Genomic DNA, 57,671 nt, shown 5'->3' on the forward strand with positions numbered 1-57,671 from the left:
AAAATACAGGTACGTGAAAATGTCGGCCGCCGACAGGCTCCCGCCCGGGTGTCCTGACTTTGCGTGGTACACACCTTCAACCACGCCACGCCTTACTTTACAGGCCAGTATTCGCAGTTCCTTCTTTTCCATGTTGTTCATTTCATCCATCCTTTCCCAATCCACAGCTTAAACCATTTGTTTCGCACACATTTTTTGTCACAAAGCTCTTTTGAAACACAAAAAATATATAAAATGTTTAATATTCAGCTTGTTCGACCATTATTATGATGTCAATAGCACAAAATGTCAACACAAATATTGATTTTCGTTGCTTTGTATGAACTATTTCTGTGTTATCTAGTTCATTTAACAACAAAATCGAACAAATTTAAAGTAACCAATCATTTTTATAACATATATTGTATAAAACAGAACACATATGTGTTCATTATTAAATTTATATTTCAAAATCAGTTGATTTTTGCATAGAATTTGGTATAATATTAGAAAATATGATTGATACAGAATAGTTTGGACGTGTAAACCATGAGCAATCGAAGCGAGCGATTAAATAAACTTGTCGCCCTTTTAAAGGAAAATAAAACATTGACTGTTCGGCGGCTTTCTGAAATGTTGGGTGTTTCGGAAATGACAATCCGCCGGGATCTCGACACTTTAAAAAGCGACGCCATTGTGGACCGCAGCTACGGAAAAGCTACCTACCGTTCCAATACTGTTGTGGAAAACAGTTTTTCCAATTACGAGCTGTACTCCGCAAAAATACAAATGAACGAAGAAAAAGACCGCATCGGGAGGTTCGCGGCAACGTTAATTGAGCCGGGCGACGTTGTCATTATTGACTCCGGTTCCACCGCGGACAAGCTGGCAAGGTACATGCCGGAAGATATGGATATAACTGTGCTTTGCTACAATTACAATGTCCTTTCCTATCTCATCAACAAGCCGCTCATTAAGCTGATTTTCCCCGGCGGGTATTTCCATCCCAACGGACAGTTCTTTGAGTCGCCGCAGGGAATAGACCTGATCAGCGAAATCCGGGCGACAAAAGTGTTTATTTCAGCTACCGGTGTTCACGAAAAGCTGGGAATAACCTGCGCGAACAACTATGAGGTGCTGACAAAGCGCACCGCACTTCAATCCGCGCAGACGAAAATTTTAATTACAGACGCCAGCAAATTTGGGAAAGTAAGTCCGGCGTACTATGCCCAGTTAAACGAAATGGATATCATTATTACTGATTCCGCTCTACCGCCGGAATGGAAAAATATAATCGAGCAAGTCGGCATTAAACTTTTTATTGTTTAAAAAACAGGAGCACGAACAAATTCGTTCAAGCTCCTGTTTTTTTGTAAAATTTTTTCTTTTTTGGATAAGATTTTAGAGGCTAAAAATTTAAAAAACGGAGAAGTTAAATAAGAAAACCAAAGCCGATACGCGGCAGAAAGAGTGATCCCTATTGCCTCTATATATGTATCATAAAACAGAGCCGGGCGTATGGTCCGTCGGCTATTATTCGGAATCCGGGGATTGGATTTCGGAAAGTCAATGCATCAATGCGGAAGAGGCTGCCCTGCATGCGCACTGGTTAAACATTGAACGAAAGGATTCCGAATCCAAAGATATCCGGAACAATCTTTAAGCTCTATCCTATATTTGCCCTTAATAGTGGAACGATATGAACGAAAGGAGGGTGAACATGAAAAAGAAACTTATTATTATGATATCGATCTGCACTTTGATTCTTTTTTCTTTTACAGGCTGTCAAAATATGGGTAACACGGTTTCCGGCGCAGTATCCAAAGTAACATCCGAGGGTAAGGATCTCGGCGGCCAGGTTTCCGGCGTTATTTCCGGTTTAAAACCAAACAGCCAGCCAGGCAGCCAAGCCGGCACAGTACCCGGAAGCCAGCCCGGCACCGTTTCTTCAAAATAAAATGAACGGAATCCCTGCCGAACACAGTAGACAGGGATTCTCCATTATTTAGGACTTTTACCATCATTTACATTTGCAAAATTTTTCTAAATTTTGTAGTATAGAATCGTGCTATGAGAATTTGTAACTATGGGGGGTGATGCCAAGTTACCAGTCCTTCAAGTGAAAAATTCTCCCTATAGCCGCTCTGTAAAAAGAGCGGCTCTTTGATTTTTATCGGACTTTTATACGCTTATCTATCCTGTTTTGGGACAAACTAATTTTATCAAAAAACAGGAGGAAACAATATGAGCGATGAAGATAAGCGTAAACTGAAACTGCAGGACGAAGACTCTTTCTTTGATTCGGAGTGCGTGGTATCCTCAATGGACTGCACTGGGCTGATCCAAACGCCGCCGGCAAATAACGATGAAGCGGAGGCGTATACCGACATCTACGATATTCCGAAACCGGTGAACAATATCCCCAACGGCCTGCAGCATGAATAAGCAAACGGGCTGCCTCCCATAAAAAACAGCAGTACGGAAAACGTACTGCTGTTTTTCAATAAATATAAAAATTTACATTTTGCTTTCGCAGGGCTGCGAGATATTTCTAAGAGTCTGCTCCGCGTTGTCCTGCAGCTCCGGCTCGACGGAAATGTCCCCCAAAGCAAGGATTCCAACCAGGTTGTTATTTTCAACGATGGGAAGCCGGCGGATTTGATTTGTGCTCATAATTTTGGCGGCGTCATGAACATCCATATCCGGATTTCCAACAACAGGATTGGAGCTCATAATCGCGCTGACTTTTTCCTGCTTGGAATCCTTCCCCTCAGCAATCGTGCGGACCGCGATATCCCTGTCCGTTACAATGCCGACAACCTGATTCCGGCTGCATACCGGGATGGAACCCACATCATACTGCTTCATCAACTGCGCGGCTCTTTCAACGGAATCCTCTGAATTTAAGCTTGCAACTTTTTTGGACATAATCTCTTTTACTTTCAAATCACTCACCTCCGTTATAGCTTGCCCGCCGCGCAAGCCGAATATTACAATTTTTTGAATTAATTCGCAACAAAGGCGTTCCCCCCTTTATGCGGCGAACCGGCTGAATCAAAAATTCAGCCGGTCCGTTTTAAAAAGATTAATACTTCCCGTTCGCTTGGGATGGAACGGTAGGAATTTGATTGCTGGTTGTATTTATCAAATCAGATTCAGCGGTATTTCCTGTTTTAAACTGGCTTACCAACGCCTTCAAAGTCTGTGCTTGTCCGCTGAGTTCCTCGCTGGACGCTGCGCTTTCCTCGCTTGTGGCGGAATTCGTCTGTACAACGCCGGAAATCTGGTCAACGCCCTGCGTAATCTGTTCAATGGCCGTCGCCTGGTCATTGGAGGCCCTTGAGATTTCTTTAATTAGGCTGGAAGTACTATTGGTTCCTTCAACAATCTGCTGCAGGGACTGTGCCGTATCGTCCGCTATTTTCTGCCCTTTTTCAACCGACTGGATTGCGTTTTCAATTAATCCGGTCGTATCCTTTGCAGCCTGTGCGCTCTTGCTGGCAAGATTCCGAACCTCATCCGCTACGACGGCAAAGCCCTTGCCCGCCGCGCCGGCGCGCGCAGCCTCTACAGCCGCATTCAGCGCAAGAATATTGGTCTGGAACGCAATATCGTCAATCGTTTTGATAATATCACGGATTTTATTGGACGAAGTGCTGATTTCCACCATGGCCTCCGTCATTTCCTGCATTAGCTTGCTTCCATGCGCAATTTCGGTTGAAGATGCTTCGGACAGATCATTTACCTTTTGCGCGTTTTCCGCGTTTTGTTTTACCTGTACAGCGATATCCGAAATGGAAGCGGAAAGCTCCTCAATGGAGCTCGCCTGCTCGGTTGCGCCCTGCGCCAGCGACTGCGACGCGCTCGCCACCTGCTCGGCGCTGCTGGCAACCTGGTCGGCGGAATTATTAATTTCGGTAAACGTCTTAATAAGCGTGGTTTTAATATTTTCCAACGCGACTTTAATCTTTGAAAATTCGCCGATGTAGTCGCAATGCAGTTCAAAGACCAGATTGCCGGTGGCTATTTCATCCAAAACATGGGAGATTTCATTTATGTACTCAATATACTTTTTCAGCCTATCTACTGTTCTGGAGAAAGCTGTGCCAACCTTGCCAACTTCGTCCTGCGTTTTCACGTCGATTATTACGTCGAGGTCGCCTTCCGCAATCTGATTTGCGGCGGTTTCGAGCTTTCTGAGCGGATTGACAATCCCTTTCGCGATCAAAATCGTAACCACACAAATAATCAGAAGGGCAATCAACAAATCGACCATCAGGGAAGTTTGTACGGAATTATAGGATCTGTTGAATTCCGTTTCCGGCAAACCGGTGGCCACTCTCCAACCGGTGGAGCCAACCGGAGAAACAAATCCGTAATTCGTACCTCCCATTGCGGTATAGGTAAGGAAGCCGGAGTTTTTCCCCTGCATGCCATCGATAATATTCTGGGACATTTTCGAATCCGCTATGTTTTTGCTTTTAAGCGTTTGATCGGGATGATAAATAATCTGCCCGTTCGCGCTGGTGAGGATATAAAACCCGGTGTTTCCCAGCTTATAGCCGCTGATCATCTGGTAAAGGCGATCCAGCTTAATGTCAATTCCCGTCACGCCGATCAGCGTTGTTCCATCACTTTTATAAACCGGAGTGATGATGCTGACGGTCAGATCTTTTGACGTTGAATCCTCATAAGGATCCGTTATAATGGTCTTTTTATTCTCCGATAGCTTTTTGTACCATGGTCTGGAGGGTATATCTAACCCCGTAACGCCATCCGTCTGATCGATCAGCTGCTTAGTCGCCATATCCGCAATCCAAGTGTTGGCGATATTCTCCTTATCGGACTCCGTTATATTTCGGAGAGTCTGGTCAACCGCGTTAAAATTGGGAACCTCCTTCAAATTTGGTTTGGAAGCCGTATTCAGAAAGAAATTCTGAAAAGTAACATCCATTTCGAGCTGTTCCGTAATGCCCGTATATTTGGCAAAAAAGCTCTCAATCTGATTGGAAGCATACTGCGACTTCGTCGTCAATTCATCTGTCGTCAGTTGAGAAACCGACTGTTTTACCGGCTGGAGAATCATGAAAGACAGCAGAAGAAAAATAATGATTACAGGCAGGCCGATAAATAATAAAATTTTGGCTGCTAGGTTACGTTTGAAAATCATGCATATACACCTTCTATTTCTAATATTTCCATTTCTTTTATAATATCGACAAAAATTTAAAAAATTTTACAATAATCTGAATAAATCAGCGGGCAATAAGGAAAAAAAACGTTATTTTTTTTATTTCGATTTGTGCATCATATATAACCCAATATTTACCAAATCCAGTTCCCATGCTGCTTTTCATCCCCAAAATTTATGAAACATCCACGCAAGCACATACAAAATCCGCCCACCCGCTTTCCGCTTATGCTGTGGACAATCTTTCTCTCCCGTTCGCTTTCATGAAAATGCGGAACAAAACCTCCATTCTGCAATATTATGGATTAAGAACATTCACTGAAAGAGGCGGGGTAAAATGTACGCAGGAAATTCATTAAACCAGTTGGATAGAATCCGTCAGATACGGGGAATCGACGCCTGCAAAAACCAATTTCGGATAATGGAAAAAAAGAAGTCCAAAAGCACCATCCGGATTTTGAATGACGCCGGGCTGCATTTTGCAACCTTGTTCATCCTGCGCCCGGAGATTCTTGAGCAGAATCTGTTTCACGATCTTAATGAGCGCAACCGGATCGCGCTACGCTTTTGCGATAAAATTCTTCCTGAAAAAACACTTTCCGACGTTCCGGGAATTCCGCTGGCCATTAACAACGAAGCCTTCCATGCCTCTCTGCTCTGGATTTTACGCACCGGCGCCCCCGACGACGGGCTGAGCGAAGCGTTTGACCGCATTCTGGATGCCTCCGCGGCAATCCTTATTAAAAAATGCTGTGAAAAGCTGGTGCTCCCCATTGCCGCGGAGCTGATATTCAAACGCAATCAAAAAGGGAGCTATTACCATGATTTGGTATGGGCATTTTTCAGTTCTCGCGATGTTTACGCTTTGCGCCTGGTTGCCGAACGGCTTCGTTCCAACAACCCGAAAGATGCAGCGCTTGCGTGCCAGCTGCTCAACCTTCCGCACGACACGCCGCTTGAAACTAGGGAGGATAGGCAGAAGCAATATGCCCGTTACCTCTCGTGGCTGAACGAAAATCAACACTATCTCTGTTTTACAGGGGAAAGCCTGATGCAAACCAACTGTCCATCGCCCTGTAACGTTAATTTGGAAGCAAAATATTTATGTAAACAAATTCCTACCCGCAAAAAGGAGCCGCTGTCTGCCTTGTCGGAACCGGAACAGGCCGTGCTCAAACCATTCAAAGACATAGGTGAAGCAGAAAAAGCGGTGCTTGCAAACTATTCACACCATCTTCATGCGAGAAATCCTGCCAATTGGAACAAATGGGTGCGGTACCCCCTTGAAAAACAGCTTGAAATTGCCAAACTGGGCAGGAGGGAATTCACATGATATACGTAAACGGAACCGCCGTATCCCCGGAAGCTTTCCAAACGGAATATCCGGAAGGAAGCGTGGAGCAAATCGTGCTCGGCAAGCTTGCCGAAAGCGGTGCGCGTTTCTCCTTCCCCACGATGAACCACCTGAAATTCGAGCTGCGCCTGCGTAAGGAAATTGTTTCCGCCTCCTACGCGTTAAACCGGAGCGGCATGGGGTTTGCGGTTTTCCGCGAAACCCGCTGTAACCCGGCCTATTGGAACAGGGCCCGGGACGGCGGCTTCGTGCTGAAGGACGGCGTAAAGGCTTCCGATGCCGTCGCGGACATCTTTCGCAACGGCTCCAAATACGAGACCGAATGTGCAACCGCAATAATGATTGTATACTACGGCGCACTGTTAAATACCTACGGCGAAACACTTTTTAACAAAACTTTCCTAAAAATCGAGCTGATGAACTGGCACCGTATTGATAAGCTCCTGTGGGAAGTCGGCAATATTCGCAAGCGCGAAGTATACCTGCCGGGCGACCGCCGGTATTTCGACAACCCCGACGTGGATCCACTCGCCCCGGAATGGCAGGGAGAAAACGCCATCCAACTGGGCAACGGCATGTTCTATGGGCACGGGGTTGGGATCCAAAAACCGGAAACAATTATCCAGGCGCTGAACCGGTACCGGATGGAGAACGCGGACGAATCCGCTGTATTGCTGAACGCCGCCGGGCGACCGGATTTCAACAAACTAGCAAACATTTCTCTGCGGGGATACGCCTGATCGAAAAGCATGGCTTTCCTGTTTGACAAAACACGAAAGCCATGCTATGATAAAAATAAGCCATGAAGGCTTTTTAAAGGAATTTATTTCACATGTGGAATTTGGATGGACTCAAAAGGGCACTACAGAAGTAGTTTCTTTTGGGTTATTTTTTTGCAGTGAAAGGAAGATGAAAATGCATATTCCGGACAATTATTTAAGCCCGGCTACCTGCGCTGTTATGGGCGCGGCCATGCTGCCCGCATGGACAGTTTCCATAAACAAGCTGAAAAAAGAAGTATCGCGTGCAAAAATGCCCCTTCTTGGCATCGGTGCTTCGTTCTCATTTCTGATGATGATGTTTAACGTTCCCCTTCCGGGCGGGACAACCGGCCACGCCGTTGGCGGAACGCTGCTGGCAATCCTTTTGGGGCCGTATGCGGCGTGTATTTCCGTTTCGGTGGCACTACTGATTCAAGCGCTGTTTTTCGGGGACGGAGGGCTTTTGTCCTTCGGCGCAAACTGCTTCAACATGGCGTTTGTCCTCCCCTTTGTCGGTTATTTCCTCTACAAATTCATCAAAGATCACACAGAAGGTAAAAAGGGAGAATACATCGGTATCATTATCGGTTCCTACGCCGGACTCAATGCGGCCGCCCTGTGCACGGCAATTGAATTCGGTATTCAACCCCTTCTTTTTAAAAACGCGGCGGGGCAGGCGCTTTACTGCCCGTATCCCCTGTCCGTATCCATCCCCGCTATGATGATCCCCCACCTTGTGGTTGCCGGGATCGTGGAAGCGCTGTTTACGGTTGCCATCTTCACTTTTATAAAGAAAGTATCCCCGGGAACCATATATGAAGGAAAGAAAGAAAAGAACAAGGCCGTTTACGGCCTGCTCGCAGCACTTATCTGCCTTACCCCCCTTGGGCTTCTCGCCACCGGAACCGCATGGGGCGAATGGAGCGCGGAAGAAATTCAGGCCGTCCCCGCAAGCAGCGGCCAGCCCCTTGGTTTTATTCCGGAAGGTATGCTCAACGGAATAAATTTTGAAGCCGCCATGCCCGATTATTCCATCGCCGGGCTTCCACCGTACGCGGGGTATATCCTGTCTGCCGTAGCGGGGGTTGCTATCCTTATGATAGTATTTAAAATTATCCAAAACGTAAAATCCAAAAATAATAAGGAAATACAATAATCCAGCTGGAGGAAACCGCAATGCCCGAATGGCTACTGAAAGAAGAACAGTACGAACCCATACCGGACAGGGATTCCTTTATCGATAAAAGCATCCTGTCCCTGCTGGGGATTCTGTCGCGCATCCGGGCGCAGAGCGGTATTCCGTCGGGAAAACATTTTGTGCATGCGCCCTTCAAGGTCGCATGCACTTTTCTGCTCGTTATCCTGCTTTCCCTTTCGAAAAGCCTCTTTTTTATCCTGACAATCAACGTTGCCCTTTTGGCGGCGACAAGCCTTTTGCCTGCCGATAAAATTTTCCATATCTTGAAAGCGGGATTTGCGGCCGCGCTTTTCACGCTGGTCATCCTTCTTCCGTCTGCCTTCTGGGGGAACCGGTATGGCATCGTCATGCTCCCGCTTAAGGTATTCGCCGCCGTAACCGCCGTGAATATCCTTTCGCGGACAACGCAATGGCGGCATATAACTGGGGCTTTGAAAACCTTTTTTCTTCCGGATATTTTTATCTTCGTGCTCGATATTACCATCCGGTATATTTTTATGCTTGGGGAATTTTCGCTCCCCATGCTCTACGCGCTGAAACTCCGATCCGTTGGAAAAAACAACCGGAAATACGCTTCTCTTTCGGGCATTACAGGCACTATGTTTATAAAATCGAAGGAAATGGCGGAGGAAATGAACGCCGCCATGGAATGCCGGGGCTTTACAGGCGAATACCGTAAAAGCGGCCGCATCCGCATGAATTGGGCGGATGCCGGGTACCTGCTGGTCCATATTCTTGCTCTGCTGATATTCTTATATTTGGGATGAATAACATGATCGAATTATCGGATGTGTCGTATTCCTATGAAGGCACGCCGGCGCTGAAAAACATCACACTACGCATTGAAAAGGGAGAATCCGTCGCGCTGATGGGCATGAACGGGAGCGGTAAGTCTACCCTGCTAAAGCTGATCAACGGTATCCTCTTCCCCGACAGCGGCACATACCGTTTCGCGGGGGAGAAAATTACGCACAAAAAAATGCAGGATCCCCTGTTTTCAAAACGCTTTCATCAGAAAATCGGGTTTGTCTTTCAGAACGCAGATACCCAGCTGTTCTGTGCCGACGTATACGATGAAATCGCCTTCGGTCCGCGCCAGATGGGACTGGATGAGGACGAAACGGAAAAACGGGTGGAGGACTGCCTGTCGCTTCTGAGCATTGAAGCCCTGCGGCACCGCCAGCCCTACCATTTAAGCGGCGGTGAAAAACGGAAAGTCGCCATTGCCAGCGTTCTGTCGCTTAACCCGGAGGTGCTCGTCTTTGATGAACCGCTGTTGGGGCTTGACCCCCGCACGCAGAGATGGTTTGTCTCTTTTCTTATGAAGCTGCATGAAGCCGGAAAGACGCTGCTTGTTTCTACACATAATCTGGAAATGGTGCAGGAAATGGCGGAACGCGCCGTCCTCTTTGACGAAAGCCATACGATCGCCGCGGACCGCCCCGCCGGAGAGCTTTTGAAGGACGTCGACCTGCTGATCAGGACAAATCTGGTCGACGAATATTATCACCACCACCCAGGCGCGGGGCACCAACATTTTCATATTCATCCTTTTTAAAAAGTCTGAGAAAGCATAAAGCCAAGCCTATTGGAATACAAATTGTATCCCAATAGGCTTTAATACTGTCTGTATATAATTTTACCTTCTTCTAGATGCTCTCAATGTATATGAAATCAAAAAGCTTTGCAAAATTAAATTTGTACTAATCTCAGTTTTTGTTTATATAGAGCACGACAGATACTTCCGTTTTGCAGGTAAGTTCTTTTGCTTCTATTTTCTTGCTATATTTTCTCCCTTCGTGGACAAACTAATCCATGGAAAGGAGTGTATGAAAATGGAAAAATCAAATGCGAACCCAAGCATTGAATGCACAGTAACTGAGTGCGAATATCACTGCCAAGATCAACAATACTGCTCGCTGGACAGCATTAGAGTCGGCACGCATGAGCAAAACCCGACACAGAAAAGCTGTACAGACTGCGAGTCTTTTGAATTAAAAAAATCTTATTAAATCAAAAAATTTTTGTCATAAGCAAACAGGCAAAAAATATGAGGTTAGCAAAACTGGCGCCGTTTTTTCACGGCGTCAGTTTTGTTTTTACAAAAGCAATTCACAAAAAAAATTTGCGGTTTTTCATTTTTTCCTGTTGCAAAATATATGAATGGTTGTCCTTACATAACAGAGAGGAAATAAATGTAAACAATGGTATTTTTAGTAATTTAGGCAATGGGTATTGATCTCCATGGAGTAAGCCGGAAGCATCATTTTTGGAAAGAGTATGGGACAGGCTTATGAACAGAAAAGTTGCGTGAGTTTTTGGGTTGCAGCAGGTCAGAACCAAAAAAAATCCCGCTTAATAAAACGCGGAATCCAATGCTTCGGACATGCCGCAGGAAACAGAAGGGGTCAATATGAATCCGTTTTTCGAAAGCTTAAATCGAATTCTAATTTTCTCAGGCAGCCTCATAAACTGGCTGCTCGGTGGTTTTGACTCACTCATTTTTGCACTAATTGCGTTTACGGCTATGGATACCCTCTCGGTCGTCTTGCTCGGTGTAACCGACAAACGAGTGACAAAAAAGATCGGAATAAAAAGTATTTCCAAAAAAATGATGATGTTTGTTCTAGCCTCTCTGGGGAATATCATTGACCAGCATGTAATAGGCTATGGCAGCTCTCTTCGCACAATGATCATTCTTTTCTACCTATCTAACGAGGGAATCAATATCATTGGAAACGCAGGCAAAATGGGACTTCCTCTACCGGATAAGCTAAAAGAAGCCATTCATCAATTAAACGTGAGCGACAACAAAAAATAAAGTTCTCATTCCTGTTAAACTACCTGCTCATACCCAGAATTCTGGGCTTTGCGCCGGGCAAAACGAGCAGGATGCTGAACGGTAAAAATTCTTCTACGCGAAGGTCGATCGAGCTTTGAGCGGCTGCACTTAATGGAGCAATACCCTGAACAAGTCAATTAAGGAGGTGAAATCCAAAAAAGGAGCGGCGGGAATGCCCCGCCGCTCCTTTTTTGCCTTTGAAGTATTCTTATTAACGCTTCCGCGTTGTAAAAAAAGAATGCAAGTTCATGGTTTGAATCAAGAGGATACGTCGACTTTTCTTACCCACGACCAGCTTTCTCCGCTCTCAGATGTTTTAATTGCGCGCAATTTTAGGGAATAGCATTCCCGAAGCGATTGGTTGCCCTTACCGCCAATTGGTGTAGATTTCACCGTTTAATACTGCTGTTAAAAATTATTTCTCGCTCCCAGCATTGCTGTTCGTCGTTTCCATTTACCGGATCTGTCTACACTTCTGTTGACAGTATTCATACGTTGCGTTTTCCAAAAATATTATTTTTTCCGTCCATTACTTCTCTTCCGAAATCATACCTTAGTGTGGGGCACGGAAGCTATTTTACTAGCGCCCCCGCAAGAACCGGTTGCGCCTTTATATCAGCGCGAAAATCCGAATCCTTCTCGGGGGCGCTATGCGGGAAGGCGTCCGAATTCGGGGAGACTGCCTCGGGAAGTGGATTAAATTCATAAAATTAGATTAAAATAATCAAAATTCCATACGCGAAATATTAAGGTTTTTTCATTCCATAATGGACGAAGTCGCCCTCATTTTAAGGGCCGTATGTAGATTAGACGGATTAATAAGTCCTTTCAGCAGAATACGCCGATTCCGTTTCCACCAGCTTCCCGGCCGTGTTGTAAACCCTTGCCGTAGTGCAAACTCTGTATTTACCGCTGGTAACGTAGTAGCTTTCGGACAACTGGGCACCGGCGTTTCCCTTTCCGTTCTTGCTCCAGGATTTCACACCGGACCAGCCGTTTCCATTGTACTTCTGAAGCGTAACAGTCATCTTGACTGTATAGGAATTGTCATAGAGATCAACCGAACCCGTGCAGGTGGCTTTACCGGCCGCGTTAATGGAAAGACCCGCGCTTAAGGACATAATGTTCACAAAGCTGGGACGAACCACACCCGACTGACCATCGGCTTTCTTCTCCGCCGCGTAAGCGGGCAGGGATGAAAAAGCAACTACAAGAACCAAAAGAATTACGCTGACCAACTTTTTCATACTGGACACTCCTTTTCTTTTATTTTTTATATTGATAAGACAACCTAGTTGGATTTTTGCAACAAATTATTTTACAAAATTTACATTTTGGGCAATTTTAATAACTTCATCCTCGTTTTGCTTTGCTTTTACAGTAAAAATGTGCCCATCCATTTCCCATGTAACGGATACTATGGAATTTTTTATAACGAGAGTCCCCTTATGCCCGTGAACCAGAATAATTTTAATCAGCGACGCATTTTCGGTATCAAGCTCCACATCGTTTGAAGCGTCGTATTCCGAATAAACGATAAATTCTTTATTGTTCCCCTTTTTATGGTAAGTGATGGTTTTCAAAGGGTCTGAATAGTAAAGACTGTCGGCCTTAAAGTCATCGGGGATGTACGCAGGCACATATGCATTTTTCCAGTTTACCGCCAGGTTTTGCTCCTTATTATTTTCACTCCCGTCAAGCTGAATGGAAGTATATTCCGGCTCGATACGGATTAAAAAATTCAATACGTCTGCGCGGAAAGCTTGAACCGTAAAAACGGCTCCCGTAAACGCAAAAACAACGACCAGCATGGCAACGGCAACCTTATTGGCAAAGCTGCACAGCAGCTTTCCGCCGGAGGGATATGTCCTTTTCCGAATATTGCGATTCAACTGTTTCCGGAACCGATTTTCTTCATCTGCAGACGGAAGATACGCCGGATCTTTTTTTAACTGCTCATTTTCTTCCAGGAATACCCTTCCTTCTTTTTCCGCCGCCTCAAACATGATGAGTTTAAACAGGCTGTTTTCGTAATCTTCGTAAAGCTTATTCCGAAGCTGGTCTTTGCCCCTGTCTAGCATTCCGATGAACTCCCGCTCTCTATTAATTTTTTCGCGGCCCTTCTGGCCCTAGTTAAATATTCGCGTACGCTGTCCGGACTGATGGAAAGATCTTGGGCAATTTCCATATCCGTTTTCCCCAACACATACTTAAAGTACAATAAATCCCTTTGCCGTTCAGGCAGCTTTAAAACAGCATTTGACAGGGAATTCATTGTCTCGTGACGAATAATAAAATCTTCAACACTATCCGCTCCGGCTATTTCATCTTGCATATCGGATTCGCCCCCGTAAAAACCATGTTTCCTCTGCACATCCCGATGCTTTATGTAATTGATTGTTACGCTTTTAGATGTATAGACAACATAGGCGGCCGTTTTGCAACAGTCTAAAGAGCGAATTAACGGAATTTTTTCAATTAATTTAATAAAAACATCATTTACAAGATCGTCAATATCCCTGCCGTCCAGCAGAATACGATAAATGGTTTTGCGCACAAGCGGGTAATATTCCTTATATAACTCCATCATAAACAATTTGTCATCGCTGTCATCCATAGCGGCAAGCATCAACAGGAACATATTATCACTCCCTATAACAACTAACGATTTTCTTCGATTATCTCGTGTTTTCATAGGATTACATCAAATCAAAAAGAGCAATTGCGAAGCAGCACCGCATCCGGTAGGCCATGGAAAAATGGGTATAAGAACCAAAGCGTCGCCAGTTTCACGATTTGGGGGCCATGGTAACCCATTCTTCCTGCGGCAGCAAACCTCCCATGTCTAACAGGGTCATTGCCCTAAATTCCTTCGTTCTGCCTACCCGCAGATGGGTATCAGTAATGCTCCTAAACCGTCATTGCTCTGATGGTTAATATCCGACTGACTACCTGCTCTTTTTTATTGACTTGCATTGCTTCAGCCCGGTTGTGACGCTTCCGAAAGGGCCAATCAATGGTGCTACCACTGCTACTGGATGGCGAAGCAATGAGGGATTGCTTTTTCTTCAGCGGATTACCCTTGCGACTGGTGTAATAGTTATGGATTTCGGCGAATTCTCTGTTTGTTGCTACCAGCGGAAGAACGGCTCGGAACAGCAACGCCCGAAGACACCGCCTTGCTCGTTTGCTGATTCCGCTTTGTCCGTGGTATTTACCGGAACTGTTTTCACAGATAGCTAAGCCCGCCAACTTCTGAATCTGTTTGGGTGATCGGAAGCGTCCCAAATCTCCGACCTCGGCCAAGAAGCCCGCGAATCCTTCTCCGTTATTGGAGAAGCGGTATACCTTTCCTAAATCAATGCCCCGCCAGTCAAACGTTCTGGCGTAATGCGTTTCACTACCAATGTCTACTCCGATGACGATTGTTTCGATTGTGACTTGATTTAACTTCTCATTCTGGGTAAAATTCATATTGATGCCCCTCGTTATTTTGAGTTGGATTCCACCCGGCTAGGTTTCATCCGCTCAAATTTTACGTGAGGCTGTCTTTTTTTCAAATCTCATTTTTACCCCTTACAGGAATGCGCCTATCTTAAAAAAAATACAGGGAAGCTTCCATTTTTTCATGGTGACATTATATCACTTTTTTATATAGAAAAATATGGATTTTTGTTTAAAATAAAAAAGGCACTTAAAGAAGTGCCTTTTTTGAAAAGACTTGTTGTCCGGTGCAATTTTGCCCACATCCTACGGAATCTGTACTATTTCTCCCCCTCCATGCATAACTATTACCAATTGGAAGTTGGGAGGAAGAAACGTGAAAGGCATTGTTGAAGAGCGCGCCGTGGAGCTCGGCGAGTACATAATCAAAAATAAAACCACCGTGCGCGGCGCAGCCAAAAAGTTTGGTGTGAGCAAAAGTACTGTACATATGGTTGTAGCTTAAATGAACGATTTTACATTTTGGTAGGACAGAGAAAAAAGCCAGGGATTCCGGGGGTCTCTTCGATGAAGAAGAGAACGGAATCTCTGGCTTTATTTGTTGTTGGGAAAAGTAAATCTTCCTGCCTCTGAATTATTTTATTGAATAGTGTACGAACGGCTTTTTGTTATGTTATAATAAATTATATTAAGCTTTTACTTAATAAATAAGTTATAATAAAGTGGAAAGCTGATGGAAAGGCATTTACAATGGGCAAGGAATTGTGTTCAGTAATCATACCAATGTATAATTGTTCAGAAACGATAGAACAAACTATCCGGTCTGCGCTAAACCAATCTTATGCAAATTTAGAAGTATTAGTTATTAATGACCAATCTACCGATGGATCATTAAATATTGTAAAAAATCTTGCAGAAAAAGACATGCGAATCCATCTCATTGAAAACCCAAAGAATCTCGGAGTTGCTCAAAGCCGTAACATCGGCTTTAAAAACGCCCAAGGAGAATATATTGCTTTATTGGACGGGGATGACATTTGGGAACCCCAAAAAATAGAACGGCAAATCGCCCTCCTGCAAAACACCAAATTCGATTTTTGCTATTCCTCATATTCCTACATCAACGATATTGGAAAAGAAATCGGAGTTCCTCGCATCATACCGGATTCCTGCTCTTATAATGATCTTTTGAAAGAAAATTTTATATGTTGTTCATCCGTTATTCTTCGCTCCGAATTGACTCAAAAACACAAAATGACATCCGAGTTCTTCCACGAAGATTTTGTTTTCTGGCTTGAATTACTAAAATCCGGTTATAAAGCAATCGGATGTAAGGATGTACTATTAAAATATCGTATTTCTCAAAAAGGTAGGTCTTATAACAAACTCAATGCAGCAAAAAACCGATGGAATATTTACCGTAAATTTTGCAAAATGAATCCGATTACAAGTTTTTATTACTTTTGTTTTTATGCTATTCATGGATTAAAGAAATATCACAACTTATAGGTAATCGGATTCTCATTACTTAAACTGGTGGAGATGCACTATGATATCGATTTTAATGGCAACTTACAATGGTGAAAAATATATCGAGGAGCAATTAGATTCTTTATTAAACCAATCTGTTCAGGATTTTGAGATATTTATCCGCGATGATTGCTCAAACGATAGAACCTTTGAAATTTTGCAAAACTATCACCAAAGGTTTCCAAATAAAATATTTATTGAGAAAAGCGAAAAGAATTCGGGGAGCGCAAAACATACTTTCTTTAGTCTGCTTCTGTCTCATAAAGATGCAGACTATGTAATGTTATGTGACCAGGACGATGTCTGGAATCCTGATAAGATTGAAATTACATTGAATGAAATGAAAAAGATGCAACAACAATACGGTAAGGAAACTCCCCTTTTAGTACATACCGATTTGACGGTGGTAGACAGCGGATTAAAAGTAATCAACCCATCTTTTAAAAAAATGCTGGATGCGGATTATTCTAGGATACAGTTGAATCACCTGGTGAACCAAAACACCCTAACAGGTTGTACTGCAATGTTTAACAAATCATTGTGTAATCTAATAAAAGAAGAACCCAAATACTGTGTGATGCACGACTGGTGGATTATGCTGGTTGCAAGCTGCTTTGGCCATGTTTCCAGTTTGAATACGCAGACGATACAATATCGGCAACATAGTGATAATTCGGTCGGCGTCGCAGATGTAAAAAGTTTGAAATACCAAATTCACAAAATGTTTCGTGCTGATGAGATCCGAACCGCTATAAATAGGACTTATCTGCAAGCTCAGTGTTTCCTCGATACCTATTCTGATAAGTTGACGGAAGATCAGATCGAAATATTAAAAAAATATGTTGCCCTTCCTCAGCAACCAAAACTTCAAAGGATAAGGACTTTATTTCAAGAGGACTTCTTTAAACATTCATTTGCGCGAAAAATCGCACATATTATTTATGTTTAAGACTTGCAAATTGGAAATAGTTTCTCCTAAAATTCTCCTAATATGTACTATTTTCATTGTTTCGTAAATTTTCATATGATATAATTTAAAATCGAGAGAACGTGAATAGTCAAACCCCGAAAATAGAGCAATTAAAAAACGTTTTGAAAGAACTGCTGTAATTGAAAACGATCGCGGAGTGATAGATATAAATGAAAACTTTTATTCAAAAAAGATTTGACTTTTTTCGCCGGAGGCGGAGCGAACTGTTTTTTTTGAAGTATGCAATTCCCTCAAAGCTTCATTTTTGGAAATACAAAAGCCGTAAAGTAATCATGCTTCGCCTTGACTTAATTGGTGATTGTACGATGTTCACAAGCGCTGCGCTTGCACTTCGCGAGTTTTATAAAGATCGTGAAATGACAATGGTATGCTTGTCAATTTCTCGCCCCGTATATGAACACTTAGGCGTGTTTGATCGAATTATTACCGTCGATTTCAGACCTGAAGCGATTAATTGGGATATGATGGATGCCTTGATTGCTGAGTTACAGGACGACACTTATGATATCCTTTTGCAGCCACAGCTTTCCAAATATCCAATAGCGGATATCATTGCCGCTGCTGTAAAATGCAATAAACGTATTTCAATCGAGCCCCTTACTCCGCACGGAAACAGCAGCCCCAAATGGATAAAAATGACGAACTTTCTATACGATAAGTTTATTCCGTATCCACGCGGTGTAGTGAGCGAATTTGCATATTACGGCGCATTTGTGCGCGGCATTTGCGGCCCGGAATATAAGATAACCATGCCAAAACTTCCTTATGGCAAGCAGAATTTCGTATCCGGTGATTATTATGTCCTCTATCCGGGCGGCTCTCTTGTTCGAAAATTCTGGCCGGCTGACAGATATGCTAAGATTGCCGAGCATATTTACGATAAGACCGGACTTACCGGTGTTATTCTCGGTGCCGCAAACGAGCAATGGGTTTCGGATAACTTAAAGTCCCATCTGAATACGGTTGTTAAAATGTCGATCATTGACCTTACCGGTAAGACCTCGATGTCTGACGTAATTGACCTTATTGGAAACGCTAAGTTTATTGTGTCGAACGACACAAGCGGTGTACATATCGCGGCGGCAACAAACACGCCGTCCGTCGTAAATGTAGGCGGTTGGCATTTTAAGCGTTTTTTACCGTATGGCGTAGAAGATGTCAAGCCGGACGAGCACTTACCGCTGGTCGCCTACAAGGAAATGCCATGCTATTATTGCACTTGGGATTGGGATATTGTTGGTGAGAAAAATCCCGAATGCTTGGAATGCCTGAAAGATGGGCATCCATGCGTGTGCATTCAGGCCGTTTCCGTTGAGCAAATGACTGAACTGGTTGATCAGGTTATTCAGGAGGTAGGGCTTTGATTCCAAAAGGAAATACATTACATTTTATAAATCGATTAGATGACACCAACTGCGGTGATCGAGTTGTCTGTCCCCTTTTACATTATTATGATTACTTCAAGCAGTATCAAATAAAACGTCACGATATGCGGTATGTTGACTTTGACAGCATCTCCCCTACCGATGTGGTCATCATCGGCGGCGGCGGTATGTTTGATTATGCTGAGTTTACTAACAGAATCATCAATCGGGTTCTTCACACCGGCGCTGCGGTGATTGCCTGGTCACCCGGTTTTAATACGCATACAGAATATAATATAACATTTGATACAAAAATAGAGTTTGACCGTTTTGCCCTGATTACCGTCCGCGATTATAACAATGATTACGGTATTGCGTATCTTCCTGATGTCACCTGTAAGCTGCCACAGTTGCGGAAGAAGTACGAAATACGCCGTAAATACGGTATTGCGCGGCATAAGGATTATCCGATTCCCGGGCTGAACTTCGATACCATAACAAACCGGGCGGACCTTAATGAAATCATACAGTTTATCGGCGAAAGCGAAATCGTTATATCGAACAGCTTTCATATGATTTATTGGTCCATGTTGATGGGAAAAAAAACAATCTGTGCAAACCCTTTCAGCAACAAATTTTATTCGTATAAATATAAGCCGCAGTATTTCGAGGAAACCGATGATTTTTCGGACTGTGTTAACAGCGCGCCGGTTTATGATATGCTCGATGAGTGCATCGTTGAAAACGATGCTTTTTTTGAAAAAGTAAAGCGTATTGTTGAAAGCAGGCTGGAACCTGACGCCATCGCGCCAAACACTTATGAATTGGTTACGCAGGCCGCTCTTGCGGAGGAAAAATTTCGGGATACTCAGCTATTGCCGGGTGACTTGCTTGTTTCTCAGTTATTCATTGACACGGGTGACGGCTGGTCGGAAAAAAGCAAATTGGTTGCTATTAATAATGTTTTCGGGGATGAGTGGCACAAAGTCCGATTTGATATTTCTGCATTTAAGTCAATCCAAAAAATCCGTTTTGACCCAATCGAAAGCCGATATTGCGAAGTGGAGATACGATCGGCGAAAAGTGCCGACGGGCAAATTCCATTAGCGGCAGAAGTATCCATGAGAGTGGATTCCCAGGATCGGTTTCTCACTACGGATCCGCAATATATCATTACGTCACCTTGCAAGGATTTCATAGAAATAGAGTTTCGATTGCGTATATTAACGCTTTTTGAGGCCGAGCAAAATATAAAGTACTACTCACATTATATGTCGTCTGAAATCATAAACAGAGATGAGCAGATCAGGCAATGTGGTGCGGAACGCGACAATGCCTTTGCGGAGCGTGACAACGCCTTTGCGGAGCGCGACAACGCCTTCGCGGAGCGCGACAACGCCTTCGCGGAGCGCGACAACGCCTTCGCGGAACGCGACAATGCCTTCGCGGAGCGAGACAGACTTCTTCAATCCAAATCCTGGAAAATTACAGCGCCGTTAAGAGCTGTATTCAGCTTTTTCAAGCGTTTACTGAAAGGAACGAAGTAATATGATTCTGAGTGACAATCCCACACGCGCGTGCATATACTTCATCTATGACAAAGATGGTATCATTGACGATTATATCATTTACCAACTAAAAGATTTGCGAGAAAATATAAATTTTCTGCACTGCGTAGTAAACGGCAAACTGAATCCGGAAGGATGGAAAAAGTTAGAGGCAATCGTAGATGAAGTGTATGTGCGCGAAAACAAAGGGATGGATATCGGCGCGTACAAGGCTGCGATTGAGTATATTGGTTGGGACAAACTGAACAACTATGACGAACTTGTATTGATGAACAATACCTGCTTCGGCCCCATATATCCATTTAAAGAGGTGTTCGACTGGGCCAAATGGCGTGATATTGACTTTTGGGGGCTTACCTGGGGATTAAAAACGGATTGGTTAGGCACCAAGGATTATCTGCATTACAACGACAGCCATGTACATATTCAATCGTATTTTTTGGTTATCCGAAAGCCGTTGCTTGCCAGCAGATTGTTGGTCGATTTCTTTCATGAGATACCCGAAGATGTCAGTTATGCGCTTTCCGGCTCTATTTACGAGTATGCCTTCCCCGGTTATTTTGAGGACAGAGGCTATAAGGGTGATGTTTACTGTGATGACAGGGACGACTATAACTATCCTCTTTTGCACAATCCGGTGCATTTACTGAAAGATTTTCGAATGCCTCTTTTCAAGAAACGCAGCTTTTTCCATCATTATACCGATGTGTTGAATAACACCGCCGGCGAGGCAACTGCCAGGTTGATTGCCTTTATTGAGAATGAAACGGATTATGATATGGATCTGGTATGGGCTTCCATACTCAGGACAAGCAGCCTTTCGGACGTCGTGCGTTGCGCCCAGCTGAACCGGGTTTTGCCAAGGGACATATTCGTGGCTCCCAAAGATACACAGAAACTCAAGGTGGGGCTTGTCTATCACGCATATTACAAGGATTTATTTGATGAAAACATCTCATATATGCAAAACTTTCCCGACGGTACAGACATATTGATAACAACAAACACCGAGGAAAAAAAAGAATTGTTAGAAAAAAAGCTGAAAGCAGCCGGACTCAAAGGCAACGTAATCGTAATTGAAAACAGAGGGCGAGATGTTTCCAGCCTACTGGTTGGAGCTGCCGAATTTGTTTTCCATTATGATTTAATATGCTTTGCGCATGATAAAAAAACCACTCAGGTGCTGCCACACAGCGTCGGGCGTTCATGGTCATATAAAATTAACGAGAATTTATTTGCATCCAAAGAGTATGTTTCCAATATTATAAATTTATTTGAGAAAGAGCACCGCTTGGGCATTGCTTTTCCGCCCTATCCAAATCATAGCGGGTATGCATATAATCTTGGCACCGGTTGGACCGGTAATTTTAATAATACCAAAAAGCTTCTTGATGATTTTGATATACATATTAAAATAAACGAACACACATTATGTGTTGCTCCGCTTGGTACTTGTTTTTGGTTCAGACCGCAGGCTTTAAAGAAGCTGTTTGCGGGGTATTCCTGCACCGGCTGGTCATATAAAGACTTTCCGCGGGAACCGAACCGGACTGATCTAACAATACTACACGCCATAGAACGGTCATATGCGTATTTCGCCCAGGATGCGGGATATTATCCCGTATATCTGTATAATGACAAATATACGGAAATCGAACTTACCAATCTTGAATTTAATAAAACCGGCTCAACTGAAATGAGGGCTTGGGTAGATACACTTGCACTCGACTCAGTAGGCTACAAAAAAATAGAAGAAGTATTCAATAAACCCGAAGAGGAACTCACTCGTTCGGATGTGCTTCAATATTACGACCAAAATCAAATCTATGGTGTCAAGCAAAGCTTAAAGTTTTTGGCTAAGGCTTTGCGGCGCAAATATCCGCGTTTTTGGGCATTAATGTTACCATTCAGAAGAATCGGGCAGAAAATGCTCGGTATAAAACCTCATGAAGGGTAAACCCATCATCTTAATAATATTTACTACATAGAAGGAGCGCAAGAAAATGAGTATAATTGTAACTGGTGGAGCAGGGTTTATTGGCAGCTGCATTATTCGAACATTGAATGATGCCGGCTATAAAGATATCATTGTAGTAGACCATATCGGCAGTACGGAAAAATGGCGTAATCTGGTAAACAAGAGCTACACGGAGTATATTAACCGGGATGAGTTTCTCCCCAGATTACCCGAATTTGCAGGCAAAATTACTTGTATCATCCATATGGGTGCCTGCTCATCTACCACAGAGAGAAATTTTGATTTTCTATATCGAAACAACTTTGAGTTCACCAAAGCACTGTGGAAGTTCTGTGCTAAGGAGCACATTAGCTTTATTTATGCCAGTAGCGCTGCCACCTATGGCGGCGGTGAATGCGGCTTTGATGATGAGGCAGATATTACCGCACTACGTCCATTGAATGGATATGGCTATTCCAAACAGTTGCTTGATCTTTGGGCGCAAAAGCAGACCGAAAAACCGGCGCAGCATTGTGGCTTTAAATTTTTTAATGTCTACGGTCCCAACGAGTATTTTAAAGGTTCTATGGCTAGTGTTATTTTCCATTCGTTTAATAAGATTCGTGAAACCGGAGAAATGGGGCTCTTCAAGTCATATCGGAGTGACTTTGCAGATGGGCAGCAGCTTCGAGATTTTGTGTATGTAAAGGATATATGCAAGGTAATAATGTATATGATAAATCATCCGAAAATCAGCGGTCTGTTCAATCTAGGGACAGGAACTGCTAGAAGTTTCTATGATTTGTGCAAGAACACTTTTGCTGCGATGGGAATTAAAGAAAATATTACCTATGTGGAAATGCCCGAATCATTACGCACCAAGTATCAATATTACACCCAAGCAAAAATGGACAAACTGCGCAGCGTGGGTTACACCGAACCTTTCTATTCGCTGGAAGCCGGTGTTAAAGACTACGTGCAGAATTACCTCATGAAAGATTTTGCAATTTATTAACGAGATTGTGAACAATCTCAGGAAAGTTATATTTTTAAAGATTTCCCTTTTTGGCTAAATATTAACGTAAAAAGCGGTTAATTGAAGTTACGAGCGGCATCACCAGACATAGCGAAATCCGCGTCACGGCAAATAACGGGAGCGTTTTGAAATTTTCTGCTCCCGAGCTTTTCATTTCCTGTTCCGACACGGAAAATGCGATTGAAAGCACTTCGGAATCTCATGCGCTTGATCTCACGCTGAACAAGGTGGAAGAAACCTTAAAAGATGCCGAGAGTGCATTGAATTGCGGTTGTCAGGCAATATCGGACGCTGCAACGGCGGCAACTAGCGCAAATAGCGTTGCCAATACTGCTACTTAGGCAGCCACGGTGCCATAAGTGCGACAGAAGCCGCAAATACTGTGGCAAAGCGGCGACGGAAAGCGCCAGACAGCGAATACTGCAGCACAAAGAGCAAACGCAGCCGCCTCTTCCTTTGAAACGATTGCATCAAATCTCAATGACGCCATAGCCACCAAAATTGGCACACAGAAAGGTGCCGCGGGCAGTCTTGCGTCGCTGAATGCACAGAAAAAGCTTGTCCAAATGCCGACTGCCGCGGACGTGGGCGCAAGCAACCCAAATCTCCTTCTGAACGATTTCAGCGTGTGGCAGCGGGGAACTTCCTTTTCTATTACGGATGCTTCAAAATACGTCTATACTGCTGACCGCTGGCGTGTAAAATCCGCAACCACCATCACGGTTTAAAGACTTCTGCCGCCGCCTGTGTCATAGAACAGCGTTCTGGAAGATTGATTTCCATTTTCCTCGCGGCAGGCGATATTCTCAACTGGGCAAAACTGGAGCTTGGCGGGACGGCAACGGCATTTTCGCCACGCCCTTACGCAGAAGAACTGCTTCTCTGCCAAAGATTTTTCGAACGTCAGGATAATATCCTGATCAAGGTGCCACCTGCCTTGACCTCGTTTGATCAGACCTTTCCCTATCGTACACAGAAACGTTGCTCGGCGAGCATGCAGGTTTATTCGCCGAGCGGCACTGCCGGCAAGGTCGGGCTTTTTTTGCAGCAGCGCTTGGGATGACCATGATGTTAACAGCGCCCCGACCGATATGAGCGGCGGACACAATGTCCGGATCAGGGTACAAGGAATCGGATATTTCCAGTTCAGCTTTACCGCGGACGCTGAAATTTATTAATATTAGTACTCAAATAAAAAACAGGGAACCCACTCTTTTGGGTTCCCCGTTTTTTATTTCACTGTAATATCCACACGCTGCTTCTGGCCGAAATACTGAATACCTTCTTGCGCCATCTGATATTCCAGATAGGTTGTATTGTTGGGCGGATCCCGAAAATCATGCAATGTAAATGTATATTGCTCACCGGGTTTTACTTCAACGCCGTCCGGCAGTTTCACCCGGTATCCCCAATCTTTTCCGTCCTGGAAAATGCAGAGACGGATCATTTGTTTCTCGCTCCAGCTTTCCGTACCGATATTTTTCACCGTGATATCAATATCGTACATCTTGCCGCGTTCGATCTGTGTGGGAGTTGTGGTAGAGACAATTTGAGCCTGAGGATTCTGTAGCGGCTCGTTTAGAAGATACGGGTCAGGATCATTGGCCAGATTAGTAATATATCTTTCCGTCTGCTCAAGAATCACAATGTTTGGCTTTACTGCATTGACAACATTGTTGCGTATGCAATAAGACCATATATACGTCAAATCTGAAAAATTTTGAGCGAACAATTGGTCCACATTCCATTTTTCAAAAAATGAGTCTCCATATATCAACAATTTTTTATTTTGTACGCTGGGATTATGATATAAATAAAATGGCTTATATACATAATTCGTTTGATCTAGAGAATCAATTTCATTGTATAAATCGCCACTTTCCAGCCTTTCGGCTTTTGGAGAGATGATTTTAGTTGCCTGAAACGGTTCTGCAGGGAGTAAATCAGCATCGCCCATCATCACAGAAAACTCACCCTTATGAGTCGACGGATATGTCGTAATATCGGTCGGCTTAGAATCAATTATTCCCAAGTCATTCAGCCTGTTTATAATCGCGGAATATCCGACATACGCTCCGACCTGATTCCAGTGCGTGTCGGTCTTAAAGTAAACGGTTTGCTTTTGTTTTGCCTTAAGTAAATCATTTTTTAAATTGATGACAGGAATTGTTGTATTTTTTGTCAAATAATCGGCAACTTCATCAATTACCGTTTGCCTTACCTGAAAATCACCAACCAAGTTTTCAGGATATACGCTAACTTTACTCGGGGTAAGGACAAGAACATAGGTGATTCCCTTTTTCTTCAGTACCTGCTGTATAGCAACCTGAGCCTCTTTAATTTTTTCTAATGTATCCTGTGTCATGGGATACGTTCCAGACGCAATTTCAAGATTATTATCGCCGGTATAATAATACCAGCCGTTCTTGCCGATTTTCACTTTACTGCTAGGGGAAGAATGAAAGAGGTTAAACGTAAGATCCGCATTAAGCTTCTGCATTGGAAGCCGAAATGCCGCATTATCGTTAATCCAATTTTCCAAGCCGCTGCGGGTACCGCTTAAAGTTACGGAACCGTCCTGATTGAAAAAGGACGGGAACTTTGCAAGAGTTCGTTTTTCAACACTCGATACTTGCCCGCCTACCTTATTGGACAGCAACAGAGGTAAAAAAACAGCAACAATAAAGCAGAAGATCAATAGCTTTTCGATTCGTCTCTTAAACGCCATTTTCATCGCCCCATTAAAATTTAAAGTAAATAAATGAATTGTAAGTGGAAGTCATAACGCCCATAATGGAAAAGAAGAGAAGCACAACCGCCCATACATTCTTACTGATTACTGCCAGGTAGGTTCCTTCCACTTGGCTGAAAGAGCAGGGAAATACTTTTTTCCACGGGATACTTGCCAATACCGCGACGACAAAAGCGAACAACATTTTTCCGCTTAAGTACCAGTTGATTGTAAAGCCGACATCAACCGGCTGTACAACACCGAACATAACTCCGAGGAAGTTTAGCGCGTAATGCAAATCCGGAGCGCGAAACAGCACCCAGCCAATATTGACGATGAACATGGCATACAACCATTTGAAAACGGGCGGAACTTTGATCTGAATCTTATGTACACGGAAAACACGTTCCAGCAAGATGAAAATTCCGTGCCAGATGCCCCAGATAATAAAGTTCCATGCAGCACCATGCCATAAGCCGGTCACCAGAAAAACAATCATCAGGTTCACATAGACGTTCCCGGTTCGGTTTCCCCCCAACGGGATATATAGATAATCCCTAAACCAGGAGGAAAGTGAAATGTGCCACCTGCGCCAGAATTCGGAGATATTCTTCGATATGTAAGGATAGTTGAAGTTTTCCATGATGTCGAAACCGAACATTTTCCCAAGACCGATTGCCATATCGCTGTAGCCGCTGAAATCAAAATAAATCTGAAAGGTGTAGCCGATTGAGGCCATCCAGGCAATCGCAGCCGTATTCTGGTTTGCAGGCAGATTGTAGATGGAATCCACCATCTGCCCCAAAACGTCAGCGACCAGAACTTTCTTGGCTAAGCCGATGGAAAAACGCCGGATTCCTCCGCTGAATTTTTCTACCGTACAGGTCCGGTTTTCCAACTGACCTGCCATGTCGCCGTAGCGGGTAATAGGACCCTGCGACACCTTTGGAAAGAAAGACAGATAAAGGGAAAAATTGACCAGACTGTTCTGTACCTCTGTCTTGCGCTTGTAAATATCCACCAGGTAGGCGATACCGCAGAATGTAAAGAACGAAATTCCAAGCGGTAGTATGTGGTTCTGCATTGGGAAATCCGTTCCTGCGATTTGGTTCACCGTCGTAAAGAAAAAGTTATAATACTTATAATAGAGCAGCGGAACAAGGTTCGACAGAATTCCGAGGGTAAGAATGAATCTGCGGGTTCCCTTGCCTTTTTTTAATGTTTTCGCAATCGCTTTGCCGAACAAAAAATTTGCGACAATTGCGAACAGGATAACAAAGATGTATATCGGATTTGCCCAGGCATAAAAACTCAGAGAGGCAATGAGAAGAAACGGATTTCTGAACTCCGGGCGGATTAAATAATAAATCAGCAATACGACCGGAAGGAAAACAAACAAAAATATTGACGATGAAAACACCATACTCAGCACATCCTTATTCTTCCGGTAATACGGAAGTGAATTTTTCTTGTGTTTACGAGGATATTTGGGGTGATGCGAGGAGAAACAACACAGGCGCAAAAAAATAGGCCGTAATGGCCGGGTGGTATTGGAGTTAATAGCAACCCTTTCGCTGTGTCTGCTTATCAATCCATCGGCACGCTTCTTGAATGTCCTGCGCGACAAAATCCGCTCCGATTTCCGCGGGCTGCTCTACGCCATGGCCGGTTTTTACCAACACGTTCGCACGCGCGTGGAAGTTCTGACCAAATTCAATGTCGCTTTGCTTGTCGCCAACCATAAAGCACCGGGTCAAATCCAAATCAAAATCCCTCTGCGCCTCTTCCGCCAAACCGATTTTCGGTTTCCGGCAATCGCAGTCGATTGCGTACTCGGAAACAATTCCTTTTGGATGATGCGGGCAAAAATACACCGCGTCAATGGGCGCGTTAAGACTTTGAAAAATCTCCTGGAAAGCGCGGTTGATTGTTTCTACGGTTTCCATCGTGAAATAGCCCCTTGCAACACCGGATTGATTTGAAACCACAATGATTTTATATCCCAGCCGGCGCAGCAAACGAATGCCTTCCGCAGCCCCTTCATAGGGGTGAATATCTTCTATGCGGCGCAGATAGTTCATTTCCTGGATCAGCGTACCGTCCCTGTCAAAAAAAACTGCTTTCTCCACTCGGGAAACGCCCCTTTACTGCTCTTTGATTTTCTGAATGATATTCGTAGTTGAAAAGCCCGGCTTTAATGGAATATACTCGATTTTACCTCCGTGGGCAAGAACAAAGTCTTCTCCGGCAATTTTTTTGTCTTCCCAGTCTTCCCCTTTTACCAGAATATCGGGGCAGATTTCCTGGATCAGATTTTCCGGGGTATCTTCATCAAAAATCGTCAAGTAATCCACACACTCCAGCCCAGCTAACATTTTAGCGCGGTTCTGCTCGTCAATGATAGGTCGACTGTAGCCCTTAAGGCTTTTAACCGAACGGTCACTATTGAGCCCTACAATCAGCACATCGCCGAAGGACTTTGCTGTTTGAAGCGAAACCAGATGACCCGCGTGCAAAAGGTCAAAGCAACCGTTGGTGAACACCACTTTTTTCCCTTGCGCGTTAAGCTGTCTGCAAATTTCTTTCAAATGGTTTAATTCCTTGATTTTTCCTGTGGAAATATTTTCCAGAGCCAAAATTTCACTAACCGAAGCCGTTGCAGCACCGAATTTTGAAATGGAAATCGACGCGGCCTGATTGGCGTAACGGCAACAATCTTCCACATCAAGTCCGGCACCCAACCCCAATGCGATAACGGCAACCACGGTGTCACCTGCGCCGGTGACGTCGATCACTTCTTTGGGAACAACCGGAAAGTCGATTTTTTGTTTCTGTCCGTTTTTGAACAGGGAGAGGCCTTTTTCGGAGCGCGTCACCAAAAGATGGGTCAGCGAGATGTCTTCTTTAAGCTGCTCACCAAAGGCTTGAACATCCTGTTCCGTTTCAATGGGACTGCCACACACTGCGCTCAACTCCGCAGTATTCGGTGTGCAAATAGTCGCCCCTGTATATTTCCGGTAATCCTTCCCCTTCGGGTCAACAACGACCGGTATAGCTCTCCGTTTTGCGGCACGGATTACCGCTTGCGCTACACAAGGCGTAATGCAGCCCTTGCCGTAGTCGGATAAGATAACGGCGTCGATACCCGCAAAAATCTCATCTTCCCGTTTAGAGATTGTTTGGCAGAAATCTTCCGGGATGGGCTTAATCTCTTCTTCGTCGATGCGAATGAACTGCTGATTCTTGGCAACAACACGTGTCTTGCAGATTGTCTTTAAATCCGGATTTTTGAACACGAGATCCGTGTTGCACCCAATTTCTGCAAGCATTTTTTTAATCCAGTCCGCATTTTCGTCGTCGCCCAAACAAGTCATAACCCTTGTGCGCCCCCCCAGGGCGGCAACATTATTTGCTACATTGCCCGCGCCTCCGAGCCGGCGGCTGATCTTTTCCACATTCAGTACAGGGACCGGAGCCTCAGGTGAAATACGAGTTACTCTTCCGATAATATATTTATCTACCATAAAGTCGCCAAGAATCAAAACATTTTTGCCGATTATAGATTCAATGGAGTGATTCATGTCAATTCTTCCTTTTCGTATTTATCTAGTAAAACAACTTTCACCTGCTCGCCACATTGCAGAAATCTGCAGCCAATCGCGGTTCTGCGAAAAGCGGCCTGCATCCGAAACCACAAGCACATCGCCGGCCGCCTGTTTATACAGCTTTTTCCTTATTCTGCATTCCCGAAGAAGTGCTCCTCCAACATGATGCAGAGCGCATGATAAATCGGCAAATGATATTCCTGAATTTGATATGTAACAAGTGAAGGAGCGTGGATGACACAGTCGCAACTATAGTTGAACACGCCACCGTTCTGCCCGGTTAAACCAATCGTCTTAATACCCATTGCTTTCGCCAGTTTAAGAGCATAATTAACATTTTTTGAATTTCCGGAAGTGCTGATTCCCAGAAGCACATCGCCGGCCTTGCCGCAGTTGTAGGCAAGTTGCGCATACACCAGAACCGGTTCAACATCGTTGTTAAACGCAGTCGAGATGCCGGCCATAGATTCAAGTGAGATTGCCGGCAGACCTTTTTCCAATCGATCCGCCATGAACTGCCCGTCCTCACCATATAGGGAAATCAGCGCTTCCCTGTCCTTGGGTGTCGTGTTTCTTTTAATCGTGAAACTTTTCATCAGCTCACCGACAATGTGCTGGGAATCCGCACAACTTCCGCCATTCCCGCAAATCATAAGTTTTCCGCCGTTTTCATAGCTGTCCTTCACGATTTCAAAAGCGTTCAAAATTTCATCTCTGCAAACTTCTAGAGCCGGATACCGCTGGTTTAACGTATTCAATGCATTTAAAACACGATTTTCCATCATAAGTCTCCTTGATACTCCTCGATTTTTTAATATTTAAACGGAAAGAGATGCAATATCATCGCTCTGCACCTGAACACGCAAATCTACTTTAGTGCCCAGCGGGAGAATCATGGTGCATCCCCATTCTCCGCAGTTAAGAACTTTCAATCTTCCTGCTCATAATCGCCCGGATTTTCGTATCATCACCCCAGATAGCCGGGGAATCATACGGTCTGTCCGGGAACGCACCGTATTTTAGTTTAATTTTATAATGATGCTCTTGTAAAAAATTTTCGACTTTTTCCGCAAGGCTTACGGGCTTCCCCGTACAACAATTGATAATCCCCGCAACTGCCGTCTGCATTGCGCACGTAGCAATCATCTTGGCAAGTTCTTCAACCGTTATAAAATCGTATTTATTCTTTCCGGTGTTAAAAGGGAATTCAGTTTGCCCGGCTTTTTCCGCCTGTATTATTTTCGAGAATATGGAATGGTTGCGTTCATCGTCGCCGTAAATGTAATAAGCACGCAGCCACTGCCAGACAACGTCCTTATCTTTCAACATTTGGTAGGTACTCCGGCGCAGCGCATCTTTTGCGATACCGTACATGCTGACGGGATTACAAGGGGTATTTTCGTCAATCGCTCCTTCGTAATAGCCGACTTCGTGCATGGTTCCCATGATGGCAATTTGCTTGAGACCGCCGTCCGTCATATTATGAATAAACTCATAATGCTTCGACAGATATCCCATGTGGGCGTCCGAATTATGTACGAAACCGTCCTTCCACGCCATATGCACACAGACATCTGGCGAGCCGAGGTCCTCATAAATTGTTTTGCTTCCCGAAAAGATGTCAGCTTGTATTGTTTTAGCTCTACAGTCAATTCCATCCGCAACAAAATCGGCGGCCAATACCTCCGCCCCCATATCAAGAAGTGCGGAAACAACATGCCTGCCGATATAGCCACCCGCTCCGGTCACCAAAACCTTTTTCAACGAAATCTCCTCCGCAACTCAAATAGTTTGCATATAAGCTTCACATACCTCTTGAGCGGGGCCAATCATTTTGACCTTGCCCTTTTCCAGCCATAAAACTCTAGTGCACATCTTGGCTAATGTTTTCACATCATGTGAAACATAAATGACAGTAGTTCCTCCCGTCATCAGTTCTTTCATTCTTGCATAGCTTTTCTTTTGAAACGCCAAATCTCCGACCGATAGAATCTCATCGACAATCAGCACATCCGGAATTACGATGGTCGATACCGAAAAAGCCAACCTTGCCACCATACCGGATGAAAAATATTTGACGGGAATATTTTTAAAATCCCATAATTCTGAGAAGTCAAAGATTTCCGGAATTTTTGATTCAATAAATTTTTTAGTGTAGCCGAGGACCGCACCGCCGAGATAGATGTTCTCTAAAGCGGAGAGTTCAAAATCAAAACCGGTTCCCAGTTCGATCATCGGGGCTATTCTTCCGTTTACCCGAACCACGCCGGAAGTCGGTTTCATGATTCCGGAGAGAACCTTGAGCAATGTGGATTTTCCTGCACCATTGCTCCCCATAATGCCGAAGATCTCCCCTCTGTGTACCTGAAGGCTGACACCGTCCAGAGCGCGAAAAAGCTTCCTTTCCTTTACGTTGTCTTCTACTTTTGCAAACAGTCTTTCTTTTAGAGTGCGGACCTTGCCTCGATTCAGGTCAAATTCCATCACAATATCTTCTGCTGTTACCATTTTGTTCTCCCTTACAATCAGGTATAATAAATGAATTTATTCTGGTTTTTTACGAATACAATCCCGCCGGCAATAAAGGTTCCTACCGCCCACAGAATACACACCAAAAAACACTTTGATGATGGAATTTGTGCATACATTGTGATCTGCCTCAAAAAATTTATAAAGACATACAAAGGATTTGCCTCAAATATTGGAAGTACATTTTGCGGAATAATATCCAGAGGATACATAATCGGTGTGGAATACATCCAAATCGTAAGTAGAACCCCATATAGGTACTGCATATCTCGGAAAAACACCTGCAGGGTGGATAAAATAAAAGAAACTCCGGCACAGAATATTAGAACACACACAAGAACGAACGGGATAAGCAAGTCGCCAATCCAAATGGGCACACCCATAAAACAGCCCAAAATGATATAGACTACCGTTGAAATCACCAAATTGATTGCCGTAGAAAGCGTTTTGGAAAGCGGCAGAATGAATTTAGGGAAATACACCTTAGTGATCAGTCCAAAATTGTTGACCACGGACCCCATCGCTGTGTTGGTAGCCTCGCTGAAAAAATTGAAAATTACAAGACCGGAAAGTAAATAGATTTTGTAATTATCTACTGCGCGGAAAACCTGACTGAACACAATGCTGAGAACAATCATATTTAGCAAAGGATTCAAAACGCTCCAAAGCACACCGAGGATGCTGCCCCGATATTTGATTTTGAAGTCGCGTCTCACAAGTTGCGCCAGCAGGAAGGAGAAGCGCCTCATGGAAATTATTTTCTTCAATAGATCCACGTTTTTCACCTTTCAAATTTGTTTCATCTATAGAATTTCGCTCAGAAAGCGCGCCAAAGCGTCGCGCCAGTTTGGAAGTGTCGGATACCCGTTTTCCGTTAACGAACGCTTCGACAGGCGCGAATTTTTCGGCCGCGATGCCCTAGAAGGGTATTCGCCGCTTGAAATGCGATCTATTTTACAGGACGAGCCTGTTATACGCATGATTTCTTCTGCAAACTCGGCCCACGAACAAAAGCCCTCGTTTGTCGCGTGGTAAAACCCGTAATTTTCGTTTTGAATCATCTGCAACAGCAAAGGCACTAAATCAGCGGAGTAGGTAGGGCTGCCGAATTGGTCATTTACAACGGGAATCCGATCTTCCGTTTGAGATAATTTAAATATGGTTCTTACAAAATTATTTCCGTTTTTCCCAAAAAGCCACGATGTTCGGACAATGAAAAAATCTTTCAATCTTTTTTGGACTTCAATTTCTCCGGCAACCTTAGACTTTCCGTATACAGAGAGGGGATTTACGGGGTCATCCGCTTCATAAAAACCCGGCTTGGTCCCGTCAAATACATAATCCGTGCTAATGTACATCATTTTCGCGTGCACCGTACTGCACGCGGTCGCCACATTTGCCGTTCCTTCCACATTGACGCGAAAACACAGCTCATGTTCCTCCTCAGCACGATCCACCGCATTGTAAGAGGCACAATGAATAACAGCATCAGGCCAGCAGCCGGAAATAAAATCGATCGTGGCCCTCTGGTCCGTCACATCGAAATCTTCCCGTCCGACGCCAATGCAGGATATACCGAGTTGGCGGGAATAATCAACTAGTGAGGAGCCTAGCTGACCGCGTGCGCCTGTTACCAATAGTTTCATAATATAATCTCCTATAATCTCCTTAACGATAGTCAGTAGTATTATTAGCGGTTACCATACATATGCTGATAGTAGTTTTGGTATTCTCCATTAATAATATGCTCCCACCACAGACGGTTTTCCAGATACCACTGGACTGTGCGTTTGATTCCATCCTCAAACTGGGTTGCCGGTTCCCATCCAAGCTCATTGTGAATTTTGGTCGGGTCGATAGCGTAGCGGCGATCATGGCCCGGACGGTCTGTCACAAATGTAATCAGACTTTCCGGCTTACCAAGCTCCTTCAGAATGGTCTTAACCACCTGAAGATTCGTACGCTCGTTGTGTCCGCCGATGTTATAGATTTCACCTTCACAACCTTTCCGTACGATGAGGTCGATCGCAGCGCAGTGATCCTCTACATACAACCAGTCACGCACGTTTTCCCCCTTGCCGTAAACCGGCAGGAGTTTGTCGTTTAGTGCATTTGCAATCATCAGCGGAATCAGCTTTTCGGGGAAATGGTACGGCCCGTAATTGTTGGAGCAGCGCGAAATGCTGACGGGAAGATGAAACGTGCGATGATACGCCAGTACAAGCAAATCTGCCGAAGCCTTCGACGCGGAATAGGGGCTGGAAGTATGTAGTGGAGTTTCCTCTGTAAAAAACAAATCCGGCCTGTCCAAAGGCAGGTCACCATATACTTCGTCCGTAGAAACCTGATGGTATCTTTGTATGCCGTATTTGCGGCAAGCATCCATCAACACGCTGGTTCCAAGAATATTCGTCTGCAAAAAAAGTCCCGGATTGTCAATGGAACGATCCACATGGCTTTCCGCGGCAAAATTTACAACAACATCCGGCTTTTCCGTTTCAAACAGCCGATAGACGGTATCTCTGTCGCAGATGTCGCCTTTTACAAAGGTAAAGTTTGGATTTTCCATCACGTCGGCAAGCGTTTCCATGTTGCCGGCGTAAGTTAAGGCGTCCAGACAGACGACCTTGTCCTCCGGATATTTCTCTAATATGTAATGGACAAAATTGCCGCCGATAAAACCGGCGCCGCCCGTAACCAGCAGTTTCATTTTTTCACCTCATAAACAAAATCAACGTCACTTTCAGATAGGAACGGCGCTTTCTGATCTTTTTCAGACAAAATCGGATTGTCAACACCCCACTCTACGCCGATTTCCGGGTCGTTCCAGCGGATATTCCGGTCGGAGGCAGGCGCATAAAAATTATCGGCCTTATACTGGAACTCCACATCGTCAGTCAGGGTTAAAAAGGCGTGCGCAAACCCCCGTGGAATCAAAAACTGCCGTTTGTTTTCCGCGGAAAGCTCCACACTCGCCCATTTCTTATAGGTTGGAGATCCTTTTCTCAAATCGACGGCTACATCTAGCACCGCACCGCGCGTACAGCGTACCAGCTTTGCCTGTGAGTCTTTCCCTTTCTGAAAATGCAAACCGCGTAGGGTTCCCTTCTTCGCGGAAAAAGACTGGTTATCCTGTACGAAGTCGTAAAATAAACCGGCTTCCTCCATTGCCCGTTTTGACCAACTTTCCATAAACCAGCCGCGACTATCTCCAAACACCTGTGGTTCAAGAATATAAACGTCCAATACGTCTGTCTTTATGACCTTCATTGTCTCACTCCTAATAGAGGATTCTGCCTTCTGCGACCTTTTTTAAGTGCGCACCATAGATTGATTTGCCGTACCGTTTCGCACAGTCGATCAAACATTCCTTTGATATCCAACCGTTTCGGTAGGCAATTTCCTCCGGTGCAGAAATCACGATACCCTCGCGCTTCTCAATGACTTTAACGAATTCTGCAGCATCACTCAACGATTCCACCGTACCGGTATCCAGCCAGGCAAAACCGCGGCCGAGCGTAACAACGTTCAGATTTCCCTGCTCCAAGTAGATGCGGTTCAAGTCGGTGATTTCCAACTCACCGCGCGCAGATGGCTTGATTGTTTTTGCATATTCACAAACATGGTGATCATAAAAATAAAGGCCGGTTACTGCGTAATTCGACTTTGGGTGCTGCGGCTTTTCCTCAATGGATACAGCCCGACCTTCCGAGTCAAATTCCACGATTCCGAACCGTTCCGGGTCGTCTACAAAATAACCAAAGACAGTAGCACTATCCGTCCTCTCGGCTGCTGAACGCAGATGACGAACCAAACCATTCCCGTAAAAGATGTTGTCACCCAAAATCATCGAACAACTATCGCCCGCAATGAACTCTTCACCCAAAATAAAAGCTTGTGCAAGGCCGTCCGGGGAAGGCTGCTCTATGTAAGAAAGGTGGATGCCAAAATTGGAGCCATCGCCCAGCAGACGCTTGAAATCAGGGAGATCCTTAGGCGTTGAAATAATCAGAATGTCACGAATACCTGCCAGCATCAATGTTGAAAGGGGATAATAAATCATCGGTTTGTCATATACAGGCAGAAGTTGCTTTGATGTTACAAGAGTAAGCGGATAAAGCCTTGTGCCACTACCACCTGCTAAAATAATACCTTTCATATCTTTTCACCATATCCAATAGTTATCATTTTTACTAATTTTACCTCAATATCCGATTAATAGCAAGAACAATCCTAGATTGTGCGTCCTAAATCTTTGTGTGAACCCAGAAAAGCTCCAGACGCTCCATAGGATTTCCCAACCGAGGGTTCGCATCGCCTTGTTGTTGCTCCAAGCTAGATGAAGGTAAGTTCACACCCAGGCGAACCTCTCCCAGCCACAGAAATGTCTCTGGTCGTTGCGATGGCCGAGTTCAAACTTGACGTTGTATCACGGAGTACGCAGCGGGATTAAATTGTGGGTAGCGGCGAGAACTTTCTCAAACGGACTTTTTTGTCTGACTGTTAAAAGATTCTGTTTTTCTTATTCTTGCACGGTCATAAGCGTAATACGGAAAGGAAGCGGGGATATTTTAATCTGGTTATCTCCAAGCTTTCCTTCAAAATCTCCTCTTCCCCGCAAAAATTCCGGCAACGCGACGAAACCTGTCCCACGATTGTAAACATATTCGATCCATCCCCCTCATAGAATTTACCAGTCCAACAAAGAGGGGGAGTAAATTTGAAACAGGGACAGGTTCTACATATTACGTTCCATAACCCGAATACCGACGAAGAAACCGCCAAATACCTGACAAAGCTGATCGCGGAAAATATTGCGGAAAAGATCATTCAGAAACAGGCAATCCGGCAATACGCAGCCGATTCCAGCTTACCCTCCTCCCCGGTCAGCCTGACAATGTAATCAATATTAAGCTATGGACGTATCGTGCGTCTTGATTAAAATTGAATGATAGCACAAGGGCAGAACGAACGACTTCGTTCTGCTTTCGTTTTAAAGCCAAAAAACGTTTTGCATTTTATTAGGAAAGGTGATCGTATGAAAGCAGTTGCCTACTGCCGGGTATCCACCAACAAAGAGGAGCAGCTCGACAGTCTGGAAAGCCAGCAGCAATTCTTTCTGGAATACGCAAAGCACAATCAATACAATCTCGTAAAAATCTACGCCGATGAAGGCAAAAGTGGAACAAAAATGAAAAACCGCACCCAATTGCTCCGTCTGCTCGCAGACGCGCAAGCCCATCAATTCGATGTTGTACTAATCAAGGACGTTTCCCGCCTAGCCCGTAACACCGTAGACTTTCTGACCAGCATCCGTAAAATGAAAGCGCTTGGCATCAAAGTCATTTTCGTAAATTACGATCAGACCTCCTCCGACAGTTCCGAATTCATGCTTACTATGCTTTCCGCCATTGCCCAGGAAGAAAGCTCGAATACTTCAAAGCGTGTGAAATTCGGCAAAAAACAGAATGCGGAGAAAGGCCGGGTGCCCAACCTTGTTTACGGCTATGACAAGATTCCGGGAGACTATTTCAACCTAAATATTAACGAGCAGGAAGCAAAAGTCGTTCGTGAAATTTTCAATCTCTATCTGGAAGGAAACGGGGAGACGGTCATCGCGGTCGAGCTGAACCGGCGTGGGCTGAAAACCAAGCGCAATTGCAACTGGAGCCAAAACGCGGTCGCCCGCATCCTGAGCAATGAAATCTATATTGGAAAAATCGTCAACGGGAAACAGGAAGTAGCAGATTTCTTAACCGGAAAGCGCCGGCGGCAGGACGAAAGCAAATGGCTGGTCACGGAATGCCCAGAGCTACGGATCATCGATGACGCTACGTTCCGACGCGCACAAGCTCTAATCGCACAGAAACGGGAGACTTTCAAGAACAGCGGGAGGCGCAACAGCCAAAAAAACATTTTCAGCAAACTGATTAAATGCACCTGCTGCGGCAACTCGTTCCGGCGCTCCGTCCGTATCTTTAAAAATACCTATATCAAATGGTCATGCGCCGGGCGCAGCGCGAACGGAGTGGATACCTGTCCGAACCGCACAATCCTGGACGAACAGGAACTGTTGGATTCCATCCGCTCGTATTTCCGTAAAATCCTGTCGGACAAGCCCAACGTAATTCGCGGCATTGTGGCCGAATTTAATCGCCAGTATCGTACCAAAGACCAGAACCAGGTATCCGAGCGGGAACTTACCGCCCGGCTGAACAAAGAAAGGCGTTCTAAAAAGAAGTATCTGGAAATGTATGAGAACGAGATTATCACGATGGAAGAGTTGCGTAATAAGACAAAAGAGCTCAACGACTCCATTTCCAGTCTGGAAAAGGAACTGAAACTGGTAAGGAACCACATCAGCAAAAGCGACCTGCTGGAAAACGGACTGAACGAGACCTTCCGCGACATTGACGCCATTCTCAAAGCGGACACCACCTCAAACAATCTGCTCCACCGGGTACTGGACTGCATTCGGGTTGACGAAAGCGGGAACGTGGATATTTACCTCAAGGTGCTGCGCGAGGCCGGCCTGCCGGAATCCGTCCATTTAAGCGACAACCGTACATAAAGATGTGGCGCAGCGTTTAAAATATGTCGACCCGCAGCTATACAGGCAGGTAAAGCAGGTGCTTGATATTAATAAAGCACAGCGCCATATAAGGGGCGGAATGGCGACCAGGCTAAAATACAAAAAGGGTGAATAAACTGCTGATATTTCAAGACTTCGAAGAAAAGGTGCTTTACACTTTCTGTAAAGCACCTTTTTCGTAAACATGAAAACCGGCCGTGAAGCAGCGAGTTCGTTATCTGCGCATTGTAAGAATAACTTCCCTGCCCTGATACGTCGCCGTTAAACCCTCCGCCGGGAAGGAAGGCGTAAATGTGCTCGCTTTCACAAAATCATCCGGTTCCGCAATCTCAATATACGTAGAGCCAACCACCGAGCCGTTGTACAAGAGCTGAACCTGAACTTGCCCCACATTCCCGTTGGAGGTAAACAAACCGGTTTGATCAATCGTGCCAAGGCTTTCATCGGAAAGTGCCCATGAAAGGCCGCTTTCCGGCAATTTTGCTGGAGCGCCCGAGCGATCCAGCCCTTTTGCGCTCATCTGTACAACGGATCTAGGGAGATAAGATTTATCGTAGGGCGTTATATAAGCCGCCGCAAAATTCCCGTCCGGCTTTGCATTGGAAAGGAAAAGCCAACTATTTGCAACACGGCGCTCCCGTCCGTCCGAAGGATGGTTTTTTATCGTCATGCTGGTATCTCCGGGGGTTCTTGTCAGGAACGTTGCGGAACCTCCGCCATCCAGATTGCCTGCCCAGACTGCGCCCATATCCTTCATCATCTGTGCAATCTGTTCCAGCGTCATGCCGTGGGAATAGGGATCCTTCCGGCCGTCGTTCATGACAAAGAAAACCGACTGATCCTCGCGGACGCCCACCGCCAACCGGGGGGCACGCGTATCGCTTTTGTCCGGATTTACGATTTTTCCGTTCTCTACAAGAATGCTGTGAATTCCCAGAGCCTGCTGAATTTGACCCTTATTGGTTTCATAGGTTTGACGGTCGCCGTAAATCAGCGTGCCATCCTTTTTTATTCCAAAAAATTTCCACCATGTCCGGATGGGAGCATATTTATGGATTTCTTTCCCATCCTTAACGACGACACCCCAGGGGTCGCCCGTCCGCATATTATACATATCGCCGTTAACTGCCGCAACAACGCGTTTGCCGTTGCTGATCGCGGCGTTTGCCTGTTCTTTTACCGTCGCAAGACCTATCTTGCTGCCGTCGTTCGGCGTTCCCACCGCAAGAGATATATCAAGCTCACTAGGCTTAAATTCCAGAGCAAAGCATGCCTGCCGGTTCCCGTCGCTGCTTTTATAAGAGAATTCCTTTTGCGTAAGCCCCGGAACAATCGTTGTTTTCACTTCATTGACCACGGAAGCCGCCATTGACGTGGATATATCTGGCGCACCAAGGGCTTTCACGGGAACGGCAGCCGTAATCTGCACTGCCGCCAGGCAAGCGGCAGCCGCACAGAAAATGGTCTTCTTCATTTTACACCATGTTTCTTTTTTCATAAAATCTCCTGATCCCTCCAAGTAATATGATTCCAATTGTTCTGACTGAAAATATTATAATACAATATTTGCCGGATTCTGTTAAATACGTATTAACAGTGAAGAAAAAAGGGATATATTTCCTGAACGATGCTTAATACGGCTTTTGAAAACAGGAACAAAGGCATATCCACAATGGCGAACCGAGTATCCCGGAACGGACAGGTTTGCAAATTTCCTGCAAGACCTGCATGGTACATTTTCTGCAGGCAAAAACGCATAATTTCACAATCTTGTCAAATATTAGATGTGATAATTTATCTTCAGAGGGTGAAATCATGGGAAACAGCGAAAACACAAACGAAGCACAGGGAAAGATCAAATTCACCAAACAGATTCAGGAAAATATCAGACAAATAAAAAACGAATTTGCAAAGGATGAAACGCTGGTTTTGCGAAAGCTGGAAAATCCCGACGTTGGCGAGAGCTACATTGTCTATATCGACGGCATGGTAAATAATCGATTAATAAACCAGGACGTTATCCGGCCATTTCTGGAATTCCATCCAGAGCCGCATGAGACCGTAACGCTCGACGTGATCCAGGATCAGGTAATGCTGTCCAACAGCGTGGAACGGACTTCCGATCATGACAAACTGATTCAAGCAATTGTTTACGGGGATACTCTTTTGCTAATAGACGGCATTGAAGATGCATTAATACTTAACACGAAGGGCTGGACGAGCCGTTCTATCTCAGAACCGGAAAACGAAAAGGTTTTACGCGGCCCCCGCGAGGGCTTTACAGAATCAATCATTACCAATCTTTCGCTGATCCGGCGCAGGATCCTTACATCCGACCTAAAAATGGAATTCGAAACATTTGGTACAAGGACCAATACAAAAGCCTGTATTTGCTATTTGGACTCCATTGTAAATAAAGATGTGCTGGCCGAGCTAAAAAAAAGAATCCATATGTTTTCAATTGACGGTGCTCTGGATTCAAATTACATCAATGAGTTTATAAAGGATTCGCCATACTCCCCATTTAAAACAGTCGGCACCTCCGAAAAACCAGACGCTATCGCAGCGAAGCTTTTGGAGGGCAGGGTTGCCCTGTTGATCGACGGATCCCCCAGCGCAATTACGGTTCCGTATTTGTTCACAGAGAACTTTCAAAGTGACGAGGATTATTACCTGAACTATTATTTCACTTCTATAAACCGTCTGCTTCGCTACATGGCCTTTATCATGGCAATCAGCATTCCCGCAGTTTATATAGCCCTTACCACCTTCCATCACGAAATGCTTCCCCTTGCTTTAACAATGAGTATCTCAAAGGCCCGTCAGGGAGTGCCGTTCCCAACGGCGATCGAAATGACTATCATGCTGGTCGTATTTGAAATGCTACGGGAATCCGGTGCAAGAATGCCGGGTTCAATGGGGCAGGCGCTGAGCATTGTGGGCGCGCTGGTAATGGGGCAGGCGGCAGTTTCCGCAAAAATCATCAGCGCACCAATGATCATTATTGTTGCAACCGCCGGAATATGCGGGGTAATGTCGCCTCGTCTAAAAGGTGCCATCATTCTTCTCCGTTTTATATTTCTTATAATGGCCTCTTTTTTCGGCTTGTATGGCTTTATGTTTGGAGCGCTTGCTCTGATGATTCATCTTTACAGTATAAGCTCTTTCGGTGTACCGATTATGAACAGCAGCTACACAAACACACTTCAGGACAAAAAGGACATCATGGTCAGAGCCCCGTGGTGGTTTATGAAAAAACGGCCGAAGTATCTTTCTGAGGACCCCATAAGACAACAATCTACAAGGAGCAATAAATGAAAACAGCAAAACGTTTTTGTATCCTCATACTGATCATGAATATGATGCTTTTAGGCGGTTGCTGGAATTACCATGAACTGGAGGATATGTCCCTTGTGACCGGAGTTGCCATTGATAAGGGGATATCTGGGCATACCTATCACCTTACCTTTGAATTTGTCGATCTTACCGGCGATCAAATAAAGTCCAAGCTCGTCGAATCCGACGGAAATTCGATTTTTGACTGCATCCGGAATGTTACCAGTAAAGGAGAAAAAAAGTTAAATTTCACCGAATGTAAAGTAATCATAATCAGCCAGGATTTGGCCGCTCAGGGAATTTCCCCTTTTCTGGACTGGTTTATCCGCGACCATGAGCCCAGAATGAATCTGAATTTAATCATCTCAAAAGAAAAAACTGCTAATAAAATTTTACAAGAAAAGCCGATAACAGACGAGTTGATTTCTTTGGAAATCTGGAAAGCATTAAATAGGAATGTCACCAATTTGGGAAAAGTGCCCTGCGTGGAATTATATCAGGCCATTAACATGCTTTCCGATAACGGAACCTCGCTCATCCTCCCCACAATTCGGATTGAAAAGCTTCCTACCTCCACAGCATTGGTTCTGGACGGCACCGCGCTTTTTGAAGGCGAAAAGCTCTTTGGTTATATTGATAGTGAAAAGACCAAATATCTGCTGTTTATTAAAAATCAGATTGACGGGGGGCTCCTACTGGTGGATACGGATTCCGGAAAACTCACCCTTGAAATCGTGGAAAACGTCACAAAACTGACGCCAAAAATCGAGAACAATGAGCCCTCGGTAGATATCAAAATCAAAATGCGCGCCATGCTGTCGGAAGATCAGTCTTCAACAGATCATAACACCTCCGATGGTATTAAAAAAGTCCAATTGGACGCAGAGAAAACGTTGACAAATAATATTTCCGATCTGATCACATCGGTTCAAAGCCAAACCGGCAGCGACATTTTTGGATTTGGTTCCCTGTTCTACCAGAACTATCCGGAATATTGGAAAAAAGAAAAGCTAAAATGGAAGGAGCAGTTTCCGAAATTAAAATGTACAGTAAGTGCATCAGTGAAAATTGAGAACACAGAGCTTTTAAAAGAAAAAATTAAAGTTGGTGGTTAAATGGATTCTTTTATTGTTTTTTTAATCTTATATACCCTCTTTATCATCTTTGACCTGGTTCCCAGCTTTAAAAAAGAAGAAAAAAAAGTCCTTTTTTTTTCAATTCCCGTTTACATCCTGACATTTATGCTGGATACGATGTTCAGCTTTGGTTCAAACCTGGTAAATCCAAATCAGGCTATCACGGAATTTATTTCATCCGTTTTCCATATTGCTTCATGAGGTATCGCCATGACAAAACAAACGATTACAGAAAAACAGCTTCGGAGCCTCCTGTGCGTATTTTGGGGCGGAAGTTTGATGGTAAGCACTTCCAGTTCAGATGTAAACCAGGATTTTTGGATTTCCATGCTGATTGCGGGCGTACTAATCATCCCGCTTTTCCTGATCTATACACGAATTTTTACCCTTTATCCCAATAAAAACTTTTTTGATATACTGAGCATGGTATTCGGCAAGGTTATTGGAAAAATCATATGCTTTGTATATGTCCTTTTCACGATTCAAATCGCTGCGATTTTAATGTATATTTTTTCCTCGTTTATCCGCATGCTGAACATGCCTGAAACACCGGAAATTGCAACAGTTGCGCTCATCTCCCTTGTTGCGATCATGTGCGTTAAACAAGGCCCGGAGAATATTGCAAGAATGTCGAAGGTTGTCTGGGAATTCATCTTCGTAGCCATCTCTTTAACATTTGTTATCGGGTTAAGAAAGATGGATTTTAACAACTTAAAACCGATTTTGGGCGTGGACTTAAAAACCATACTCGGTGGAGCGGTCACTTTTTGCCTGCTTCCTCTCGCTGAAATTCCACTCTGCCTCCCGTTTTTCTCGTGTATGGACAGCAGCGCGAATTTTAAAAAAATCTTTATAAAAGGTTCTTCCCTTTTTATTTTTCTTACTACGCTGGCAAATATCCGAAATACCGCCGTTATCGGGTTTCCTTGCTCCAACATGCTTTTCTTTCCGTCTTATGCGTCCGTAAGCCTGCTTTCCGTCGGAGAGTTTTTCACTCGGTTCGAAGTAATTATCGGTCTGAACCTGGTATTGGCGGGACTTATAAAAATCTGCGTTTGCTTGTATACCGCTTCCTCGGGTTTAGCAAAAGTCATAAATCTGGAGGATCACAAGCCGCTCATAATTCCTTTGGCGCTGATCACAATCACCTTTTCGCTGATGGCACAGTCGAATGTGCAGGAACTGTTTCGGTTCCTCAGCGTCTATCCGATTTATGCCTTCCCATTTGAAATCATTTTGCCCATTATCATTCTGATCGGTGCGGAAATCCGGACTAGGACATCCAAAAACGGCGGTTCCGGCGGCCAAGCGACGGAATCCGGAAACCAGGCGCAAAACCCCGTGGACGAAAAAATACCCGAACCGAAGCACCAAAAGAAAAGCCCCTACGCCTCGGTATAATCGAAGCAAAGGGGCTTTCGCAAAATGATTTACTTAACGGCGGCCTTCTTATTCAGGACTTCCCTTGCATTTACCGGAATCTGAATCACCCGGCTCAACGGTTTCCAAACAAAAATGGAAATTCCAAAATCAACCATGCTGTGAATAATGGTTCCTACACCAACAAGCAGCAGGACGCTGGTAAAATAGCCATGCGCATAATAATCTGTCGGCATACGGTTGCCAAAATAGAATAGGGTAACCACGGTAATCTCACTTACGGCATGGATCACCGCAAGCAGCAACCCGAAGCCCGCGGTTTTTGCAAAGGAAGAAAGCAGGCTTGTATTCTTCTTTAAAAGCAACGCCCCGACCATTGCGAACAGCACATGGCTGAAAGCGCGAAGCACAATCACAATCGGAAAACCGGCAAAGAAAAACCCGAGCGTTGTCCCGACCGACACTGCCAGCGCAACAGGCGGAGAAATAAAAAGAGCCATAAAAGTCGGTACGTGGCTCGCCAAAGTAAACGAAGCCGGTTCCAGAACAATTTTCGGTGCGAACATGGGAATCACAATCCCGATTGCACAAAGCAACGCCGCAATAACCATGCTGATCAATTTTGTTTCCTTTTCTCTCATATACGTCCCTCAATTCAAACAGCAAGCAGATATTTACACATGTCTTGACACTTGCCATTTGTATTGTAAAGGATAAAATGCCGTTTGTCAAGGGATTTACTTTTCAAACAGGATTCCGTCTTTTCGAAGCGCGCCGAGAACGCGCTCGTATGCTTCCTCGGAAGGACAGGAAAGCGTGTGAAGATGGACCCCTCCCGTTAGGTCGCACAGGGGAAGCGCTTTTTCCTTTTCCAGTTTTTCCATAAAACAATCTGCGTCGTACCGGGAGAAAAGGTGGAGCTGACCCGAAATCTGCCCGTAAACCACATGCTCCACGATGACGTCAATAACGCCGCAGCCGTTGTCCACGATTACATAAAGCTCCCGGAGCAGGTTGTCCCGTCCGTGCCGGCACGCAATGGTCTTTATAAGACGCCCGGCCTGCGCGGCAGCATCCGCCAGAATATACCCCCGTGGCGTCGCTGCTATGGCATGATTTGCTGCTCTGAGCAGAGCGATATCGCCCACTATGATTTGACGGCTGACATTAAACCGGCCCGCAATCGTACTTGCGCTGACCGGCTGCGTACTCCCCCGTAAAATGTCGAGTATTTCTTCACGTCTTTGCGTGGCTTCCATTCATCATCCCGCCTTTTCCTGTACTCTTACCGCCAGCCGTCCGCCCGGCTGCATAGGATATGAAACCTATTTTCGCTTTTCGCTGAAAATTTCGCAGATTAAAATTATCCTAGTATCATTCTATTAGGAACAAACGATTTTATTGCCATGCGGAATCCTCAACGGTTACAAAATATTTTTCCAACAAACGAACCGGGTGGTACGATAGTTTTGATTTTCGTAGGCCGGGATCGCCGGCATCATCCTCGCGGTTAATATAGCGGACATTCTCCGTCACTTCGTGAAGGGCGAATTGCTTCACCATCATTTGGTAAGAGCCCTGGTATTCCTTCAACGCCTTTTCGATATGGACAAAAAGCGTATCCCCGACAATTTCACCAATGGAAAACGCAATGATCTGCCCGTCCACTTCCAGAAAACCGCCAAGCAATCCGAAGCGTACAAAATGCGTCAAGATTTCTTTTGCGCGCAGGGTTTCTTCCCTTGCAATGGGATTGTCTTTGACATGCTCTGGGGCATAACGGTCAAAAAATTCGATTACCCGCCCGATATTGTCCTTATTCATAGTGACATAACGGAAATCCGGATAAAGCTTTTGGAACTTATTCACATGATTCCTCTGCCCGCTGAATCTTCTGCCGGCAAAGCTGCGCATATCCTCCGCAATATAAAGGTAATCAAAACTATCGCGATTTTGGGTATAGGCAACTGCATCGCCATAGCGATTCTTCAGGATGGCGAGCCCTTCCTCCGGCACAGCACAAAACGCAAGATGCATTTTATTTCGACGGGCATAGTGCTCCAGCGTTTCCAGCGCGTCTTCTGTGGAACCGCATCCAGTCGGCAATGTAAAAGCGGTCTTTCCGTTTACATACCTCACCTTAAAAAACAGCTTATCACGATTAACTGCGTATTCGCTGTAGAAAAATTTTCTCCACATAAATATACCGGCGAGTGTATAGTCACAGGTTCTGAACTTTTGGCATTGAAAATATCTGGAAAATTCGGAAACATTATCTGCTTCAATCGGTTGAAATGCCAGCATAAAAACTCCTTAAAAACTTAAAATTTAACTTCTTTTATTATAGCACAAAAAATTCTGACAGATACACAAAAGAGCATATACGAAAAGCCTTTTGCGGTTTTCCGATATGCCCTTTCTTAAATCCGTTATGTTATTGCAACCATCCTGCCGCTCACACCGTGAGGCACAACCCCACTTGCCACAACGACCTGCGTTTGCACGGACTGACCACTACTGGTTTCAAAAATTACATATCCGGTTCCCTCGGCACCCGCCTCAACCAAATACAGGTCGGTACCCTTCTGGTCCTTTCCGGCGTAATTCACCGTGGTACAACTGTTTGCGGAATGTACATTCAGGCCTTTCCGATCCAAACCGTAAAATTTCACTCCGATATAATACTTGCCGCCGGGCCCCATAGTGTAGAAAGAAGTATCCACCACAATGCATCCCGCCGCAACCGTTACAATCATCTTCTGACCGCCGATGTCAATGGTGACCTGCCCTTTGGAAACGCCGGTGACCGGATACAGCCACCCTTTTTTCCCGTCCTTATTGTATGCGGAGGGTTTCCCAACCACGGCAATCTCTGAATTGTAGGACATAGCAGACGGAGCGCTTGTGGAATCCGTCATAGCCAAAACGTAATAGACATTCCCCTTGCCGACCGTCACCGCGCTGGTATCAAGGGAAAGGCTTCCCCCAAAACTCTGCGAAGCGGAGCCGGTTGTAAGGATACAGTAATCGGATTTATAATCAGCCAGCCTGGTTCCCCGGCTGTCTACCAGATACGCCACAAGCGTGGCCTTGCCGGTCCCGTTTCCCGAGGCTGTTACGGTGCAACTGCGTTTCTCGTTATTGGGGCTAATGGTAAACGCGGAGGTATCTCCGTGCAGTTCCCACACCAATTTGGTGCCGTCCGCAAACTCAGAAAACGCAGGCTTTATGGTTGTCTGTATCGTAGCGGATTTGCCTTTTTCAAGGTACAGGGAGGAATTACTCAGCGTAACGCCTTCCTTTAAGGTGCTTGTCAGGACAAAATCTTCATAGTCACCGGAAGCCTTCTTTTCCAGTTCGTAATCGTAAATCATGGGCTCGTCCCCCGTAAGCACTCCGCGGTCCGCCTTAAAAGCCGTTATTCCACTGCGAACCGGGTTGATAAAAGAAAAAAGAGGCTTATCGGTTATTGCGTTGTGAATCGTCAACTTTCCTGCTGTATAGGAAAGCGTACCCGGCCCGGTGAGCGTATCAATCTCCAGAGGATAATTGGTTGTAAATTCTCCCTTTTGCGCGATCACCAGTTTTCCCGCTTTTATTTTCCCGCTGGCGGTAACCGCGCTGCTACCATCAACATTAATCGTCAGCATATTGGAAATCGTCGGCAGCGAACCCTTATAGCTTTTTAAATTCAGTTCCGCCATATTCTGCCCGTCGATTTCCTTTATTTTTGCATTTTGATTGTTCAAGCTTACGGAATTGCCCGCTTTCAGGGCGCCGGAAATATAAGCCCCGCTGCTGGAAGTCACTTCAATATCCTGCGCAGTTACGGAACCGTAGATCGTAATTTTCCCGTTCACGGTCACCTTTTGGCCGGTCTCAACATCCCCTTTGATCGTGCCTGAAGTTAACGTCAATCCGTTTGAGGCATTCACGCCGCTCATTGTTCCGCCCTTGATTTCCGCGGTACCGTCGCAGTCGATTTTCCCCATCGTACCGCCGGAAACCGTCAGCTTTGAGCCGCTTCCCATCACTTCAACGTCTTTAATATCCCCCGCTTTTATCGTCAGGTTCCCTGTGAAGGAAACTTTTTTATTGGTTACTTCCCTAAAACTGGCCTCGTTCCATTCAGCCCCCCAGGCCGAAGAAGGCCCCAGGTACGTTTTGGCGCCATGCTTATCCACAATTCCGTCGCTATCCGCCGCATAGGCCGCCACCGGTATCGAAACGGCAATCAGCGCCACCGACAGAAGCATCGAAAGAAATTTTTTCATGTTAATCCCCTTTCCTATATTCCGTTTTTCCGGCAAAAGGGCCGGATTCACCATATCCCAGTTTTCATCTCATTTTATATATCGTCCGTTCTCTTGTTTTTTTAAGGAAAAAAACAAGATTTCTCCGCCGGCGGATATAAAAGAATTTTCCGTACCGTTCGCGGCATACTAAAAATACGCAAATGAACGCTTGGAGAGAAGAAGATGAACAAGAACGAAAAAGGGCTGTCGGCCTGGCAGCTAACCATGATGGCTCTGGGAACAGTAATCGGGGGTTCTTTTTTCCTCGGTTCCGCCGTCGCCATACACGCCGCCGGACCGTCGATTATCCTTACCTATATCATCGCGGGCGTACTGACGTATTTTATCCTGTTCGCTTTGTCGGAGCTGACCGTTGCCAATCCCGGAGCCGGTTCCTTCCGAAGCTTTGCGGCAAAGGCTTTCGGGCAGGGAACCGGTTTTGTTGTGGGATGGGTTTACTGGACAGGCATGGTTCTTGCCATGTCCAGCGAAGCTACCGCAGCATCCATTCTCATACGGGAATGGTTCCCCGGCCTTTCCCTGCCTGTTCTGGGAAGTGCTATTATCATCGGGGTCACACTACTAAACCTTCTGGGGGCAGATCGCCTCAGCAAGCTGGAAAGCGGGCTTGCCGCCGTAAAGCTCCTGGCCATCCTGTCCTTTATTGGAATTGCGGCGCTGCTGATTTTGGGGTTCTTTCCGGGTAAAGCCGCCGTAGGCTCCGGGGAGGTAACCCGCGAGCCCTTTATGGCAGGCGGCATTAAAAACATCGCAGGAAGCATGCTGATCGTTATGTTCTCCTATGCCGGTTTCGAAGTAATCGGATTAGCCGCTTCGGAGGCGGACAACCCCATTGTAACCGTCCCGAAGGCGATTCGTTACACGGTTTCCTCCCTGCTGGGCTTATATATCCTTGCCATTGCGGTACTGCTGCCGCTCATCCCTACTGCACAGGTCAACGACAGCATCAGCCCGCTGGTGGCCGCTTTGAACCGGCGTGGAATCAGATGGGCGGGCGCGGTTATGAATCTTGTATTGATCACCGCGATTTTATCCACTATGCTGGCGGCGATGTTCGGACTGGGCAGGATGATGCGGTCGCTTGTCGAAGACGGCCTCGCTCCCATATGGCTGAAAGACAACCGCGACGTTCCGTACCGCGGGATTCTTTTTTCGGGCTTCTCCATGCTGCTGGGACTGGGGCTCGGCCTTTTATTTCCCCGCGTCTACCTGTTTTTAATCAGTTCCGGCGGTTTTGCCCTTCTTTTCACATACGCCGTGATTATGGCCACCCACCTCCGGCTACGAAGGAAATACGGCTGCCCCCCGAACGGGAAATGCCAGTTGTGGGGCTTTCCGTTTACGTCCCTGCTCGTACTAATCGTTTTGATTATCGCCATTCTCAGTATGCCCTTTGTATCCGGACAGGAAACCGGGCTGATTGCCGGGCTGGTTATGGTCGCCTTTTATACGTTGTGCTACCTTGCCGTGCGGCATTACAGCCGAAAAAACGAGCCCGTGAAAGCGCAGGATTTTCCATCCGGCCTTTCCAGGCTTTCTATGGAATCTTCCGACGAACTGGTACAGGATAAAAGGAAAAAGAAGTAGTTTGCAAGCTCCCCCTGTTTCGGGGGAGCTTTGTTTCTTTCATTGTTTTTATACATATTATATGGAAAATAAAAGGCACGCACCATATTTTTGTCAAATAAACTTGTATTTTGGATATGTTTGGGATAATATTATGTATAGAATATCCTTGATATAAAGGAGTTCCACCTGTTTCGAATCTTTGTAGGGAGTGTTTGTAATGGAAAACGATGTAATGCTGGAGAAACTCCAAATCCCACGGTTCGGTGAGCGGATTATACAGAGAAACAGGTTATTGCAAAAGATGCTGTCATACCATGAAAAAACGGCAACCTGTATCGTTGCGCCGGCGGGATACGGAAAAACCGTATTGGCCCAGCAATTTGTCCGCAATACCGGTCTCCCTTGCCTATGGTACCAGTTGGATTCCACCGATAATGATTCCGGGCAGTTTTTTCAATACTTAACGAGCGGCTTCGCACTCGCTATCCCGGGATCCCAGATAGAGATTCCGCGCTTCCGTCTGGAGGAAGCAACATCGGGAAATTGCTTTGACCGTCTGCTTCCCCAGTTTATCCACGAACTGGAACAAAAAGCCAAGGATGGTTTCATCCTTGTTTTCGACGACTTCCATTTTATTAACGAACCCGAAATTCTGAATTTTATGGAAGCCTTTCTGAAAGGCCTGCCGTCCGGCTGCCATACCGTCCTTATCTGCCGGTACCTGCCGGATCTGCCGCTCAGCCGTCTTCGCGAACAAGACAGAATTCTTGACATCAGCCGCGATGAGCTGGCATTCAGCTTGGAAGAAACGAAGGCTTTGCTTTGTACCGGAAAAGGCCTTTCCTGCACAGACAGCATCCTGAAAAATATTGACCGGAGCATCAAGGGATGGCCTTTAGGGCTGTTCGCCATCCTTCTTGCGTTTGAACATGCACACCCCCAGCAATTCCCGCACACCTTCTATAAAAGCCGCATTGCGCTGTTTCATTCTTTCTTCCGAGATGTTTATGAAAATCTGCCGCAAAAAATACAGAACTTTTTAAAAAACACCTCCGTTCTGGAGTATCTTACGCCGAAAGCCTGCGATTTCCTGCTTGGAACCAATGATGCCGCGGACATTCTTTCCGATCTGCACAGAAAGGATTTTTTCATTGCCTTCAACGACGGGCATGGCGGTGTTTCCTATCGCCTGCATGCGGTGTTCCGCGAGTTTTTGCTGTCCTTGGTGGACAACCCCCGCGAAATCTTTGTAAAAGCCGGAAATTATTTTGAAGGAATCAATTCTCCAAAGCAGGCCGTCCAGTTTTATTATTCGGCGGACCGGCCGGACCTTATGGAAAAGGCGGCCCGAAAAGCGGTCATCCCCGTCCTTTCGCAGGGCAAAATAAAAACGGTGAAGCGCTGGCTGCACTATCTGGAGGAAAAGCATTGCCTGAACAGTCCGGAGCTTATTTTCGCACAGGATACTGTTTTATCCGCCGGCAGCTCCGAATTTCAGAAACGGATTGAACACGCCATCTGTCTGTAGATTAGCAAAAGCGTGCGGAAGTGGCCGTAACAAGACACATAGTCAAAATGATATAAAAAAGGTGCGAGTTTTCATTCGCACCTTTTCTTTATGCAACTTTAAAATCCTGCAAAGCGGGACGCAGATACCTTGAGATTTTATCCTTTCTATTCGTTTCCATTATATTTTCATTTTGTATCTGGCGCCCGCCTTTACTTTGCAGCAGAGGTTGGTTTATCCCAACCGTATTTTTCGATTACGGCCCTTGTATTGGTTGCATTAGAATAAAGGTCAAAGCTGCTCGTTCCGGCAATATCGATTTTACCGCTGTATCCGCCGAGAAGCGTTTTCAGTTTCCCATCCTTCAAAGTGATCGAATCCGCGTAGCGGAAGTTGACTTGCAAATAGTTCGTTTCATCGCGGTATGGATTATACTTGTAATCGACGGCTCCGTTAAGGCAATCCTGCCGTAATGCTTCCAGCAATTCCTTCTTTTCGTTTCGGGTTAAAACGAGGGGAGATGCTTCTGCAAGTGACTTGTCATCTTTTGCAACCGACGAAATACTTACACTTTCAAAATATTCCGGTTCAAGATAGAACAAAATATTTGCGGTCTCTTGATATTCCTGAATTCCGTTAATCTGCTTTATCATCTTATCCCACGGGTTTTGATCCGTATCCTTTTTGCCTTGGATATGAAAACGAGGATAAGAACGAACAACCACACCGCCGTTTTTCAAGTGATAGGTAAGGGTAAAGCTGCTGTATCCCATATCATTCACGGAGTAAGGAAATCTTGTTTCCCGGTTGTTTTCCACAAAGGCACGGTGAGCCGTCAAAACCTTTTCAATGTTCTTCCTTTCTTGAATGGTCGGGGAAAGCTCGCCTATTTTTCGGAAATGTTCGCTTTCGCTTGTAGTGTAAAAATAAATATCGTGATCCTTGGAATCAGCCACACTAACACTCTGTACCTCGACAGCATTTGGAATGCGGGTATCGTATCCAAAAAATCCGGTTGCCAGCACGGCATAGAACACCACAAAAGACGCCGCGAATACGCCGTACCATGAAAAGCTTTTCCGCATATGCTGGAAACCGCGCGAATACAGCGCCTCCGCCACAATGTGCGCGGCCAGCGAACCGGAAACAACGCCGATAAAGAAGCTGGCCTGCATACCGGTCGCGAACATGAGCATCAGGCCAAAGCCAATGCCGGCCACCGCCGTTACCATGAACCGAATGATAATTTTGGGAATTGGAAAAGCAAAATTGCTCTCCGCACACTCACTTTTGCGCTTGCGGCAGAGAAGAACGGACGCGCCAAGCAGAAGCAGCGTGCACAAAATCCACCAGATATAAAAGCCGGCGGAAACGCCGTCTGCCGGATTCCATTCGCTCCTATAGGAAGCGCACAACGGAAGAAACGCCGCGGCAAACGGAGAAAACGCGGTAAGTATAGTGGATTTCAGCGCCGCAGTAACCCGCAGCCCCGGAAGAATGCAGGACGCCAGCACATCGGACACGTAAATCAGAAGCGGATATGCGGCGTTCACACCGATAATCGAAAGCACCATATCAAAAGAAGTGCCGCTGCACACAGCCATAAATACGGAAAAAGTCAGAGCCGCCGCAGTCATCAGCAAGGTCCAGAACATCCTGTTAAAGACAAAATGGAAGCTGTACTGCAAGTTGACATGGTAGGAAAATCCAATAGCGAATACAAGCACAAAATTCAAAATAACCGGCACAAGAAGCGCCGTCAACCCCGCGCAGTACCGTCCGAGCAACATGGGAGTACGCCGAATCGGAAGGGAATGGAACAAATCCACGCTGCGCTTCCGGTGCAGGTAAGAGAACAGCATAACGGCTACAACCACCGTAAAAATCAGGATAAGCGGTATAATAAATATCAGGATAAAGGAAATGTAACCGAAACAGGCGCTATCCAACGTTTCCTGGGTAAAAGCCTCCTGATGATTGTTCTGCACGTTCCACATGGCGACCATGAAAACCATCGGGAAAACGATAAACAGGAGAAGCGCAAGCAACCCCATCATGCCGCGGACTTTTTTTAACGCCAGCCGGAAGGTTATGGTAAACTCTTTCCAACTGTCAGCTGAGAATATTGTCGATGTCATAGCCGGCCACCTCCATTTCACTAATAAATACTTCCTCGAGCGTAAGCGGCAATATTTCGACAAAAATCGGATTGAACGAATTGATTTTCTCTAAAATCTCTTCCTTTGAGCCACGCACGACAAGACTGACCAGCGAGCCGTGTTTTTCCATTTTTACAATGTCCAGCGGGGCAAAATCGCGGATATCCGGCGTCGGCTTCAGCACCGCCTGAACCTTATTGATTCCCAGTTTCATTTCGTCCAGATCACGTTCAAAAACCACCCCGCCCTTGTGGAACAGGCCGATATGGTCACAGAAGTCCTCCAACTCGCGCAGGTTATGCGAGGCTACAATCACCGTCATATCGCGCTGGGCAACCTCGTCGAAGACAATCCGCTTTAAAAGCTGTCGCATAACCGGGTCAAGCCCGTCAAAGATTTCGTCAAGCAACAAATAGTCCGGCCGTGCGGCGAGCGCGCAGATCAGCGCAGCCTGCCGCTGCATTCCTTTTGACATATTGCCGATTTTATCCTTTGCGTTAATAGGAAACAGCCCGCAAAGCTCTTCATAGCGCTTTCTGCTCCAGTTCGGATAAATCCGCTTGTAGAAATCCGCCATATCGTTCAGGGTGCTCTGCGGCAAAAAATACGGATAGTCTGAAATAAAATACAATCTGGATTTTACCTGGGAATTTTCAAAAGGGGATTTTCCGTCAATAAGGATTTCGCCCCCGTCCGGCGCATATATCCCCGCAAGGGTGCGCAGGAAGGTCGATTTTCCCGCTCCGTTGGAACCGACCAAGCCAAACAGCGAACCGGAGCCGATGGAAAACGAAATACCATCCAGCGCCTTGACGGAATTGAATTTTTTCGTAAGATTCTTTACTTCTATCATTCTCTATTCCTCCATCCCGTTATAAATCGCATGAACCGTATCAAGAATTTCGGATGCCTTTACGCCGCAGTCGGCAGCGGCCAGAACGGCTTCCTCCAGCTTTTTCATCGCAATTTCCTTTTGCTGGAGGATGGCCGCCTCCCCGCCGGAAACAAACGAGCCTTTTCCCGGGACAGAATAGATAATTCCGTCCCGTTCCAGCATCTGATACGCTTTCTGTACCGTATTGGGATTCACCCCCAATTCCTGCGCCAGCACACGAACGCTTGGCAGCGGCTCATCCTTATCAACCGCACCCAACGCAGCCATTTTCGTAATGGATTTATAAAGCTGTTCATAAATCGGAAGCCTGCTTTTATAATCCAGCGTAAACACCAACAACCCCCCTGCCGTATAAACTGTACTATGTGTGTTAGTACAGATACAGGATACCATTTGCTGAAAATATTGTCAATAAAAATTTTAAATTAGACGCAAAAAGCACCGTTCGGTTTTCAAGCCAAACAGCGCTTTCTAAAAATGAATTTCATATTCTTCCGGATTCGATTGGAAATTGCTAAATAGAACGGAAATCCGGTTTCTGTTTTTTGTAAAGATAGCAGGAAACAAAATGCCCGGGAGACACTTCGCGCAGCTCTGGCACGTATTCCTCACAGCCATCCGTTTTCTTAAAGCAGCGCGAGCAGAAGCGGCAGCCCTCGGGAGGATTGATCGGGCTTGGAACGTCACCCGTCAGGATGATCCGTTGCTTCGATTTCGCGGGGTCGATGGACGGAATGGCGGAAAGGAGCGCCTGCGTGTAAGGATGCAGCGGGTTCGCGTACAGTTCCTTTTTCGGGGCAATCTCCACAAGCTTTCCAAGATACATCACGCCGACACGGTCACTAATATGCTTTACAACATTCAAGCCATGCGCGATGAACAAATAGGTAAGCCCGAAATCTTCTTTCAGTTCGTCCAACAGATTCAGCACCTGCGCCTGAATAGAAACATCCAGCGCCGATACCGGCTCGTCGCAGACAATCAGCTTCGGTTGCACCGCGAGCGCTCGCGCAATCCCAACACGCTGGCGCTGGCCGCCGGAAAATTCGTGCGGATAGCGGTTGCGCTGATGACTGGCAAGCCCGACGCAGTTCAGCAGATAAGTAACCCTTTTCTCAATTTCATTGCTCGGAAGCAGCTTATTGATTTTAATTGGCTCGGCGATAATGTCGCCGACGGTCATGCGGGGATTCAGCGAAGCGTACGGATCCTGGAAGATCAGCTGGATATCCTTGCAGTAAGCGCGGCGCTTTTCCGCGGACAGCTTTGTCAAATCGGTGCCTTCAAAAAGGATTTCCCCGCCCGTAGGCGTATACAGGTTCACCAGCATTTTGCCGATCGTGGTCTTTCCGCAACCGGATTCCCCGACAAGGCCGAACGCTTCCCCCTTGTGAATCTGAAACGAAACATCATCCACCGCCTTTAAAACGGTGGTCGGGCGACCAAAAAAGTCATTTTCCAGATTAAAGTACTTCTTCAAATGTTTGACTTCAACCAAAACTTCGCTCATACCTGCGCCTCCTCTGTTTCCGAGTCATAAAGGAAGCATCGAACCTTATGGCCGTCGATCTCCTTTAACGCGGGCGCTTCCCTGCGGCAGCGCTCCATACACCGGTCGCAGCGATCCGAAAAAGGACAGCCCGCGGGCATTTTCAGCGGATTCGGAACCATGCCCTTAATCATATACAGCGGCCCGTCGCTTTCATCCTCCAGCCGGGGAATGGATTTCAAAAGCCCCAGCGTATAGGGATGCATCGGGTTTGCGAACAAGGAACGCACGTCCGCCTCCTCCACAATCTGGCCGCAGTACATGACGATTACGCGGTCGGCGGCTTCGGAAACCACACCGAGGTCGTGCGTAATGAGCAGCACCGCCATATTGAATTTTTCACGCATATGGTACAGCAGGTCAAGGATTTGCGCCTGAATCGTCACGTCAAGAGCGGTGGTGGGTTCGTCGGCGATCAAAAGCTCGGGGCGGCAGGAAAGCGCCATGGCAATCATGACCCTTTGCCGCATACCGCCGCTCATCTGATGCGGGTAATCCATCGCACGCTCGCGCGGGGAAGGGATGCCAACAACCTCCAGCATATGTACCGCTCTTTCCCAAGCCTCTTTTTTCGAGAGCTTCATATGGGTCATAATGCTTTCCATAATCTGATCCTTAATCCGATAAACCGGATTCAGCGAGGTCATCGGCTCCTGAAAGATCATGGAAATCTGGTCGCCCCGGATGGCCTGCATTTCCGCCTTGCTCTTTTTCAGAAGGTCCTCCCCTTTAAAGAGGATTTCGCCGCCGACCACTTTCCCGGGGTTCTGCACCAGCCCCATCACGGAAAGCGAGGTAACGCTTTTCCCGGAACCGGATTCGCCAACAATCGCTAGGATCTCGCCTTTCTCAATGGAAAAGCTGATATCGTTCACCGCCTTGACGGTGCCGTGCTTTAATTGAAATTCTGTTTGTAAATGGTTTACTTCAAGCAACATGAAAACTCACCGCCCTCAATTCTTTCTCAATTTCGGATCCAACGCGTCGCGCAGGCCGTCACCCAGCAGATTGAACGCCAGAACCGTCAGAGTAATGGCAATGCCAGGAAAAATCAGGGTGTAGGGCGCGGTGAAAACAAAGCCCCTAGCCCGGCCCAGCATATCGCCCCATTCGGCTGCCGGCGGCTGTACGCCAAGACCCAGAAAGCCGAGC

At 45.6% G+C, this 57,671-nt stretch carries 55 protein-coding genes and 4 pseudogenes (1 of these 59 running past the window's edge); 29 read left to right on the forward strand and 30 right to left on the reverse strand.

Translation table 11 applies throughout. The features are described 5' to 3' along the window. A pseudogene (locus P9B68_RS07055) lies at window positions 1-141 on the reverse strand (transketolase); the annotation flags it as partial. Window positions 142-528: 387 nt separating this feature from the next. On the opposite strand from P9B68_RS07055, the gene P9B68_RS07060 reads away from it, so the two are divergent. From P9B68_RS07060 to P9B68_RS07075, 4 genes are all read left to right on the forward strand, one after another. Next, the gene (locus tag P9B68_RS07060; protein ID WP_135660348.1) at window positions 529-1,308 is read left to right on the forward strand and encodes a DeoR/GlpR family DNA-binding transcription regulator; all 780 of its coding nucleotides are present in this window, start codon (window positions 529-531) and stop codon (window positions 1,306-1,308) included. A gap of 151 nt (window positions 1,309-1,459) precedes the next feature. Continuing rightward, complete coding sequence (locus P9B68_RS07065) at window positions 1,460-1,642, forward strand: hypothetical protein (protein WP_135660346.1); 183 nt, start codon at window positions 1,460-1,462, stop codon at window positions 1,640-1,642. 57 nt (window positions 1,643-1,699) lie between these two features. Further along, window positions 1,700-1,936 (forward strand): hypothetical protein, encoded by a 237-nt coding sequence (locus P9B68_RS07070; RefSeq protein ID WP_135660344.1) that lies wholly within the window; start codon window positions 1,700-1,702, stop codon window positions 1,934-1,936. 287 nt (window positions 1,937-2,223) lie between these two features. Beyond that, a complete protein-coding gene (locus P9B68_RS07075; RefSeq protein ID WP_135660342.1) occupies window positions 2,224-2,424 on the forward strand; it encodes a hypothetical protein in 201 nt (66 codons plus the stop codon). A 72-nt stretch (window positions 2,425-2,496) separates the two neighbouring features. Here P9B68_RS07075 and P9B68_RS07080 read toward each other — a convergent pair whose 3' ends face one another. Both P9B68_RS07080 and P9B68_RS07085 read right to left on the reverse strand, forming a co-directional pair. Beyond that, complete coding sequence (locus tag P9B68_RS07080; protein ID WP_135660340.1) at window positions 2,497-2,925, reverse strand: CBS domain-containing protein; 429 nt, start codon at window positions 2,923-2,925, stop codon at window positions 2,497-2,499. A gap of 139 nt (window positions 2,926-3,064) precedes the next feature. Continuing rightward, a complete protein-coding gene (locus P9B68_RS07085; RefSeq protein ID WP_277668735.1) occupies window positions 3,065-5,149 on the reverse strand; it encodes a methyl-accepting chemotaxis protein in 2,085 nt (694 codons plus the stop codon). 358 nt (window positions 5,150-5,507) lie between these two features. On the opposite strand from P9B68_RS07085, the gene P9B68_RS07090 reads away from it, so the two are divergent. The 7 genes from P9B68_RS07090 to P9B68_RS07120 all read left to right on the forward strand — a co-directional run bounded on the left by P9B68_RS07090 (window position 5,508) and on the right by P9B68_RS07120 (window position 11,304). Beyond that, the gene (locus tag P9B68_RS07090) at window positions 5,508-6,503 is read left to right on the forward strand and encodes a hypothetical protein (RefSeq protein ID WP_135660336.1); all 996 of its coding nucleotides are present in this window, start codon (window positions 5,508-5,510) and stop codon (window positions 6,501-6,503) included. Then, entirely contained in the window at window positions 6,500-7,264 is a 765-nt protein-coding gene (locus tag P9B68_RS07095) for a protein-glutamine gamma-glutamyltransferase (protein WP_277668736.1), read from the forward strand. The genes P9B68_RS07090 and P9B68_RS07095 overlap by 4 nt, the downstream gene beginning before the upstream one ends. Before the next feature lie 175 nt (window positions 7,265-7,439). Then, window positions 7,440-8,441, forward strand: coding sequence for a cobalt transporter CbiM (gene cbiM, locus P9B68_RS07100; RefSeq protein ID WP_135660331.1), 1,002 nt, complete (start codon window positions 7,440-7,442; stop codon window positions 8,439-8,441). 20 nt (window positions 8,442-8,461) lie between these two features. Further along, window positions 8,462-9,250 (forward strand): energy-coupling factor transporter transmembrane component T, encoded by a 789-nt coding sequence (locus tag P9B68_RS07105; RefSeq protein WP_135660329.1) that lies wholly within the window; start codon window positions 8,462-8,464, stop codon window positions 9,248-9,250. A 5-nt stretch (window positions 9,251-9,255) separates the two neighbouring features. Continuing rightward, window positions 9,256-10,041 carry an energy-coupling factor ABC transporter ATP-binding protein gene (locus P9B68_RS07110; RefSeq protein WP_135660327.1) on the forward strand — a complete coding sequence of 262 codons (786 nt, stop codon included), beginning with the start codon at window positions 9,256-9,258 and terminating at the stop codon, window positions 10,039-10,041. Window positions 10,042-10,318: 277 nt separating this feature from the next. Continuing rightward, complete coding sequence (locus P9B68_RS07115) at window positions 10,319-10,495, forward strand: DUF1540 domain-containing protein (protein ID WP_135660325.1); 177 nt, start codon at window positions 10,319-10,321, stop codon at window positions 10,493-10,495. Between the two features lie 401 nt (window positions 10,496-10,896). Next, window positions 10,897-11,304, forward strand: a complete 408-nt coding sequence (locus P9B68_RS07120) for a phage holin family protein (RefSeq protein WP_135660323.1) — start codon at window positions 10,897-10,899, stop codon at window positions 11,302-11,304. A gap of 836 nt (window positions 11,305-12,140) precedes the next feature. Here the strand turns inward: P9B68_RS07120 and P9B68_RS07125 are convergent. The 4 genes and pseudogenes from P9B68_RS07125 to P9B68_RS07140 form a co-directional block, all read right to left on the reverse strand. Beyond that, complete coding sequence (locus P9B68_RS07125) at window positions 12,141-12,572, reverse strand: hypothetical protein (protein WP_135660322.1); 432 nt, start codon at window positions 12,570-12,572, stop codon at window positions 12,141-12,143. 66 nt (window positions 12,573-12,638) lie between these two features. Continuing rightward, a complete protein-coding gene (locus P9B68_RS07130) occupies window positions 12,639-13,406 on the reverse strand; it encodes a DUF4367 domain-containing protein (protein WP_135660320.1) in 768 nt (255 codons plus the stop codon). Beyond that, window positions 13,400-13,966 (reverse strand): sigma-70 family RNA polymerase sigma factor, encoded by a 567-nt coding sequence (locus P9B68_RS07135; RefSeq protein WP_277668737.1) that lies wholly within the window; start codon window positions 13,964-13,966, stop codon window positions 13,400-13,402. The genes P9B68_RS07130 and P9B68_RS07135 overlap by 7 nt, the downstream gene beginning before the upstream one ends. A gap of 404 nt (window positions 13,967-14,370) precedes the next feature. Next, window positions 14,371-14,637, reverse strand: a pseudogene (locus P9B68_RS07140) (transposase); the annotation flags it as partial. 508 nt (window positions 14,638-15,145) lie between these two features. Between P9B68_RS07140 and P9B68_RS07145 the strand changes: the two are divergent. The 10 genes and pseudogenes from P9B68_RS07145 to P9B68_RS07190 form a co-directional block, all read left to right on the forward strand. Further along, a pseudogene (locus tag P9B68_RS07145) lies at window positions 15,146-15,259 on the forward strand (sporulation transcriptional regulator SpoIIID); the annotation flags it as partial. Between the two features lie 260 nt (window positions 15,260-15,519). Beyond that, window positions 15,520-16,278, forward strand: a complete 759-nt coding sequence (locus P9B68_RS07150) for a glycosyltransferase family 2 protein (RefSeq protein WP_277668738.1) — start codon at window positions 15,520-15,522, stop codon at window positions 16,276-16,278. A 40-nt stretch (window positions 16,279-16,318) separates the two neighbouring features. Then, entirely contained in the window at window positions 16,319-17,248 is a 930-nt protein-coding gene (locus P9B68_RS07155; RefSeq protein ID WP_277668739.1) for a glycosyltransferase family 2 protein, read from the forward strand. Between the two features lie 347 nt (window positions 17,249-17,595). Continuing rightward, the gene (locus P9B68_RS07160) at window positions 17,596-18,654 is read left to right on the forward strand and encodes a glycosyltransferase family 9 protein (RefSeq protein ID WP_277668740.1); all 1,059 of its coding nucleotides are present in this window, start codon (window positions 17,596-17,598) and stop codon (window positions 18,652-18,654) included. After that, the gene (locus P9B68_RS07165) at window positions 18,651-20,201 is read left to right on the forward strand and encodes a polysaccharide pyruvyl transferase family protein (protein WP_277668741.1); all 1,551 of its coding nucleotides are present in this window, start codon (window positions 18,651-18,653) and stop codon (window positions 20,199-20,201) included. The genes P9B68_RS07160 and P9B68_RS07165 overlap by 4 nt, the downstream gene beginning before the upstream one ends. A 1-nt stretch (window position 20,202) precedes the next feature. Beyond that, entirely contained in the window at window positions 20,203-22,179 is a 1,977-nt protein-coding gene (locus tag P9B68_RS07170) for a rhamnan synthesis F family protein (protein ID WP_277668742.1), read from the forward strand. 46 nt (window positions 22,180-22,225) lie between these two features. Next, window positions 22,226-23,194, forward strand: coding sequence for an ADP-glyceromanno-heptose 6-epimerase (rfaD, locus tag P9B68_RS07175; RefSeq protein ID WP_277668743.1), 969 nt, complete (start codon window positions 22,226-22,228; stop codon window positions 23,192-23,194). 146 nt (window positions 23,195-23,340) lie between these two features. Further along, window positions 23,341-23,556: a hypothetical protein gene (locus P9B68_RS07180; protein WP_277668744.1), complete on the forward strand. Its 216-nt coding sequence runs from the start codon at window positions 23,341-23,343 to the stop codon at window positions 23,554-23,556. 18 nt (window positions 23,557-23,574) lie between these two features. Then, entirely contained in the window at window positions 23,575-23,943 is a 369-nt protein-coding gene (locus tag P9B68_RS07185) for a hypothetical protein (RefSeq protein WP_277668745.1), read from the forward strand. 44 nt (window positions 23,944-23,987) lie between these two features. After that, window positions 23,988-24,278 (forward strand): hypothetical protein, encoded by a 291-nt coding sequence (locus P9B68_RS07190; RefSeq protein WP_277668746.1) that lies wholly within the window; start codon window positions 23,988-23,990, stop codon window positions 24,276-24,278. Between the two features lie 168 nt (window positions 24,279-24,446). On the opposite strand, the gene P9B68_RS07195 is transcribed toward P9B68_RS07190, so the two are convergent. From P9B68_RS07195 to rfbA, 12 genes are all read right to left on the reverse strand, one after another. Next, on the reverse strand, window positions 24,447-25,943 hold the full coding sequence (locus P9B68_RS07195; RefSeq protein ID WP_277668747.1) for an alginate O-acetyltransferase AlgX-related protein: 1,497 nt from the start codon (window positions 25,941-25,943) through the stop codon (window positions 24,447-24,449). Window positions 25,944-25,956: 13 nt separating this feature from the next. After that, entirely contained in the window at window positions 25,957-27,369 is a 1,413-nt protein-coding gene (locus tag P9B68_RS07200; protein WP_277668748.1) for an MBOAT family O-acyltransferase, read from the reverse strand. 133 nt (window positions 27,370-27,502) lie between these two features. Next, the gene (locus P9B68_RS07205; RefSeq protein WP_277668749.1) at window positions 27,503-28,075 is read right to left on the reverse strand and encodes a D-glycero-alpha-D-manno-heptose-1,7-bisphosphate 7-phosphatase; all 573 of its coding nucleotides are present in this window, start codon (window positions 28,073-28,075) and stop codon (window positions 27,503-27,505) included. Between the two features lie 15 nt (window positions 28,076-28,090). After that, complete coding sequence (gene rfaE1, locus P9B68_RS07210; RefSeq protein ID WP_277668750.1) at window positions 28,091-29,527, reverse strand: D-glycero-beta-D-manno-heptose-7-phosphate kinase; 1,437 nt, start codon at window positions 29,525-29,527, stop codon at window positions 28,091-28,093. Window positions 29,528-29,679: 152 nt separating this feature from the next. Next, a complete protein-coding gene (locus tag P9B68_RS07215; RefSeq protein WP_277668751.1) occupies window positions 29,680-30,333 on the reverse strand; it encodes a D-sedoheptulose-7-phosphate isomerase in 654 nt (217 codons plus the stop codon). Window positions 30,334-30,469: 136 nt separating this feature from the next. Continuing rightward, entirely contained in the window at window positions 30,470-31,315 is an 846-nt protein-coding gene (locus P9B68_RS07220; RefSeq protein WP_277668752.1) for an NAD-dependent epimerase/dehydratase family protein, read from the reverse strand. An 18-nt stretch (window positions 31,316-31,333) separates the two neighbouring features. Continuing rightward, window positions 31,334-32,059 (reverse strand): ABC transporter ATP-binding protein, encoded by a 726-nt coding sequence (locus P9B68_RS07225; protein WP_277668753.1) that lies wholly within the window; start codon window positions 32,057-32,059, stop codon window positions 31,334-31,336. Window positions 32,060-32,076: 17 nt separating this feature from the next. Beyond that, complete coding sequence (locus P9B68_RS11725) at window positions 32,077-32,829, reverse strand: ABC transporter permease (protein WP_407932271.1); 753 nt, start codon at window positions 32,827-32,829, stop codon at window positions 32,077-32,079. Window positions 32,830-32,883: 54 nt separating this feature from the next. After that, window positions 32,884-33,726, reverse strand: a complete 843-nt coding sequence (gene rfbD, locus P9B68_RS07235; protein ID WP_277668755.1) for a dTDP-4-dehydrorhamnose reductase — start codon at window positions 33,724-33,726, stop codon at window positions 32,884-32,886. 44 nt (window positions 33,727-33,770) lie between these two features. Beyond that, window positions 33,771-34,790, reverse strand: coding sequence for a dTDP-glucose 4,6-dehydratase (gene rfbB, locus P9B68_RS07240; protein WP_277668756.1), 1,020 nt, complete (start codon window positions 34,788-34,790; stop codon window positions 33,771-33,773). Further along, window positions 34,787-35,350, reverse strand: a complete 564-nt coding sequence (gene rfbC, locus P9B68_RS07245; protein ID WP_277668757.1) for a dTDP-4-dehydrorhamnose 3,5-epimerase — start codon at window positions 35,348-35,350, stop codon at window positions 34,787-34,789. Before rfbC ends, rfbB begins: the two co-directional genes overlap by 4 nt. Window positions 35,351-35,360: 10 nt before the next feature. Further along, complete coding sequence (gene rfbA / locus P9B68_RS07250) at window positions 35,361-36,239, reverse strand: glucose-1-phosphate thymidylyltransferase RfbA (RefSeq protein ID WP_277668758.1); 879 nt, start codon at window positions 36,237-36,239, stop codon at window positions 35,361-35,363. 561 nt (window positions 36,240-36,800) lie between these two features. On the opposite strand from rfbA, the gene P9B68_RS07255 reads away from it, so the two are divergent. The 3 genes and pseudogenes from P9B68_RS07255 to P9B68_RS07265 all read left to right on the forward strand — a co-directional run. Continuing rightward, window positions 36,801-36,983: a hypothetical protein gene (locus P9B68_RS07255; RefSeq protein ID WP_277668759.1), complete on the forward strand. Its 183-nt coding sequence runs from the start codon at window positions 36,801-36,803 to the stop codon at window positions 36,981-36,983. Window positions 36,984-37,118: 135 nt separating this feature from the next. After that, window positions 37,119-38,651, forward strand: coding sequence for a recombinase family protein (locus P9B68_RS07260; RefSeq protein WP_277668760.1), 1,533 nt, complete (start codon window positions 37,119-37,121; stop codon window positions 38,649-38,651). Beyond that, window positions 38,638-38,787, forward strand: a pseudogene (locus tag P9B68_RS07265) (sporulation transcriptional regulator SpoIIID); the annotation flags it as partial. The gene P9B68_RS07260 and the pseudogene P9B68_RS07265, both read left to right, overlap by 14 nt. A 99-nt stretch (window positions 38,788-38,886) precedes the next feature. Here P9B68_RS07265 and P9B68_RS07270 read toward each other — a convergent pair. After that, window positions 38,887-40,170: a phosphodiester glycosidase family protein gene (locus P9B68_RS07270; protein WP_277668761.1), complete on the reverse strand. Its 1,284-nt coding sequence runs from the start codon at window positions 40,168-40,170 to the stop codon at window positions 38,887-38,889. 317 nt (window positions 40,171-40,487) lie between these two features. On the opposite strand from P9B68_RS07270, the gene P9B68_RS07275 reads away from it, so the two are divergent. From P9B68_RS07275 to P9B68_RS07285, 3 genes are all read left to right on the forward strand, one after another. Beyond that, window positions 40,488-41,990 (forward strand): spore germination protein, encoded by a 1,503-nt coding sequence (locus P9B68_RS07275; RefSeq protein ID WP_277668762.1) that lies wholly within the window; start codon window positions 40,488-40,490, stop codon window positions 41,988-41,990. Next, window positions 41,987-43,123: a Ger(x)C family spore germination protein gene (locus P9B68_RS07280; RefSeq protein WP_277668763.1), complete on the forward strand. Its 1,137-nt coding sequence runs from the start codon at window positions 41,987-41,989 to the stop codon at window positions 43,121-43,123. The genes P9B68_RS07275 and P9B68_RS07280 overlap by 4 nt, the downstream gene beginning before the upstream one ends. 231 nt (window positions 43,124-43,354) lie before the next feature. Further along, on the forward strand, window positions 43,355-44,545 hold the full coding sequence (locus P9B68_RS07285; RefSeq protein WP_277668764.1) for a GerAB/ArcD/ProY family transporter: 1,191 nt from the start codon (window positions 43,355-43,357) through the stop codon (window positions 44,543-44,545). 29 nt (window positions 44,546-44,574) lie between these two features. Here the strand turns inward: P9B68_RS07285 and P9B68_RS07290 are convergent, their stop codons facing one another. From P9B68_RS07290 to P9B68_RS07305, 4 genes are all read right to left on the reverse strand, one after another. Then, window positions 44,575-45,165 carry a hypothetical protein gene (locus tag P9B68_RS07290; protein WP_277668765.1) on the reverse strand — a complete coding sequence of 197 codons (591 nt, stop codon included), beginning with the start codon at window positions 45,163-45,165 and terminating at the stop codon, window positions 44,575-44,577. A gap of 96 nt (window positions 45,166-45,261) precedes the next feature. Beyond that, a complete protein-coding gene (locus tag P9B68_RS07295; protein ID WP_277668766.1) occupies window positions 45,262-45,783 on the reverse strand; it encodes a transcription repressor NadR in 522 nt (173 codons plus the stop codon). Window positions 45,784-45,922: 139 nt separating this feature from the next. Continuing rightward, entirely contained in the window at window positions 45,923-46,828 is a 906-nt protein-coding gene (locus P9B68_RS07300; protein ID WP_135660274.1) for a DUF2156 domain-containing protein, read from the reverse strand. Window positions 46,829-46,953: 125 nt separating this feature from the next. Continuing rightward, complete coding sequence (locus P9B68_RS07305) at window positions 46,954-48,798, reverse strand: hypothetical protein (RefSeq protein ID WP_135660272.1); 1,845 nt, start codon at window positions 48,796-48,798, stop codon at window positions 46,954-46,956. Between the two features lie 204 nt (window positions 48,799-49,002). On the opposite strand from P9B68_RS07305, the gene P9B68_RS07310 reads away from it, so the two are divergent. Both P9B68_RS07310 and P9B68_RS07315 read left to right on the forward strand, forming a co-directional pair. Then, window positions 49,003-50,427 carry an amino acid permease gene (locus P9B68_RS07310; protein WP_135660270.1) on the forward strand — a complete coding sequence of 475 codons (1,425 nt, stop codon included), beginning with the start codon at window positions 49,003-49,005 and terminating at the stop codon, window positions 50,425-50,427. 199 nt (window positions 50,428-50,626) lie between these two features. Beyond that, a complete protein-coding gene (locus P9B68_RS07315) occupies window positions 50,627-51,937 on the forward strand; it encodes an AAA family ATPase (protein ID WP_277668767.1) in 1,311 nt (436 codons plus the stop codon). A gap of 191 nt (window positions 51,938-52,128) precedes the next feature. On the opposite strand, the gene P9B68_RS07320 is transcribed toward P9B68_RS07315, so the two are convergent. The 6 genes from P9B68_RS07320 to nikC form a co-directional block, all read right to left on the reverse strand. After that, complete coding sequence (locus P9B68_RS07320) at window positions 52,129-54,054, reverse strand: hypothetical protein (protein WP_277668768.1); 1,926 nt, start codon at window positions 54,052-54,054, stop codon at window positions 52,129-52,131. Continuing rightward, the gene (locus P9B68_RS07325) at window positions 54,029-54,928 is read right to left on the reverse strand and encodes an ABC transporter ATP-binding protein (protein WP_135660264.1); all 900 of its coding nucleotides are present in this window, start codon (window positions 54,926-54,928) and stop codon (window positions 54,029-54,031) included. The genes P9B68_RS07320 and P9B68_RS07325 overlap by 26 nt, the downstream gene beginning before the upstream one ends. A 3-nt stretch (window positions 54,929-54,931) precedes the next feature. Beyond that, entirely contained in the window at window positions 54,932-55,303 is a 372-nt protein-coding gene (locus tag P9B68_RS07330) for a GntR family transcriptional regulator (protein ID WP_277668769.1), read from the reverse strand. A gap of 181 nt (window positions 55,304-55,484) precedes the next feature. Further along, window positions 55,485-56,480, reverse strand: coding sequence for an ABC transporter ATP-binding protein (locus tag P9B68_RS07335; protein WP_277668770.1), 996 nt, complete (start codon window positions 56,478-56,480; stop codon window positions 55,485-55,487). Beyond that, window positions 56,477-57,457 (reverse strand): ABC transporter ATP-binding protein, encoded by a 981-nt coding sequence (locus tag P9B68_RS07340; protein ID WP_135660257.1) that lies wholly within the window; start codon window positions 57,455-57,457, stop codon window positions 56,477-56,479. The genes P9B68_RS07335 and P9B68_RS07340 overlap by 4 nt, the downstream gene beginning before the upstream one ends. Window positions 57,458-57,472: 15 nt before the next feature. Further along, a protein-coding gene (gene nikC, locus P9B68_RS07345; RefSeq protein ID WP_277668804.1) for a nickel transporter permease crosses the window boundary here: on the reverse strand, window positions 57,473-57,671 show its final stretch. It continues 710 nt past the right edge of the window; only the last 199 of its 909 coding nucleotides appear in the window; its start codon lies off the right edge, out of view; its stop codon occupies window positions 57,473-57,475.

Origin of the sequence: Caproiciproducens galactitolivorans, from assembly GCF_029266045.1 — a bacterium.
In the GTDB taxonomy this organism is placed as follows: domain Bacteria; phylum Bacillota; class Clostridia; order Oscillospirales; family Acutalibacteraceae; genus Caproiciproducens; species Caproiciproducens galactitolivorans.

What these genes read in the sequence shown, in the direction of transcription:
- rfaE1 (WP_277668750.1), bottom strand. Translation starts at nt 29,527, where the DNA reads ATGAATCACTCCATTGAATCTATAATCGGCAAAAATGTTTTGATTCTT.
- rfbC (WP_277668757.1), bottom strand. Translation starts at nt 35,350, where the DNA reads ATGAAGGTCATAAAGACAGACGTATTGGACGTTTATATTCTTGAACCA.
- P9B68_RS07300 (WP_135660274.1), bottom strand. Translation starts at nt 46,828, where the DNA reads ATGCTGGCATTTCAACCGATTGAAGCAGATAATGTTTCCGAATTTTCC.
- P9B68_RS07285 (WP_277668764.1), top strand. Translation starts at nt 43,355, where the DNA reads ATGACAAAACAAACGATTACAGAAAAACAGCTTCGGAGCCTCCTGTGC.
- P9B68_RS07095 (WP_277668736.1), top strand. Translation starts at nt 6,500, where the DNA reads ATGATATACGTAAACGGAACCGCCGTATCCCCGGAAGCTTTCCAAACG.
- P9B68_RS11725 (WP_407932271.1), bottom strand. Translation starts at nt 32,829, where the DNA reads ATGAGGCGCTTCTCCTTCCTGCTGGCGCAACTTGTGAGACGCGACTTC.
- P9B68_RS07275 (WP_277668762.1), top strand. Translation starts at nt 40,488, where the DNA reads ATGGGAAACAGCGAAAACACAAACGAAGCACAGGGAAAGATCAAATTC.
- P9B68_RS07195 (WP_277668747.1), bottom strand. Translation starts at nt 25,943, where the DNA reads ATGGCGTTTAAGAGACGAATCGAAAAGCTATTGATCTTCTGCTTTATT.
- P9B68_RS07115 (WP_135660325.1), top strand. Translation starts at nt 10,319, where the DNA reads ATGGAAAAATCAAATGCGAACCCAAGCATTGAATGCACAGTAACTGAG.
- P9B68_RS07215 (WP_277668751.1), bottom strand. Translation starts at nt 30,333, where the DNA reads ATGGAAAATCGTGTTTTAAATGCATTGAATACGTTAAACCAGCGGTAT.
- P9B68_RS07060 (WP_135660348.1), top strand. Translation starts at nt 529, where the DNA reads ATGAGCAATCGAAGCGAGCGATTAAATAAACTTGTCGCCCTTTTAAAG.
- rfbA (WP_277668758.1), bottom strand. Translation starts at nt 36,239, where the DNA reads ATGAAAGGTATTATTTTAGCAGGTGGTAGTGGCACAAGGCTTTATCCG.
- P9B68_RS07170 (WP_277668742.1), top strand. Translation starts at nt 20,203, where the DNA reads ATGATTCTGAGTGACAATCCCACACGCGCGTGCATATACTTCATCTAT.
- P9B68_RS07160 (WP_277668740.1), top strand. Translation starts at nt 17,596, where the DNA reads ATGTTCACAAGCGCTGCGCTTGCACTTCGCGAGTTTTATAAAGATCGT.
- P9B68_RS07225 (WP_277668753.1), bottom strand. Translation starts at nt 32,059, where the DNA reads ATGGTAACAGCAGAAGATATTGTGATGGAATTTGACCTGAATCGAGGC.
- P9B68_RS07320 (WP_277668768.1), bottom strand. Translation starts at nt 54,054, where the DNA reads ATGACATCGACAATATTCTCAGCTGACAGTTGGAAAGAGTTTACCATA.
- P9B68_RS07110 (WP_135660327.1), top strand. Translation starts at nt 9,256, where the DNA reads ATGATCGAATTATCGGATGTGTCGTATTCCTATGAAGGCACGCCGGCG.
- P9B68_RS07090 (WP_135660336.1), top strand. Translation starts at nt 5,508, where the DNA reads ATGTACGCAGGAAATTCATTAAACCAGTTGGATAGAATCCGTCAGATA.
- rfaD (WP_277668743.1), top strand. Translation starts at nt 22,226, where the DNA reads ATGAGTATAATTGTAACTGGTGGAGCAGGGTTTATTGGCAGCTGCATT.
- rfbD (WP_277668755.1), bottom strand. Translation starts at nt 33,726, where the DNA reads ATGAAACTATTGGTAACAGGCGCACGCGGTCAGCTAGGCTCCTCACTA.
- P9B68_RS07280 (WP_277668763.1), top strand. Translation starts at nt 41,987, where the DNA reads ATGAAAACAGCAAAACGTTTTTGTATCCTCATACTGATCATGAATATG.
- P9B68_RS07325 (WP_135660264.1), bottom strand. Translation starts at nt 54,928, where the DNA reads ATGATAGAAGTAAAGAATCTTACGAAAAAATTCAATTCCGTCAAGGCG.
- P9B68_RS07125 (WP_135660322.1), bottom strand. Translation starts at nt 12,572, where the DNA reads ATGAAAAAGTTGGTCAGCGTAATTCTTTTGGTTCTTGTAGTTGCTTTT.
- P9B68_RS07290 (WP_277668765.1), bottom strand. Translation starts at nt 45,165, where the DNA reads ATGAGAGAAAAGGAAACAAAATTGATCAGCATGGTTATTGCGGCGTTG.
- P9B68_RS07310 (WP_135660270.1), top strand. Translation starts at nt 49,003, where the DNA reads ATGAACAAGAACGAAAAAGGGCTGTCGGCCTGGCAGCTAACCATGATG.
- P9B68_RS07270 (WP_277668761.1), bottom strand. Translation starts at nt 40,170, where the DNA reads ATGAAAAAAGAAACATGGTGTAAAATGAAGAAGACCATTTTCTGTGCG.
- P9B68_RS07315 (WP_277668767.1), top strand. Translation starts at nt 50,627, where the DNA reads ATGGAAAACGATGTAATGCTGGAGAAACTCCAAATCCCACGGTTCGGT.
- P9B68_RS07135 (WP_277668737.1), bottom strand. Translation starts at nt 13,966, where the DNA reads ATGTTCCTGTTGATGCTTGCCGCTATGGATGACAGCGATGACAAATTG.
- P9B68_RS07070 (WP_135660344.1), top strand. Translation starts at nt 1,700, where the DNA reads ATGAAAAAGAAACTTATTATTATGATATCGATCTGCACTTTGATTCTT.
- P9B68_RS07075 (WP_135660342.1), top strand. Translation starts at nt 2,224, where the DNA reads ATGAGCGATGAAGATAAGCGTAAACTGAAACTGCAGGACGAAGACTCT.
- cbiM (WP_135660331.1), top strand. Translation starts at nt 7,440, where the DNA reads ATGCATATTCCGGACAATTATTTAAGCCCGGCTACCTGCGCTGTTATG.
- P9B68_RS07085 (WP_277668735.1), bottom strand. Translation starts at nt 5,149, where the DNA reads ATGATTTTCAAACGTAACCTAGCAGCCAAAATTTTATTATTTATCGGC.
- P9B68_RS07150 (WP_277668738.1), top strand. Translation starts at nt 15,520, where the DNA reads ATGGGCAAGGAATTGTGTTCAGTAATCATACCAATGTATAATTGTTCA.
- P9B68_RS07295 (WP_277668766.1), bottom strand. Translation starts at nt 45,783, where the DNA reads ATGGAAGCCACGCAAAGACGTGAAGAAATACTCGACATTTTACGGGGG.
- P9B68_RS07120 (WP_135660323.1), top strand. Translation starts at nt 10,897, where the DNA reads ATGAATCCGTTTTTCGAAAGCTTAAATCGAATTCTAATTTTCTCAGGC.
- P9B68_RS07155 (WP_277668739.1), top strand. Translation starts at nt 16,319, where the DNA reads ATGATATCGATTTTAATGGCAACTTACAATGGTGAAAAATATATCGAG.
- P9B68_RS07340 (WP_135660257.1), bottom strand. Translation starts at nt 57,457, where the DNA reads ATGTTGCTTGAAGTAAACCATTTACAAACAGAATTTCAATTAAAGCAC.
- P9B68_RS07105 (WP_135660329.1), top strand. Translation starts at nt 8,462, where the DNA reads ATGCCCGAATGGCTACTGAAAGAAGAACAGTACGAACCCATACCGGAC.
- P9B68_RS07200 (WP_277668748.1), bottom strand. Translation starts at nt 27,369, where the DNA reads ATGGTGTTTTCATCGTCAATATTTTTGTTTGTTTTCCTTCCGGTCGTA.
- P9B68_RS07130 (WP_135660320.1), bottom strand. Translation starts at nt 13,406, where the DNA reads ATGCTAGACAGGGGCAAAGACCAGCTTCGGAATAAGCTTTACGAAGAT.
- P9B68_RS07335 (WP_277668770.1), bottom strand. Translation starts at nt 56,480, where the DNA reads ATGAGCGAAGTTTTGGTTGAAGTCAAACATTTGAAGAAGTACTTTAAT.
- rfbB (WP_277668756.1), bottom strand. Translation starts at nt 34,790, where the DNA reads ATGAAACTGCTGGTTACGGGCGGCGCCGGTTTTATCGGCGGCAATTTT.
- P9B68_RS07305 (WP_135660272.1), bottom strand. Translation starts at nt 48,798, where the DNA reads ATGAAAAAATTTCTTTCGATGCTTCTGTCGGTGGCGCTGATTGCCGTT.
- P9B68_RS07260 (WP_277668760.1), top strand. Translation starts at nt 37,119, where the DNA reads ATGAAAGCAGTTGCCTACTGCCGGGTATCCACCAACAAAGAGGAGCAG.